General features: G+C 66.6%; 53 protein-coding genes and 1 riboswitch (2 of these 54 running past the window's edge). Of the genes, 19 read left to right on the forward strand and 34 right to left on the reverse strand.

What is annotated here, in order from left to right; genetic code table 11:
* Positions 1-223, forward strand: partial view of a PrsW family intramembrane metalloprotease gene (locus tag H7J93_RS08635; RefSeq protein ID WP_267305848.1) — the final stretch only. It extends 866 nt beyond the left edge of the window; only the last 223 of its 1089 coding nucleotides appear in the window; the start codon falls outside the window, past its left edge; its stop codon occupies positions 221-223.
* An 81-nt stretch (positions 224-304) separates the two neighbouring features.
* Here the strand turns inward: H7J93_RS08635 and H7J93_RS08640 are convergent, their stop codons facing one another.
* Positions 305-1810, reverse strand: a complete 1506-nt coding sequence (locus H7J93_RS08640; RefSeq protein ID WP_267305849.1) for a gamma-aminobutyraldehyde dehydrogenase — start codon at positions 1808-1810, stop codon at positions 305-307.
* 122 nt (positions 1811-1932) lie between these two features.
* Here H7J93_RS08640 and H7J93_RS08645 point away from each other — a divergent pair, with 122 nt between their 5' ends.
* From H7J93_RS08645 to H7J93_RS08660, 4 genes are all read left to right on the forward strand, one after another.
* Positions 1933-2442, forward strand: coding sequence for an Lrp/AsnC family transcriptional regulator (locus tag H7J93_RS08645; protein WP_083153894.1), 510 nt, complete (start codon positions 1933-1935; stop codon positions 2440-2442).
* On the forward strand, positions 2439-3824 hold the full coding sequence (locus H7J93_RS08650) for an aspartate aminotransferase family protein (protein ID WP_267305850.1): 1386 nt from the start codon (positions 2439-2441) through the stop codon (positions 3822-3824). Before H7J93_RS08645 ends, H7J93_RS08650 begins: the two co-directional genes overlap by 4 nt.
* Positions 3825-3835: 11 nt before the next feature.
* Complete coding sequence (locus H7J93_RS08655) at positions 3836-4852, forward strand: SMP-30/gluconolactonase/LRE family protein (protein ID WP_267305851.1); 1017 nt, start codon at positions 3836-3838, stop codon at positions 4850-4852.
* Positions 4853-5017: 165 nt separating this feature from the next.
* A complete protein-coding gene (locus tag H7J93_RS08660) occupies positions 5018-6238 on the forward strand; it encodes a D-alanyl-D-alanine carboxypeptidase family protein (RefSeq protein WP_267305852.1) in 1221 nt (406 codons plus the stop codon).
* Here the strand turns inward: H7J93_RS08660 and yhjD are convergent.
* Genes yhjD through H7J93_RS08680 form a run of 4 tightly spaced genes read right to left on the reverse strand, consistent with a single transcriptional unit; the run spans position 6235 to position 10495 of the window.
* Positions 6235-7278: an inner membrane protein YhjD gene (gene yhjD / locus H7J93_RS08665; RefSeq protein WP_267305853.1), complete on the reverse strand. Its 1044-nt coding sequence runs from the start codon at positions 7276-7278 to the stop codon at positions 6235-6237. The genes H7J93_RS08660 and yhjD overlap by 4 nt on opposite strands.
* A 9-nt stretch (positions 7279-7287) precedes the next feature.
* On the reverse strand, positions 7288-8298 hold the full coding sequence (gene trpS / locus H7J93_RS08670; RefSeq protein ID WP_267305854.1) for a tryptophan--tRNA ligase: 1011 nt from the start codon (positions 8296-8298) through the stop codon (positions 7288-7290).
* Positions 8299-8320: 22 nt separating this feature from the next.
* On the reverse strand, positions 8321-9685 hold the full coding sequence (locus tag H7J93_RS08675) for an NAD(P)/FAD-dependent oxidoreductase (RefSeq protein ID WP_267305855.1): 1365 nt from the start codon (positions 9683-9685) through the stop codon (positions 8321-8323).
* A gap of 9 nt (positions 9686-9694) precedes the next feature.
* Complete coding sequence (locus H7J93_RS08680; protein ID WP_267305968.1) at positions 9695-10495, reverse strand: exodeoxyribonuclease III; 801 nt, start codon at positions 10493-10495, stop codon at positions 9695-9697.
* An 83-nt stretch (positions 10496-10578) separates the two neighbouring features.
* Between H7J93_RS08680 and ephH the strand changes: the two genes are divergently transcribed.
* Complete coding sequence (gene ephH / locus H7J93_RS08685) at positions 10579-11412, forward strand: epoxide hydrolase EphH (protein WP_267305856.1); 834 nt, start codon at positions 10579-10581, stop codon at positions 11410-11412.
* Here ephH and H7J93_RS08690 read toward each other — a convergent pair.
* On the reverse strand, positions 11409-13646 hold the full coding sequence (locus tag H7J93_RS08690) for an NADP-dependent isocitrate dehydrogenase (protein ID WP_267305857.1): 2238 nt from the start codon (positions 13644-13646) through the stop codon (positions 11409-11411). The two genes, ephH and H7J93_RS08690, sit on opposite strands and share 4 nt — an antisense overlap.
* A 243-nt stretch (positions 13647-13889) precedes the next feature.
* Positions 13890-14011: riboswitch (SAM riboswitch) on the forward strand.
* 26 nt (positions 14012-14037) lie between these two features.
* Here H7J93_RS08690 and H7J93_RS08695 point away from each other — a divergent pair.
* The 4 genes from H7J93_RS08695 to erm all read left to right on the forward strand — a co-directional run bounded on the left by H7J93_RS08695 (position 14038) and on the right by erm (position 18157).
* Entirely contained in the window at positions 14038-15399 is a 1362-nt protein-coding gene (locus tag H7J93_RS08695) for a bifunctional o-acetylhomoserine/o-acetylserine sulfhydrylase (RefSeq protein WP_267305858.1), read from the forward strand.
* Positions 15399-16523 carry a homoserine O-acetyltransferase MetX gene (gene metX, locus H7J93_RS08700; protein WP_267305859.1) on the forward strand — a complete coding sequence of 375 codons (1125 nt, stop codon included), beginning with the start codon at positions 15399-15401 and terminating at the stop codon, positions 16521-16523. Before H7J93_RS08695 ends, metX begins: the two co-directional genes overlap by 1 nt.
* Entirely contained in the window at positions 16520-17248 is a 729-nt protein-coding gene (locus H7J93_RS08705) for a class I SAM-dependent methyltransferase (protein WP_267305860.1), read from the forward strand. Before metX ends, H7J93_RS08705 begins: the two co-directional genes overlap by 4 nt.
* A 150-nt stretch (positions 17249-17398) precedes the next feature.
* Complete coding sequence (gene erm, locus H7J93_RS08710) at positions 17399-18157, forward strand: 23S ribosomal RNA methyltransferase Erm (RefSeq protein WP_267305861.1); 759 nt, start codon at positions 17399-17401, stop codon at positions 18155-18157.
* Here erm and H7J93_RS08715 read toward each other — a convergent pair.
* Together H7J93_RS08715 and H7J93_RS08720 are read right to left on the reverse strand one after the other, a co-directional pair.
* A complete protein-coding gene (locus H7J93_RS08715) occupies positions 18154-18447 on the reverse strand; it encodes a DUF3017 domain-containing protein (protein ID WP_267305862.1) in 294 nt (97 codons plus the stop codon). The two genes, erm and H7J93_RS08715, sit on opposite strands and share 4 nt — an antisense overlap.
* Positions 18444-19301 (reverse strand): bifunctional methylenetetrahydrofolate dehydrogenase/methenyltetrahydrofolate cyclohydrolase, encoded by an 858-nt coding sequence (locus H7J93_RS08720; RefSeq protein ID WP_267305863.1) that lies wholly within the window; start codon positions 19299-19301, stop codon positions 18444-18446. Before H7J93_RS08720 ends, H7J93_RS08715 begins: the two co-directional genes overlap by 4 nt.
* 39 nt (positions 19302-19340) lie before the next feature.
* On the opposite strand from H7J93_RS08720, the gene H7J93_RS08725 reads away from it, so the two are divergent.
* Positions 19341-20537, forward strand: coding sequence for an NADH:flavin oxidoreductase (locus H7J93_RS08725; RefSeq protein ID WP_267305864.1), 1197 nt, complete (start codon positions 19341-19343; stop codon positions 20535-20537).
* Here the strand turns inward: H7J93_RS08725 and H7J93_RS08730 are convergent.
* Positions 20534-20995, reverse strand: a complete 462-nt coding sequence (locus H7J93_RS08730) for a hypothetical protein (RefSeq protein ID WP_267305865.1) — start codon at positions 20993-20995, stop codon at positions 20534-20536. The genes H7J93_RS08725 and H7J93_RS08730 overlap by 4 nt on opposite strands.
* A gap of 150 nt (positions 20996-21145) precedes the next feature.
* Here H7J93_RS08730 and H7J93_RS08735 point away from each other — a divergent pair, with 150 nt between their 5' ends.
* Together H7J93_RS08735 and H7J93_RS08740 are read left to right on the forward strand one after the other, a co-directional pair.
* Positions 21146-23797 (forward strand): FHA domain-containing protein, encoded by a 2652-nt coding sequence (locus H7J93_RS08735; protein ID WP_267305866.1) that lies wholly within the window; start codon positions 21146-21148, stop codon positions 23795-23797.
* Between the two features lie 4 nt (positions 23798-23801).
* Positions 23802-24638: a GNAT family N-acetyltransferase gene (locus H7J93_RS08740; protein ID WP_267305867.1), complete on the forward strand. Its 837-nt coding sequence runs from the start codon at positions 23802-23804 to the stop codon at positions 24636-24638.
* On the opposite strand, the gene H7J93_RS08745 is transcribed toward H7J93_RS08740, so the two are convergent.
* The 9 genes from H7J93_RS08745 to H7J93_RS08785 form a co-directional block, all read right to left on the reverse strand.
* Positions 24610-25884, reverse strand: coding sequence for an amidohydrolase family protein (locus tag H7J93_RS08745; protein WP_267305868.1), 1275 nt, complete (start codon positions 25882-25884; stop codon positions 24610-24612). The two genes, H7J93_RS08740 and H7J93_RS08745, sit on opposite strands and share 29 nt — an antisense overlap.
* A 50-nt stretch (positions 25885-25934) precedes the next feature.
* Entirely contained in the window at positions 25935-27161 is a 1227-nt protein-coding gene (locus tag H7J93_RS08750) for a globin domain-containing protein (RefSeq protein ID WP_267305869.1), read from the reverse strand.
* Positions 27158-27640 carry an RrF2 family transcriptional regulator gene (locus H7J93_RS08755; RefSeq protein ID WP_267305870.1) on the reverse strand — a complete coding sequence of 161 codons (483 nt, stop codon included), beginning with the start codon at positions 27638-27640 and terminating at the stop codon, positions 27158-27160. Before H7J93_RS08755 ends, H7J93_RS08750 begins: the two co-directional genes overlap by 4 nt.
* Positions 27641-27739: 99 nt before the next feature.
* Positions 27740-28567, reverse strand: coding sequence for a pyridoxamine 5'-phosphate oxidase family protein (locus H7J93_RS08760; protein ID WP_267305871.1), 828 nt, complete (start codon positions 28565-28567; stop codon positions 27740-27742).
* A 27-nt stretch (positions 28568-28594) separates the two neighbouring features.
* The gene (locus H7J93_RS08765) at positions 28595-29158 is read right to left on the reverse strand and encodes a pentapeptide repeat-containing protein (RefSeq protein WP_267305872.1); all 564 of its coding nucleotides are present in this window, start codon (positions 29156-29158) and stop codon (positions 28595-28597) included.
* Between the two features lie 3 nt (positions 29159-29161).
* Positions 29162-29761 carry a GTP-binding protein gene (locus H7J93_RS08770; RefSeq protein WP_267305873.1) on the reverse strand — a complete coding sequence of 200 codons (600 nt, stop codon included), beginning with the start codon at positions 29759-29761 and terminating at the stop codon, positions 29162-29164.
* On the reverse strand, positions 29742-30143 hold the full coding sequence (locus tag H7J93_RS08775) for a DUF742 domain-containing protein (RefSeq protein WP_267305874.1): 402 nt from the start codon (positions 30141-30143) through the stop codon (positions 29742-29744). The genes H7J93_RS08770 and H7J93_RS08775 overlap by 20 nt, the downstream gene beginning before the upstream one ends.
* A 7-nt stretch (positions 30144-30150) precedes the next feature.
* A complete protein-coding gene (locus tag H7J93_RS08780) occupies positions 30151-30570 on the reverse strand; it encodes a roadblock/LC7 domain-containing protein (RefSeq protein ID WP_267305875.1) in 420 nt (139 codons plus the stop codon).
* Positions 30571-30584: 14 nt separating this feature from the next.
* Complete coding sequence (locus H7J93_RS08785; protein ID WP_267305876.1) at positions 30585-33443, reverse strand: HAMP domain-containing sensor histidine kinase; 2859 nt, start codon at positions 33441-33443, stop codon at positions 30585-30587.
* 254 nt (positions 33444-33697) lie between these two features.
* Between H7J93_RS08785 and H7J93_RS08790 the strand changes: the two genes are divergently transcribed.
* Positions 33698-34162 carry a tRNA (cytidine(34)-2'-O)-methyltransferase gene (locus H7J93_RS08790; RefSeq protein WP_267305877.1) on the forward strand — a complete coding sequence of 155 codons (465 nt, stop codon included), beginning with the start codon at positions 33698-33700 and terminating at the stop codon, positions 34160-34162.
* Here the strand turns inward: H7J93_RS08790 and H7J93_RS08795 are convergent, their stop codons facing one another.
* Positions 34163-34801, reverse strand: coding sequence for a nitroreductase family protein (locus tag H7J93_RS08795; RefSeq protein WP_267305878.1), 639 nt, complete (start codon positions 34799-34801; stop codon positions 34163-34165).
* Between the two features lie 34 nt (positions 34802-34835).
* Between H7J93_RS08795 and H7J93_RS08800 the strand changes: the two genes are divergently transcribed.
* Entirely contained in the window at positions 34836-35252 is a 417-nt protein-coding gene (locus H7J93_RS08800; RefSeq protein WP_267305879.1) for a TIGR03667 family PPOX class F420-dependent oxidoreductase, read from the forward strand.
* Here the strand turns inward: H7J93_RS08800 and H7J93_RS08805 are convergent.
* The 6 genes from H7J93_RS08805 to H7J93_RS08830 form a co-directional block, all read right to left on the reverse strand.
* Positions 35249-36385 carry an MFS transporter gene (locus H7J93_RS08805; protein WP_267305880.1) on the reverse strand — a complete coding sequence of 379 codons (1137 nt, stop codon included), beginning with the start codon at positions 36383-36385 and terminating at the stop codon, positions 35249-35251. The genes H7J93_RS08800 and H7J93_RS08805 overlap by 4 nt on opposite strands.
* 23 nt (positions 36386-36408) lie before the next feature.
* Positions 36409-39702 (reverse strand): error-prone DNA polymerase, encoded by a 3294-nt coding sequence (locus tag H7J93_RS08810; RefSeq protein WP_267305881.1) that lies wholly within the window; start codon positions 39700-39702, stop codon positions 36409-36411.
* A 33-nt stretch (positions 39703-39735) separates the two neighbouring features.
* Positions 39736-41118 carry a DUF222 domain-containing protein gene (locus H7J93_RS08815; RefSeq protein WP_267305882.1) on the reverse strand — a complete coding sequence of 461 codons (1383 nt, stop codon included), beginning with the start codon at positions 41116-41118 and terminating at the stop codon, positions 39736-39738.
* Between the two features lie 152 nt (positions 41119-41270).
* Positions 41271-42806, reverse strand: a complete 1536-nt coding sequence (locus tag H7J93_RS08820; RefSeq protein ID WP_267305883.1) for an APC family permease — start codon at positions 42804-42806, stop codon at positions 41271-41273.
* A complete protein-coding gene (locus H7J93_RS08825; protein WP_267305884.1) occupies positions 42803-43690 on the reverse strand; it encodes a universal stress protein in 888 nt (295 codons plus the stop codon). Before H7J93_RS08825 ends, H7J93_RS08820 begins: the two co-directional genes overlap by 4 nt.
* Before the next feature lie 98 nt (positions 43691-43788).
* The gene (locus H7J93_RS08830; protein WP_267305969.1) at positions 43789-44658 is read right to left on the reverse strand and encodes a MaoC/PaaZ C-terminal domain-containing protein; all 870 of its coding nucleotides are present in this window, start codon (positions 44656-44658) and stop codon (positions 43789-43791) included.
* Positions 44659-44754: 96 nt separating this feature from the next.
* Here H7J93_RS08830 and H7J93_RS08835 point away from each other — a divergent pair, with 96 nt between their 5' ends.
* Together H7J93_RS08835 and H7J93_RS08840 are read left to right on the forward strand one after the other, a co-directional pair.
* Positions 44755-46779: an SDR family oxidoreductase gene (locus tag H7J93_RS08835; protein ID WP_267305885.1), complete on the forward strand. Its 2025-nt coding sequence runs from the start codon at positions 44755-44757 to the stop codon at positions 46777-46779.
* Positions 46780-46804: 25 nt separating this feature from the next.
* Positions 46805-47839 (forward strand): nucleoside hydrolase, encoded by a 1035-nt coding sequence (locus H7J93_RS08840; protein WP_267305886.1) that lies wholly within the window; start codon positions 46805-46807, stop codon positions 47837-47839.
* Between the two features lie 9 nt (positions 47840-47848).
* Here H7J93_RS08840 and H7J93_RS08845 read toward each other — a convergent pair whose 3' ends face one another.
* The 8 genes from H7J93_RS08845 to H7J93_RS08880 all read right to left on the reverse strand — a co-directional run bounded on the left by H7J93_RS08845 (position 47849) and on the right by H7J93_RS08880 (position 53854).
* Positions 47849-48271 carry an organic hydroperoxide resistance protein gene (locus H7J93_RS08845; protein WP_267305887.1) on the reverse strand — a complete coding sequence of 141 codons (423 nt, stop codon included), beginning with the start codon at positions 48269-48271 and terminating at the stop codon, positions 47849-47851.
* Positions 48249-48713, reverse strand: a complete 465-nt coding sequence (locus tag H7J93_RS08850) for a MarR family winged helix-turn-helix transcriptional regulator (protein ID WP_267305888.1) — start codon at positions 48711-48713, stop codon at positions 48249-48251. Before H7J93_RS08850 ends, H7J93_RS08845 begins: the two co-directional genes overlap by 23 nt.
* 35 nt (positions 48714-48748) lie before the next feature.
* Entirely contained in the window at positions 48749-49315 is a 567-nt protein-coding gene (locus tag H7J93_RS08855) for a nuclear transport factor 2 family protein (RefSeq protein WP_267305889.1), read from the reverse strand.
* 82 nt (positions 49316-49397) lie between these two features.
* On the reverse strand, positions 49398-49625 hold the full coding sequence (locus H7J93_RS08860; protein ID WP_267305890.1) for a DUF6480 family protein: 228 nt from the start codon (positions 49623-49625) through the stop codon (positions 49398-49400).
* 30 nt (positions 49626-49655) lie between these two features.
* Positions 49656-51197 (reverse strand): DNA polymerase Y family protein, encoded by a 1542-nt coding sequence (locus H7J93_RS08865; RefSeq protein WP_267305891.1) that lies wholly within the window; start codon positions 51195-51197, stop codon positions 49656-49658.
* A 49-nt stretch (positions 51198-51246) separates the two neighbouring features.
* A complete protein-coding gene (gene imuA' / locus H7J93_RS08870) occupies positions 51247-51924 on the reverse strand; it encodes a DnaE2-dependent mutagenesis accessory factor ImuA' (RefSeq protein ID WP_267305892.1) in 678 nt (225 codons plus the stop codon).
* 109 nt (positions 51925-52033) lie between these two features.
* Positions 52034-53593, reverse strand: coding sequence for a glutamine-hydrolyzing GMP synthase (gene guaA, locus H7J93_RS08875; RefSeq protein WP_267305893.1), 1560 nt, complete (start codon positions 53591-53593; stop codon positions 52034-52036).
* A gap of 9 nt (positions 53594-53602) precedes the next feature.
* Positions 53603-53854: a hypothetical protein gene (locus H7J93_RS08880; RefSeq protein ID WP_267305894.1), complete on the reverse strand. Its 252-nt coding sequence runs from the start codon at positions 53852-53854 to the stop codon at positions 53603-53605.
* 90 nt (positions 53855-53944) lie between these two features.
* Between H7J93_RS08880 and H7J93_RS08885 the strand changes: the two genes are divergently transcribed.
* A complete protein-coding gene (locus H7J93_RS08885) occupies positions 53945-54685 on the forward strand; it encodes a beta-phosphoglucomutase family hydrolase (protein WP_267305895.1) in 741 nt (246 codons plus the stop codon).
* A complete protein-coding gene (locus H7J93_RS08890) occupies positions 54682-57036 on the forward strand; it encodes a glycoside hydrolase family 65 protein (RefSeq protein WP_267305896.1) in 2355 nt (784 codons plus the stop codon). The genes H7J93_RS08885 and H7J93_RS08890 overlap by 4 nt, the downstream gene beginning before the upstream one ends.
* A 4-nt stretch (positions 57037-57040) precedes the next feature.
* Here H7J93_RS08890 and H7J93_RS08895 read toward each other — a convergent pair whose 3' ends face one another.
* A protein-coding gene (locus tag H7J93_RS08895; RefSeq protein WP_264073071.1) for a tautomerase family protein crosses the window boundary here: on the reverse strand, positions 57041-57140 show its 3' end. 299 nt of this gene lie beyond the right edge of the window; only the last 100 of its 399 coding nucleotides appear in the window; its start codon lies beyond the right edge, outside the window; the stop codon is at positions 57041-57043.

Below are 57140 nucleotides of genomic sequence, written 5' to 3' on the forward strand. Positions count from 1 at the left end.
GATCGCCCGCATCGAGGCGGGCCGCGTCACCGGCGAGTTCTCCGCTATCCCGGACGACGTGCTGGAATCGCTGACCACCGGTCGCCGGCGTCGTGCCCTGCGCAAGTCGGCGAAACGGACCGGTGGCCGCGCCGCCGCCAAAGCGGTCAAAGCGCAGCAGCGCGCGGCACTCGACCGTATCCAGGGGGCGACGGCGCCACCGGTTCCGGCGCTGAATCACTGACTCGAGCGCTCGCCGAGACTACGGTTCTTGACGGAAAATCGCCCGAAACCCGTCAACAACCGTAGTCTCGGCGCGCACCAGCTAGCGCTTGGCGAAAACCGTGCGGTGCCATTCCTTTTCGGCCACGCCGGTGATGTCGCTCATCACGTGCTTGATGGTGAGGTACTCCTCGAGCGAGTACTGGCTCATGTCCTTGCCGAATCCGGACGCACCGACGCCGCCGTGCGGCATTTCGCTGATGATCGGAATGTGATCGTTGATCCACACGCAGCCCGCGTTGATCTCGCGCGACGCGCGCTGCGCCCGATACACGTCACGAGTCCACGCCGACGCCGCCAGCCCGAACGCGGTGTCGTTGGCATGCCGCAGCGCGTCGTCATCATCGGTGAACGACCGCACCGTCAGCACCGGTCCGAAGATCTCGTCGCGATACACCTCCGATTGCTCGTCGACGTCGGCGATCACCGTCGGCAGATAGAACGAACCGGGTAGATCGGGTGCGGCCCCGCCGGCCACGACGCGGCCACCCTGACCCGGCGCACGCTCCACCATGCCCGCGACCTTGGCGCGGTGTGCCATCGAGATCAGCGGGCCGAGGTCGGTGTTCGGATCCTGCGGGTCGCCGACGACGACCTTCGAGAACAACTCGCCGACACCCGCAACGAAGTCGTCGTACAACTCGCGCGCCACGATCGCGCGCGTCGCCGCCGTGCAGTCCTGACCCGTGTTGATCAGCGCCCCGGCCACCGCGCCCTGAATCGCGGCATTCAGATCAGCGTCATTGAAAACCACGAACGGCGCCTTACCGCCCAACTCCAACTGGGTGCGATGTCCGTGCACCGCGGCCGCGGCCATCACCTTGCGACCCACCGGCGTCGAGCCCGTGAACGTCACCACGTCGACGTCGGGGTGTCCGGCCAGCGCCGTGCCCACGTCTCCCCCCGCACCCGTGACGACGTTGAACACTCCATCTGGCACGCCCGCCTCGCTGGCCAGCCGCGCCAACGTCAGCGTCGTGAGCGGCGTCAGCTCGGCGGGTTTGATCACGACGCTGCACCCAGCGGCCAACGCGGGCAGCACTTTCCACACCGCCATCTGCAGTGGGTAGTTCCACGGGGTGATCGTCGCGACGACGCCGACGGCCTCGCGCCGAATGCTCGACGTGTGGTCACCGGAGTACTCCGCGGTGGCCTTGCCCTCGAGATGGCGTGCCGCTCCGGCGAAGAACGAGATGTTGTCGATGCTGCCAGGCACGTCGAACTCGGTGGCCAGCCGCACCGGCTTGCCGGTCTGGCTCACCTCCTCGGCAACGATCTGCTCGGCGTTGGCGTCGACCAGTTCGGCGAGTTTGGCGAGCACTCCCGCGCGGTCGACGGGCGTGGCCGTCGCCCAGTCGCGCAGCGCAGCGCGGGCGGAGGCGACCGCCCGGTCGACGTCGGCAGGCGTGGCCAGGGTCATCTCGGCGACCGTCGCGCCGTTGGCAGGATTGATCACCTGATGCGACGCTCCGCCGGTGACTACCGGGGCCCCGTCGATCCAGCTGCTCGCCACCTTCGTGGACACAGTGTTGGGAGAAACCACAGTCATGGGCCAAATTTAGTCCACCGCGACCGCCGAGGCTACGTATTCCCGCAGCCCGAAGGGTCCCGAACGCGTGATTTCGGGGTTGTAGTTGCCTGCCACGACGGATTCCGTGCACAATCTTGGGCATGGCTAACCCGGGTCTCGGACCCGTATCGTTCCGCGTCAACCAATCCCGGCCTGGCGCGGCGTTCCAGCTTGACGACTTGTCGAAGCAGATCATCGAGAAGTTGCAGCAGGACGGCCGCCGCTCGTATGCCGGCATCGGCAAGGCGGTCGGACTCTCCGAAGCCGCGGTGCGTCAGCGGGTCCAACGGATGGTCGATGCGGGCGTCATGCAGATCGTGGCGGTCACCGATCCGATGCAGTTGGGATTCGCCCGCCAGGCGATGATCGGCATCAAATGCACCGGGGACACCACCCGCGTCGCCGAGAAACTGGCCGCCATCGAATCCGTCGACTACGTCGTGCTGACCGCGGGCTCGTTCGACGCCATCTGCGAAGTCGTCTGCGCGGATGACGACGACCTACTCGACCTCCTCAACACCCAGATCAGAGCACTGCCGGGAGTGATATCCACCGAGACACTTGTTTACCTGAAACTCGTTAAACAGCAATACAATTGGGGTACAAGATGACCGCTACCGATATCACCACCGATTTGTCTACCGATCTCGGCGCCAAGGCCAACCGTCACCTGTGGGGGCACTTCGCCCGCCACGGCGCAGGCATCACGCCGCCGATCATCACCCGCGGCGAAGGCGTCACCATCTGGGACGACAAGGGCAAGAGCTACATCGACGGCCTGTCCGGGCTGTTCGTCGTCCAGGTCGGCCACGGCCGCAAGGAACTCGCCGAGGCCGCCGCGAAGCAGGCCGAGACGCTGTCCTTCTTCCCGCTGTGGTCCTATGCCACGCCTCCTGCGATCGAGCTGGCCGAGCGGATCGCGGGTTACGCACCCGGTGATCTCAACCGCGTGTTCTTCACCACCGGCGGCGGTGAGGCCGTCGAGTCGGCGTGGAAACTGGCCAAGAACTACTTCAAGCTGACCGGCAAACCCAGTAAGTACAAAGTGGTTTCGCGGTCGATCGCCTACCACGGCACGCCGCAGGGTGCGCTGGCGATCACCGGCCTGCCCGTGTTCAAGCAGCCGTTCGAGCCGCTGACCCCCGGCGGTTTCCGGGTGCCGAACACCAACTTCTACCGCGCACCTGCGCCGTACGACACCGACATCAAGGCGTGGGGCGAGTACTGCGCGGACCGCATCGCCGAGGCGATCGAGTTCGAGGGCCCCGACACCGTCGCGGCCGTCTTCCTCGAGCCGGTGCAGAACGCGGGCGGCTGTTTCCCGCCACCGCCGGGGTACTTCGAACGCGTCCGCGAGATCTGCGACGAGTACGACGTGCTGCTGGTGTCCGACGAGGTGATCTGCGCGTACGGCCGTATCGGCTCGATGTTCGCCTGTGACGACTTCGGCTACGTGCCCGACATCATCACGTGCGCAAAGGGTTTGACGTCGGGCTACTCGCCGATAGGTGCGATGATCGCCTCCGATCGCCTGTTCGAACCGTTCAACGACGGCAAGACGACGTTCGGCCACGGCTACACGTTCGGCGGCCATCCGGTGTCGTCGGCGGTGGCGCTGGCCAACCTCGACATCTTCGAGCGGGAAGGTCTCAACGACCACGTCAAGCAGATGGCTCCGGCGTTCCGCGCGACGCTCGAGAAGCTCTACGATCTGCCGATCGTCGGCGACGTCCGCGGCGAAGGGTTCTTCTACGGCATCGAGCTCGTCAAGGACAAGACCACCAAGGAGACCTTCAACGACGAGGAGAGCGAGCGGCTGCTGCGCGGCTTCTTGACCCCCGCGCTGTTCGAGGCCGGTCTGTACTGCCGCGCCGACGACCGTGGCGACCCGGTCGTGCAGTTGGCGCCGCCGTTGATCAGCGGACAGAAGGAATTCGACGCCATTTACGACATCCTGCGCGGCGTCCTCGAGGAAGCGAGCCGGCTGCTTTAGGCGGTCGAGCGGTGACTTCCAAACAGCGCAAGCCGCCGATCGACCCTGTTCGCTGGAACCCGCCTCCGGTCGATCCGTTGCCGGAGTTTCCGGCTGCGGAACTGACGTTGGTTCCGGTTCCCGGCGATGCGCCCGAGGATGTGGTCGTCGACAGTGACGGCCACATCTGGGCGGGCCTGATCGACGGCAAGATCGTGCGCATTGCCCCGGACGGCGGCGATGTGGTGGTGGTCGCGCAGATCGCCGGTCGACCGCTAGGCATGCACGTCGCCCGCGACGGCCGCATCTTGGTGTGCAGCAGTCCGGGCGGCCTGCTGGCGCTCGATCCGGCGACCGGTGCCGTGGAGACGTTGGTCGCAGAGGTCGATGGCCGGGCGTTGCAGTTCTGCTCGAATGTCACCGAATTGGCCGACGGCACAATCTATTTCACTGAGTCAACCAGCGCGTTCACCTACCAGCATTTCCTCGGGCCCATCTTCGAGGCACGCAACCGCGGCAGCGTGTTCCGCCGGGATCCCGACGGAACCGTGCTGACCGTCGTCGCCGGGCTCTACTTCGCCAACGGCATCACGCCAACGGCGGACGGGTCGGCGCTGGTGTTCGCCGAAACTCAGGCGCGTCGCCTGTCGAAGTATTGGCTCACTGGCGACAAGGCGGGCACGGTGACGGCGCTGGCGGTCAATCTGCCGGGCAGCCCGGACAACCTGTCGACGGGCGCCGACGGCCGCATCTGGTGCGCGATGGTGACGGCCACCAATCCCGTCGCGGAGTTGCTGCCGAGGACTCCGCCAGCGCTGCGCAAGCTGTTGTGGCGACTGCCTGATCGGCTGCAGCCGAAGATCAAGCCGGTGGTGTGGGCGGTGGCGTTCGACCCGGACACCGGAAACCCCGTCGCCGGCGTGCGCACCGACCATCCCCACTTTGGCTTGGTGACGGGACTGGTCGAAGCCGGCGGCAAGCTGTGGCTGGGCTCAATCGGCGCCGCGGCCGTGGCATACGTCGACCTGGCGGCGACAGCGCTGCGCTGAATCATCGCTATCCACGAAATGCAGGCGTCTACTCGCACTTCTTCTGCATCTCGTGGATACCGATGCAGCCCCCTGCCCGCTTTAGTCACATTTGAAACATCAATCACATCTGTCACAGCGCGCCTCCCGAGAAACCCGCTCGTGAAGCCCTAATCTGCGCTCACCATGGGGATTGTTCGAACCTCGTCTCGCGCTGCGGCTCTGATGGCGGCACTGTTCCTTTTCGTGTCCCCCGCGATGGCGTCCGCGCAGCCCGACGCCGCGCCGGACACCAACGCGTGCCCGTACAAGGAGACGACGCCGCCGGCCGTCGATGCGTCCGAGGTTCCCAAGCCGGGCGAGAGTCCGCCCGCTCCGCTACCTGTCCCGGCCAAGCCGATGGGCGGTGATGCGCTCGCGGGCTGCGGCGTCATCACCGCGCCCGGCACCCCGCCGGTGCCCAACGACATCTCCGCCGAGGCGTGGTTGGTCGCCGACCTGGACACCGGCGAGGTCATCGCCGCCAAGGATCCGCACGGCAGACATCGCCCCGCCAGCATCATCAAGGTCCTCGTCGCGATGCAGGCCATCAAGGACCTGCCGATCCACAAGGTCGTGCCCGGCACCGCCGACGATGCCGCACAGGAGGGCACCAAGGTCGGCGTCGGCGAGAACGGCCACTACTCCATCAACGACCTGCTTCACGGGCTGCTGATGTACTCGGGCAACGACGCGGCGTACGCACTCGCGAGACAGCTCGGCGGGTGGGACGCCACCCTGGTCAAGCTCAACGACCTCGCGAGGAAGCTCGGCGGCCACGACACGCGGGTGGCGACGCCGTCCGGACTCGACGGCCCCGGCATGAGCACGTCGGCGTACGACATGGCGCTCTTCTACCGATACGCCTGGCAGAACCCGATTTTCGCCGACATCGTCAGTACCCGTAGCTTCGACTTCCCCGGCCGCGGCGACGCCGGCTATCCGATCGAGAACGACAACAAACTGCTCCTCAACTACCCGGGGGCCCTCGGCGGCAAGACCGGCTACACCGACGACGCGGGCCAGACGTTCGTCGGGGCGGCCGAACGCGACGGCCGCCGCCTGGTGGCGGTGCTGCTGCACGGCACCCGCCAGCCGATCGCGCCCTGGGAGCAGGGGGCGCATCTGTTGGACTACGGCTTCGCGACGCCGCCGGGCACCCAGATCGGCACACTGGTCGAACCCGACCCATCCCTCGTCGCGCCGAAGCCGGAGACCGCCGCAGGCGCCCCCGGCATCAACGCCGCACCGATGCTGTCCGACATCGATGCCACCCCCGTGCGCGTCGGGGTCGGCATCGTCGGTTCGATCATCGTGTTCGGGCTCATCATGGCTGCTCGCTCGGTGAACCGCCGACCCCAGCACTAGTGCTTACGTAGCCGCGAAAGGCTCAGCGCACCAAGGGCTCCCACCGCCATGGCGGCGAGCGCAGCACCGACACCCAAACCCTCGCGGAACTGGACGCGTGGAGCGATCTGCGCAGGACCGGGCGGGTCGACGGGCGCGGCCTCCAGGTTGTCCTTCGACGTCGCGGCCCATGCGGTGGCGAACAGGATGAGCCGCGCGGTGATGTAGGCGAACACCATCAGACCAAGCACCGGGCCGAACGTCGCTCCGGCGGGACCGGTGACCACCGACCGCAGGTAGATAGACGCCACCTGTTTGAAGATCTCGAAGGCCACCGCGGCCATCAGCCCTGCCCGCAGCGCGCTGCGGAAACTGACCGACTCCCGGGGCAACCGCGCGATGATCCAGGTGAACAGCAGCCAGGTGATGAGCACGGACACCACGAACGACACCACCCGCAGCGCGATACCCACGCCCGGAACACCCTGCAGTCCAACCCATTCCAGCACCTGCTCCATCGGCTTCGCACCGCTGAGCACCGTGAGCCCGATGGTGAAGACCAGCGCGACGAACAGGCCGACCATGGCCGTCAGATCCGACAGTTTGGTGAGGACGAACCCTTTCGTATCCCGCCGGGCCAACCCCCACATCTGACTCAGCGCCTCGCGCAGGTTGGCCATCCAGCCGAGGCCGGCCCAGGCGGCGGTGGCGAGGCCGATGATGCCGACCGAGGTGCGCGAGCTGATCGCAGAGTCCATCAGCTCGACGAGTTGGTTTCCGATCTCGCCGGTCACCGACGTCTTGATCCGGTCCTGGATATCGGCGAGCAGCTCGGGCTGACTCACGAGGATGAAGCCGCCGATCGCGAAGCCGACCATCAGCATCGGGAACAGCGCGAAGATCGTGAAGTACGTGATGCCCGCGGCGTAGAAGTCGCCCTTGCTGTCCTGATACCGCTCCTGGGCGCGCATCACGTGGTCGAACCAGTGATATTTCGCGCGATAGCGATCGAGAATCCCGGGTTTGGTCTCCGAGGTGTCCGGCTCGACCGGAGCTGCCATTCACGCCCCCTACGGTGCGAGTAGAAACCCTAACCGGTCATATACCCGTCGCAGGGTCTTTGCAGACACGTCCCTGGCCCGCTCGGCGCCTGCGGCCAGGACCGACTCCAGCTCGGCCGGGTCGGCGAGCAGTTCGTTGACGCGCTCCTGGATGGGGCGGACGAACTCGACGACGGCGTCGGCGGTGTCGACCTTGAGGTCGCCGTACCCGCGCCCGGCGTAACTCTCGGCGAGCTTGTCGACGTCGACGCCGGTGATCGCGGACTGGATGGTCAGCAGGTTGGAGACGCCGGCCTTGGCGACCGGGTCGTAGCGGATCTCGCGCTCGCTGTCGGTCACCGCCGAGCGGATCTTCTTCGCGGTCTTCTTCGGATCGTCGAGCAGGCTGATCAACCCCGCCTCGGTGGCCGCGGACTTGCTCATCTTCGACGTCGGATCGGCCAGGTCGTAGATCTTGGCGGTGACCTTCTGGATCATCACCTCGGGCACCACGAAAGTGTCAGGGAACCGGGCGTTGAACCGCTGTGCGACGTCGCGGGCCAGCTCGAGGTGCTGACGCTGGTCCTCTCCGACCGGCACCAGTTCGGTGTCGTAGAGCAGCACGTCGGCGGCCATCAGCACCGGATACGTGAAGAGTCCGACGGTGGTGGCGTCGCTGCCCTCCTTCTGGGACTTGTCCTTGAACTGCGTCATCCGCGACGCCTGGCCGAAACCGGTGAAACAGCCCAGCACCCAAGCCAGTTCGGTGTGGGCGGGCACATGGCTCTGCACGAAGATCGTGCTGCGCGACGGGTCGATGCCCAGCGCGAGGTACTGCGCGGCGGTGACCAGCGTGCGCTGCCGGAGCCGCTCGGGATCCTGCGGGATGGTGATCGCGTGCAGATCGACCACGCAGTAGAACGCGTCGTAGGAGTCCTGCAGACCCACCCACTGCTTGATCGCACCCAGCGCGTTGCCGAGATGCAGGGAGTCAGAGGTCGGTTGGACACCGGAGAACACGACGGGGCGGGAGTTGCTCATGATGGGTCAATCTTGACACGCGTCATCCAATGGATTTTTCGGCGCTCTGGTCCCGTGACTGCTCCAGCGCCCTGCGGGCAAACACCCACCGTTCGGTGATCGCCAGCTGGGCGCGGCCTCTGCCCAGGAAGGTGATGAACCAGGAGTACACGGCGACGATACGGTTTCGGCTGCCCACGAGGTAGTACAGGTGCAGCCCCAGCCACGCGAGCCAGGCCAGGAAGCCGCCGAACTCGATCTTCCCGATCTGGCACACCGCACTGAACCGCGAGACGGTGGCCATGCTGCCTTTGTTCAAGTACTTGAACGGCTTCCGGTCCGCCGGTTGCGAGCCCTTGAGTTCCGCCTTGATCTGCTTGGTGGCGTACACCGCACCCTGGATCGCCCCCTGGGCCATCCCCGGCACGCCGGGCACGCTCATCAGGTCGCCGATGACGAAGACGTGAGGGTGGCCCTTGACGGTGAGGTCGGGCTCGACGACCACCCGGCCGGCCCTGTCCACCTCGGTGCCGTCGGACTGGTCGGCGATCAGCTTGCCGAGCGAGCTGGCCTGCACGCCGGCGGACCACACCTTGACCGCGCATTCGATTCTGTTTTCTTCGCCGTCTGCACCACCTTCTTTGACCGTCAGGCCCATGTAGTCGACGTCGGTGACCATCGTGTTCAGCTTGACCTCGACGCCCATCTTCTCCAGCCGGCGCTGCGCCTTGAGCCCGAGCTTCGGCCCCATCGGCGGCAGGACCGCAGAGGCGGCCTCGATGAGGATCACCCGGGCGTGGGTCGGGTCGATGCTGCGGAACGCCCCCTTCAGGGTCCGGTCCGCGAGCTCGGCGATCTGACCGACGACTTCGACGCCGGTCGGTCCCGCACCCACGACGACGAACGTCAACCGGCGCTTGCGCTCCTCGTCCGACATCGTCACCTCGGCAGCCTCGAAGGCGCCGAGGATCCGGCCCCGCAGCTCGAGGGCATCGTCGACGGTCTTCATGCCGGGCGCGAAGGCCTCGAAGTGGTCGTTGCCGAAATAGGACTGCTGCGCACCCGCTGCCACGATCAGGCTGTCGTACGGCGTGACCCGCTCCCAGTCGAGCAGCTTGGAGGTGACGGTCTTGTTCGCCAGGTCGATTCCCACCACGTCACCGAGCAGCACTTGGGCATTGCGCTGCTTACGCAAGATGATTCGCGTTGCCGGAGCGATCTCGCCGACCGAGAGGATGCCCGTGGCGACCTGGTAGAGCAGCGGCTGGAACAGATGGTGGGTCGTCTTCGCGATCAGTGTGACGTCGACGTCGGCGCGCTTGAGATTCTTGGCCGCGAAGAGCCCGCCGAAACCGGACCCGATGATGACGACGCGATGACGCCGCCCAGCGTTGTTCTCGACGGTCATTTACGGACCTTAGCCCGAAAATTCGACCGTCACCGGGGCGTGGTCAGACCAGCGCAGCGCATAGGCCGCTGCCCGCTCGACCCGAGCCGACACCGCCCGCGCCGCCAACCCCGGCGTCGCCAGGTGGTAGTCGATGCGCCAGCCGGCGTCGTTGTCGAATGCCCGACCGCGCCAAGACCACCAGCTGTACGGCCCTGCGACGTCGGGGTGCAGCACGCGGACCACGTCGACCCAGCCGGACGCCAACAGATCCGACAGCCAGGCCCGCTCGCTGGGCAGGAACCCCGACTTCTTGACGTTGCCCTTCCAGTTCTTGATGTCGGCCTCGGTGTGCGCAATGTTCCAGTCGCCGCACAGGACCGCGTCGCGGCCCGCTGTGTGCAGCGCCGCCATCCGCGCCCCGAGGGTGGCCATGAACCGTTCCTTCTCCAGCTGGCGCGGGGTGTCCGCCTCGCCGGTCTGGATGTACAGGCTGGCGACGGTCACACCCGCGGTGTCGGCCTCCAGATACCGTCCGTGCGAACCGAATTCGCCGGATTCCATCAGTCGGGTCGCTTCGATCGGATGGCGCGAGAGGACCGCGACACCGCTGCGTCCCTTGATGTGTGGTTCCGCCGACGCCAGGTGCCAACCGTCGGCCAGGGCCGGCGCCAGCGCGGTGGCGAGCTGCTCGTCGTCGGCCCGCGTCTCCTGCAGGCACACCACGTCGGCGGTGGTGGCGGCGAGCCACGGCAGCAATCCGAGGTTCTCCGCCGAGCGTTGTTTGATCGCCGCGCGGATGCCGTTGACGTTGATGGTCGAGACGATCAGCGAAGACACGGGGTCAGACCCTATCGAGCCACTTCACGGGTAGGCGCTTGCGGTACCGGCGGTATCACCTTAGTGTCGGGCAGATGATCGAGCGCGCACCGATACACCTGGGGTCAGGCGAGCCGATGCTTTTGCTGCATCCGTTCATGATGTCCCAGAACGTCTGGAAAGGCGTCGCCCCACTGGTTGCTGACACGGGTCGCTACGAGGTGCTTGCACCCACCATGCCCGGCCACAACGGCGGCATCAAAGGCAGGTTCTTCCTGGACACCCCAGAGCTGGCCGACGACATGGAACGCCGGATGGACGCGCTGGGCTGGGACACCGCCCACATCGTGGGCAACTCCCTGGGCGGCTGGGTGGCGTTCGAACTGGCGCGCCGGGGCCGGGCCCGCACGCTGACGGGTATCGCCCCGGCCGGCGGCTGGACCCGCTACACCCCGGTCAAGTTCGAGATCGTGTTCAAGTTCGTCGCGGGCCTGCCCGTCTACCTGGGCGCCAAAGTGCTCGGCCGGCGTGCATTGAAGCTGCCCTACGTCCGGCAGCTCGGCTTCGTGCCGATCAGCGCGACCGCGGACCGCCTCAGCGACGAGCAGTGGTTCGACATCATCGACGACGTCACCCACTGCCCGGCCTACTACCAGCTACTGGTCAAGTCGCTGTTGATGCCCGGCCTGATGGAACTGGCCGAGGCCAAGACACCCACGCATCTGGTGATCTGTGAGAAGGACCGGGTGTTGCCGCATCCGCGGTTCACCCGGCACTTCATGACACACCTGCCGGAGTCCACCGAGGTGACGCATCTCGACGACGTCGGGCACATCCCGATGTTCGAGGCGCCACGCAGGATCGCCGATCTGATCGTCGAGTTCACCGACCGCTACGCGACGCCTCCCCCGAGCGAAGCCATCGGCTAGGCCCGAGCCGACTCCAGCACCGAGTTGAACGTCTTGCTCGGACGCATCACCGCTGCGGTCTTCTCGGGATCCGGGTAGTAGTAGCCGCCGATGTCGACCGGATCGCCTTGTACCTCAGTGAGTTCGGTGACGATGGCGTCCTCGTTTTCGGCCAACGACTTGGCCAGCGCGGCGAAGTGGTCGGCCAGCTCCTTGTCCTCGGTCTGCTCGGCGAGTTCCTGGGACCAGTACATCGCGAGATAGAACTGGCTGCCGCGGTTGTCGAGCTCACCGGTCTTACGCGACGGACCCTTGTCGTTCTCCAGCAGCTTGCCGATCGCAGCGTCCAGCGTGGTCCCGAGCAGAGCGGCGCGCTTGTTGTCGGTCTTGCGGCCGATGTCCTCAAAACACGCTCCCAGCGCCAGGAATTCGCCGAGCGAATCCCACCGCAGATGGTTCTCTTCCACCAGCTGATGCACGTGCTTGGGGGCGGAGCCGCCCGCACCGGTCTCGTACATGCCGCCGCCGGCCATCAGCGGCACGATCGACAGCATCTTGGCGCTGGTGCCCAACTCCAGGATCGGAAACAGGTCAGTCAGGTAGTCGCGCAGGATGTTTCCGGTCACCGCGATGGTGTCCTGACCGCGGGTCACCCGCTCCAGCGTGTACCGCATGGCCCACACCTGCGGCATGATCTGGATCTTCAGCCCGTCGGTGTCGTGGTCCTGCAGGTAGGCCTTCACCTTCTTGCGGAGTTCCATCTCGTGCGGGCGCTCGGTGTCCAGCCAGAACACCGCCGTCATGCCCGACGCGCGCGCCCTGGTGACGGCGAGCTTGACCCAGTCGCGGATCGCCGCGTCCTTGGCGACCGGCATGCGCCAGATGTCGCCCTCTTCGACGTTCTGCGACATCAGCACCTCGCCGGTGTCGATGTCGACGATGTCGGCGACGCCGTCCTCCGGGATCTCGAAGGTCTTGTCGTGGCTGCCGTATTCCTCGGCCTTCTGCGCCATCAGGCCGACGTTCGGCACAGTGCCCATGGTAGTCGGATCGAACTGGCCGTTGGTCTTACACCAGTTGATCATCTCCTGGTAGATGCGCGAGAACGTGGACTCGGGGTTGACGGCCTTGGTGTCCTTGGTCCGTCCGTCGGCGCCGTACATCTTGCCGCCGAGGCGGATCATCGCGGGCATCGAGGCGTCGACGATCACGTCGCTGGGCGAGTGGAAGTTGGTGATGCCCTTGGCCGAATCCACCATGGCGAGTTCGGGCCGGCGGTCATGCACGTCGTGGATGTCCTGAATGATCTCTTCACGCTGCGATGAAGGCAACGCCTCGATCTTGTTGTAGAGATCGACCATTCCGTTGTTGACGTTGACACCCAGCTCGTCGAGCACCTTCTGGTGTTTGGCGAACGCGTCCTTGTAGAACACCTTCACGCAGTGGCCGAACACGATCGGGTGGCTGACCTTCATCATGGTCGCCTTGACGTGCAGCGAGAACATCACGCCGGTCTTGTAGGCGTCCTCGATCTGCTCCTCGTAGAAAGCCACCAGGGCCTTCTTGCTCATGTACATGGAGTCGATGACGTCACCGTTGTCCAGCACCGTCTCGGGCTTGAGCACAATCGTGTTGCCGCTCTTGGTTTTCAGCTCCATCCGGACCCGACGGTCGCGGTCCAGCGTCATCGACTTCTCGCCGTGGTAGAAGTCACCGTGCTTCATGGTCGCGACGTGGGTGCGCGACGCCTGCGACCACTGGCCCATGCTGTGCGGATGCTTGCGCGCGTACTCCTTGACGGCCTTGGGGGCGCGACGGTCCGAGTTTCCTTCGCGCAGAACGGGGTTGACGGCGCTACCCAGAATCTTGCCGTAGCGCCGGTTGAGTTCCTTCTCTTCGTCGTTCTTGGGCTGCGCCGGGTAGTCGGGAACCGCGTAGCCCTTCTCCTGCAGCTCCTTGATCGCGGCGTAGAGCTGCGGGACGGACGCGCTGATGTTGGGCAGCTTGATGATGTTGGTGTCGGGCTCCTGCGTCAGCTTGCCCAACTTGCCCAGGTTGTCGGGCACGCGCTGCTCTTCGGTCAGGTAGTCGCCGAACTCGGCCAGGATGCGGGCCGCTACCGAGATGTCGCTGGTTTCGATGTTGATCCCCGCCGGGTCCGCGAACGTCCGGATGATCGGCAGAAAGCCATAGGTCGCAAGCAGCGGCGCCTCGTCGGTCAGGGTGTAGATGATGGTCGGCTGCTCGTCGCTCATATGTCGTCTCCCGGCGTAATGGATCTAAAGTCGGCTATCAGTATCGCGTCGCCTATGACGCTACGCCCGGGGTGGGGTTCAAATCAGGGCTCCCACCGCCGCATCCGGGCCTCGCTGCGACCACAAGTTAGGTACATCCACCCCATGTCCGGCGTGCCCCGATCGGGCGACCATTCCAGGTGACCGGCGAGGGGTAAAACACCCGGTGGCAGCCTGCCAGCCGCGTGCGCTAAGCTTCGTCTCGGTCATGAGCGCCAGCGTCAAGCCCCGGCTTGCTGGCCGGCAACCCTCCAACCGCGGTGGGGTGCCCCGGGTGATGACCAGGTTGGGTAGCCGTTAGGACGGGTTACCGGCAAGCGCGGGTCCGCTGGGCGGGCCCCCTGACACACAGATGGAGGGCCGTGCCATGAGCACGCCAGATGATCCCACCCAGAATTGGGCTTTCGAGACCAAGCAGGTCCATGCGGGCCAGACGCCGGACATCGCGACGAACGCGCGGGCGTTGCCGATCTACCAGACGACGTCGTACACGTTCAACAGCACCGAGCACGCCGCCGCCCTGTTCGGCCTCGCCGAGCCCGGCAACATCTACACCCGGATCATGAATCCGACGCAGGACACCGTGGAGCAGCGCATCGCAGCGCTGGAAGGCGGCGTCGCGGCGCTTTTCCTGGCATCGGGTCAGGCGGCGGAGACCTTCGCGATCCTCAACCTCGCCAACGCGGGTGACCACATCGTGTCCAGCCCCCGGCTCTACGGCGGCACCTACAACCTGTTCCACTACACGCTGCCCAAGATCGGCATCGAGGTCAGCTTCGTCGAAGACGCCGATGACCTGGACTCCTGGCGGGCGGCCGTGCGCCCCAACACCAAGGCGTTCTTCGGCGAGACGATCTCCAACCCGCAAATCGACATCCTCGACATCCCCAATGTCGCCGCAGTGGCGCACGAAGCCGGGGTCCCCCTGATCGTCGACAACACCATCGCCACGCCGTATCTGATCCAGCCGCTGGCCCACGGCGCCGACATCGTCGTGCATTCGGCCACCAAGTACCTCGGTGGGCACGGCGCGGCGATCGCCGGTGTGATCGTCGACGGCGGCACCTTCGACTGGACCAACGGCAAGTTCCCCGGCTTCACCGAACCCGACCCGAGCTACCACGGTGTCGTGTTCGCCGAACTCGGGCCGCCCGCGTTCGCGCTGAAGGCACGCGTGCAGCTGCTGCGCGACCTCGGGTCGGCGGCGTCGCCGTTCAACGCCTTCCTGGTGGCGCAGGGACTGGAGACGCTGAGCCTGCGCATCGAGCGGCACGTGCAGAACGCACAACGCGTGGCCGAATACCTGTCCGGACACGAGGACGTCATCTCGGTGAACTACGCGGGACTGCCCAGCTCGCCGTGGTACGAGCTCGGAAAGAAGCTGGCGCCCAAGGGAACCGGCGCGGTGCTGGCGTTCGAACTGGCCGGCGGCATCGACGCGGGCAAGGCCTTCGTGAACGCGTTGACGTTGCACAGCCATGTCGCCAACATCGGCGATGTGCGGTCGCTGGTCATCCATCCGGCCTCCACGACGCACGCCCAGCTCACCCCCGAGGAGCAGTTGGCCACCGGTGTGACGCCGGGCCTCGTGCGGCTTGCGGTCGGCATCGAAGGCATCGACGACATCCTCGCCGATCTCGAGCAGGGTTTCGCGGCGGCCAAGCCGTTCAATTCCGCGGGTTCCGCGGATCACAAAGCCACGGCAGCGTTCTGATGACGGTTTTGGACGTGCGAACCGCGACGCTCCCTGCCGAGGGAGAAGTCGGTTATGTCGACATCGGCGATCTGACGCTGGAGAACGGCGCGGTCATCGACGATGTCACGATCGCCGTGCAGCGGTGGGGCGAGCTCTCCCCCAACCGCGACAACGTGGTCGTCGTGCTGCACGCGCTCACCGGCGACTCGCACATCACCGGCCCCACCGGTCCCGGTGACGAGACCGAAGGCTGGTGGGAAGGTGTCGCCGGACCCGGCGCGCCGATCGACACCACCCGCTGGTGCGCTATAGCCACCAACGTGCTCGGCGGCTTCCGCGGCTCGACCGGTCCGAGCTCGCTGCACCCGGACGGGAAGCCTTGGGGCTCACGGTTTCCCCTCATCTCCGTGCGCGACCAGGTGGAAGCCGACATCGCCGCACTGAAGGCGCTCGGCATCACCCGGGTCGCCGCGGTCGTCGGCGGGTCGATGGGCGGCGCCCGGGCACTGGAGTGGATCGTCGGCCATCCCGACACGGTGCGCGCGGCGCTGGTGCTGGCCGTCGGGGCGCGTGCGACGGCCGATCAGATCGGCACCCAGAGCACGCAGATCGCGGCGATCAAGTCCGACCCGAACTGGTGCAACGGCGATTACTACGGCACCGGCCTCTCACCGGATATCGGGATGCAGATCGCTCGCCGGTTCGCGCACCTGACCTATCGCGGCGAGACCGAGCTCGATGACCGCTTCGGCAACGACCCGCAGGGTGACGAAGACCCGGCGCGGGGCGGCCGTTACGCGGTTCAGAGCTACCTCGAGTACCAGGCGCGCAAGCTGTTGGCGCGGTTCGATGCCGGCACCTATGTGGCCCTCACCGAATCACTGTCCAGCCACGACGTGGGCCGTGGCCGCGGCGGTGTGGCGGCGGCGTTGAGCGGCTGCCACGTGCCCGTGGTCGTCGGCGGCATCACCTCAGACCGGCTGTACCCGTTGCGGCTGCAGGAGGAATTGGCGGCGCTTTTGCCGGGTTGTACCGGATTGAACGTGGTCGACTCGATCTACGGCCACGACGGATTCCTGGTCGAGACGGAAGCGGTGGGCGAATTGATCCGCAAAACGTTGGAGTTGGCGTCACGCTCATGACTCGTAGCCAGCAGCGCTCTCTGTCCTTCGGTGCAGAAGCCGCGGCGTACGAGCGCGGTAGACCGTCGTACCCACCGGAAGCAATCGACTGGCTGCTCCCTGCCGGCGCCCGCGATGTCCTCGATCTCGGGGCGGGAACCGGCAAGTTGACGACGCGGTTGGTCGAGCGCGGGCTGGATGTCGTCGCCGTCGATCCGATTCCGGAAATGCTTGAGCTGCTAAGCAATTCGCTGCCCGACACCCCTGCGCTGCTGGGCACCGCCGAGGAGATTCCGCTGCCCGACGACAGTGTCGACGCGGTGCTGGTCGCGCAGGCCTGGCACTGGTTCGATACCGGACGCGCCGTCAAGGAGGTGGCGCGGGTGCTGCGGCCAGGCGGCCGGCTGGGCCTGGTGTGGAACGCGCGCGACGAGCGGATGGGCTGGGTCAAGGACCTTGGCAAGATCATCGGCCACGAGGACGCCCACTTCAACGAGAAGACCACGCTTCCGGACGTGTTCACCGACGTCGAACACCACCGTGTCGACTGGACGAGCTACCTCACGCCGCAGGCACTCATCGATCTGGTTGCCTCGCGCAGTTACTGCATCACCTCGCCGGAGAAGGTGCGCACCGTCACCCTCGACCGGGTCCGTGAGCTATTGGCGACCCACCCGGCGCTGGCCAACTCCAACGGTTTGGCACTGCCGTATGTCACGGTGTGCACGCGCGCCACGCTGTCCTGAAATTCGGTTGAGCGCCGTCGCCACGTCTGGAATCGTGGCCGCCATGTTGACTTCTTCGATGAGGTTGCGCACCGCCTAGCGGCGGAATCGACTTCACGCTCGACACTTCCGCCGCCGCAGCGACTTATCCCCTGCTACCGCGGAGTTGTAGTGTCCTCCCCTCATCGCGGCCGGCACGAGGCCGGCCAGAACTTCCTGCGCGATCGCCGCGCCATCGCCGACATCGTCGAGATCGTCGCGGCCACCGACGGACCCATCGTCGAAGTGGGCGCGGGCGACGGCGCGCTGACGCTGCCCCTGCAGCGATTGAACCGTCCGCTGACCGCCGTCGAAGTGGACGGACGCCGAGCGGCTCGGCTCGCTCGCCGCACCACCGCGCGCACCCGCATCGTGCACGCGGACTTCCTGCGTTACCACCTGCCCCGCTCACCGCACACCATCGTCGGGAACCTGCCGTTTCACCTGACGACGGCCATCCTCCGGCGGATCCTGCATGCGCCGGGCTGGACCGACGCGGTGCTACTGGTTCAGTGGGAGGTCGCGCGGCGACGGGCCGGCGTCGGCGGTGCGACGATGATGACCGCGCAGTGGTGGCCGTGGTTCGAATTCGGTTTGGTGCGTAAGGTTTCCGCCTCCGCGTTCCAACCCCGCCCCAGCGTCGACGCCGGTCTGATGACGATCCGGCGGCGCACCGAGCCGTTGGTCGATGCACGCGACCGTCGTCGATATCAGGCGCTGGTGCACGCGATGTTCACCGGTCGCGGGCGCGGCATCGCCGAGATTGCGTCGCGACAGATGCCAGCCGCCGTGACTCGCCTGTGGCTGGTGGACAACGGCATCCCCGCCAAGGCCCTGCCCCGCGACCTGAGCGCGACGCAGTGGGCGGCACTGTTCGCGGTCGCGGACTAACTCGTCCCCAGCGGGTCGATCGTCCAGGCGATGTACAGGATCGTCGCGCTGACGCTGGCGGTGGTTGCGACGTCGATGGCGCGGCTGCGTACCGCGAGCAACCCGGCCCGGTCCTGGGGCAGGGTGAGCCGGAGCACCGAGGCGACGGCCACCCCGATCGCCAGCACCAGCGCCCCGCGGCGCCAGTACCCGGCGATCACCAGGGCGAACGCCACGATCAGGATCACGCCGGGCAGCAGGATCGGCCACTGCCCGCCGAAGACCTTGCGCGCGAACTCCCGCAGTGTCACGTGGCTGCCAGCGCCTCTGCCCGCTCGACGACGTTGGTGAGCAGGAACGCGCGGGTGAGCGGTCCGACCCCACCGGGATTGGGCGAGACGTGGCCCGCGACGTCCCACACGTCGGGGTGGACGTCGCCGACCAGCTTGCCGTTCTCGTCGCGGCTCACGCCGACGTCGATGACGGCGGCCCCGGGACGAACCATCTCGGCGGTCACCATGTGAGGCACGCCCGCGGCGGCGATGATGATGTCCGCCTCGCGGGTGTGCTGCGGCAGATGCCGAGTTGCAGTGTGGCACAACGTGACTGTGGCATTCTCGGAGCGACGGGTGAGCAACAGCCCGAGCGGCCGACCGACGGTCACGCCACGACCGATGACGACGACCTCGGCGCCGGCAATCTCGACCTCGTAGCGGCGCAGCAGGTGCACGATGCCGCGCGGCGTGCACGGCAGCGGCGCGGGCTCGTTGAGCACCAGCCGGCCCAGATTCGTCGGGTGCAGCCCATCGGCGTCCTTGCCGGGATCGACCCGTTCCAGCGCCGCGTTCTCGTTGAGGTGCTTGGGCAGGGGCAGCTGCACGATGTAGCCGGTGCACTCGGGGTTGGCGTTGAGCTCGTCGATGGTTTCGTCGAGCTTGGCCTGGCTGATGTCGGCGGGCAGGTCGCGTCGGATCGAGTTGATGCCCACCTTCGCGCAGTCGGCGTGCTTGCCCCGCACATACGCGTGTGACCCGGGATCGTCGCCGACCAGCACCGTTCCCAGTCCCGGCGTGTGGCCGGCGGCGGTCAGTGCCGCGACCCGCTCCTTGAGGTCGACGAAGATCTCGTCGCGCGTGGCCTTACCGTCCAAAGTGATCGCACCCACGGCAGCCAGTCTGTCATGTCATATGGCAGGCTCCCCGATATGAACACACAGCCCAATGTGTTCACCCCGGCCAAACTCGGCCCGGTGACGCTGCGGAACCGCATCATCAAGGCCGCGACGTTCGAGGCGTCATCGCCGAACGCGCTCGTCACGGATGACCTGATCACCTACCACCGCCTGCCCGCCGCGGGCGGTGTCGGGATGACGACCGTCGCCTACCTGGCGGTGACGCAGGGCGGCCGGACCGAGGGCAACGCGATCTGGTGGCGTCCCGAGGCCATGCCAGGTATGAGGAAGCTGACGGAGGCCATCCACGCCGAGGGTGCGGCGATCAGCGCCCAGATCGGCCATGCCGGCCCGGTGGCCAACGCGCGCTCGACCAAGGCGACGGCGTACGCCCCGGTGCGATTCTTCAACCCGATGTCGATGCGCTTCGCCAGGAAGGCGTCGCGGGATGACATCAACAACATCATCGGCGCGCACGCGAACGCCGCCCGCCTCGCGATCGAGGCCGGCTTCGACGCCGTCGAGATTCACTTGGGGCACAACTACTTTGCGAGCTCGTTCCTCAGCCCACTGATCAACCGGCGAACCGACGAGTTCGGCGGATCACTCGAGAACCGCGCCAAGGTGGCGCGCGGCATGGTGATGGCGGTGCGGCGCGCGGTGGAGAAGGAGGGCAACCCGATTGCCATCACCGCGAAGCTGACCATGGCCGACGGCGTGCGCGGCGGCATCACGGTCGAGGAGTCGTTGCAGACCGCGAAGTGGCTCGAGGAAGACGGCGGTCTGGACGCCATCGAACTCACCGCGGGCAGCTCGCTGGTCAACCCGATGTACCTGTTCCGCGGCGACGCGCCGATCAAGGAGTTCGCGGGCGCCTTCAAACCGCCGTTGCGGTGGGGTATCCGGATGACCGGCAAGAAGTTCCTCCGCGAATACCCGTACCGGGAGGCGTATCTGCTCCGCGACGCGAAGCTGTTCCGCGCCGAACTCAAGATGCCGCTGATTCTGTTGGGCGGCATCACGAGTCGCGAAACGATGGACCTGGCGATGGCCGAGGGTTTCGACTTCGTCGCGATGGGGCGCGCGCTGCTCGCCGAGCCCGATCTGATCAACCGCATCAAGGATGACGGTGACGCACACTCGATCCGATCGGTCTGCAACCACTGCAACAAGTGCATGGCCACGATCTACAGCCACACGCACTGCGTCGTGACGGGCTCGCCCGGTTAGGTGGGCGGGGTCGGCATCTCGATGGGCAGCAGCGGCTGGGCCCCGAACTGCACAACGGGCTCGGTGCGCATCCACTCGTCGGTCTTGATGACCAGCGCCTTGCTGCTCACGGTGTAGGTGGCGCCGTCCTTCTGGGCGAAGAACTCGCCGGGCACAGTGGGCTCGGCGACCACGGTGAGCACCGCTTCCGGATCGGCCAGCCGCGCGCCGCGGTACTCGTAATGCCCGGCTTCGTCCACGCAGATCGCCACGATCGACTGCTCTGTACGACTGAACGCCACCGCCGTCTGTGGCGCATCGCAGCGGATCTGGGTGCCGATGAAGCCCCGATCATCAGTGGGATACGTCGGTTCTGCGGCGGCCACCGGCGACGTGATCGTCACCGCCAGACCCACGGTCACCGCGGCACTCGCCACCAGGCCTGCAGGCGCCAAAGACACCATGATCAACGACACCACGAACGCGGCTGCGACACCGCACGACTCGCCGAACGGACCGGCAAATATTTGTCTTCTTGCGCCGGGGTGCGGTGTCAGCCCGCGCCGGCCGAACGGGCAACCACCGAGACGTACGCCGCGATTGGGGTCCTACCGATAGAGTTGGTCGCGATGAGCCGACCAGCCCCGCCCGCGCTGACCGTTCGCTACGACGGATCGACCCGAACCTTCGCGCCGGGGAACGACGTAGTCGTCGGTCGCGACCTCCGCGCCGACATCCGCATCGCACATCCCCTGATCTCCCGCGCACACCTGGTGCTGCGGTTCGATCAGGGCCGGTGGGTCGCCATCGACAACGGCAGCCTCAACGGGATGTACGTCAACAACCGGCGGGTCCCCTCCGTCGATCTGCAAGACGGTCAGCGCATCAACATCGGCAATCCCGACGGTCCGCAACTGAGTTTCGAGGTCGGGCGCCACCAGGGCGTCGTCGGCCGGACGCCGACCCAGTCGGTGCCCATCAGCACCCATCGTGCGGGGGCGGACACGTCGTACCCCACCACCCAGGGGCCGCCACAGCCCCAGATCTCCCGGCCGCAAGCAGTGCCGCCGACCGGCCCGCGCCCGCCGGCCTACCCCTCCGGACCACAGCCGCGCTATCCCTCGGCGCCGCAACCGGCCGCGTACAGCGGCGCGCCCGGGTATTCGTCGAACCCGTCCGCCCCGGTGCGGCCGCCTCAGGTTTCGCAGCCGATGTCCCAGCCGGCGCTCGAGTCGGTCACGGCGCTGGGCCCGACGGCCGCCCCGCGTACGCCCGAGGGCAACCTCGCAACGAGCATGCTGAAGATCCTGCGGCCGGGTAAGCCCGCCGCCGCGGGCGTCCCGGGCGCCATCAAGATCGGCCGCGCGACCGACAACGACATCGTCGTCCCCGATGTGCTTGCATCGCGGCATCACGCGACCCTGGTGCCCGTCGCGGGCGGAACCGAGATCCGCGACAACCGCAGCATCAACGGCACATTCGTCAACGGTGCGCGCGTCGACTCGGCGGTTCTGCACGAGGGCGACACCGTCACGATCGGCAACATCGACCTGGTGTTCACGGGCGGCACCCTGACCCGCCGCACCGAGACCGCCGCGGCCACCCAGACCGGTGGCCTCGAAGTGCACTCGGTCACCTGGACGATCGAGGGCAACAAGACGCTGCTGGACAGCATCTCGATCGCGGCGCGCCCTGGCACGCTGACCGCCGTCATCGGTCCGTCCGGTGCGGGCAAGTCGACGTTCGCGAAGTTGGTCGCCGGCTACACCCATCCGACGACCGGCACGGTGACCTTCGAGGGCCACAACATCCACGCCGAGTACGCCTCGCTGCGCTCCAGGATCGGCATGGTCCCGCAGGACGACGTGGTGCACGGTCAGCTGACCGTCCGGCAGGCGTTGATGTACGCCGCGGAGCTCCGGCTGCCGCCGGACACCACGAAGGCCGACCGCGAGCAGGTGGTCATGCAGGTCCTCGAGGAACTCGAGATGACCAAGCACCTCGAGACCCGTGTCGACAAGCTCTCCGGCGGCCAGCGCAAGCGCGCCTCGGTCGCCCTCGAGCTGCTGACCGGTCCGTCGCTGCTGATCCTCGACGAGCCCACCTCCGGCCTGGACCCGGCGCTGGACCGGCAGGTCATGACGATGCTGCGCCAGCTGGCCGACGCCGGCCGCGTCGTCCTGGTGGTGACGCACTCGTTGACCTACCTCGACGTCTGCGATCAGGTCCTGCTGCTGGCGCCCGGCGGTAAGACCGCGTTCTACGGGCCGCCGAGCGAGATCGGTCCGTCGATGGGCACCACCAACTGGGCCGACATCTTCAGCACGGTCGCAGGCGACCCGGATGGGGCCAAAGCGCGCTACCTCGCTCAGCACGGGCCGCCGCCGCCACCGCCACCGTCAGAGAAACCGTCCGACCTCGGCGAGCCGACGAAGACGAGTCTGCGCAGACAGTTCTCGACGATCGCGCGGCGTCAGGTCCGGCTCATCGTGTCGGACCGCGGCTACTTCATCTTCCTGATGTTCCTGCCGTTCATCATGGGTGTGCTGTCGCTGTCGGTGCCCGGTGACGTCGGCTTCGGTGTGCCGATCCCCGCCATCAAGGGCGGCCCGGCACCGAACGAGCCCGGCCAGATCCTGGTGATGCTCAACGTCGGCGCCATCTTCATGGGCACCGCGTTGACCATCCGGGCGCTGATCGGCGAACGGGCGATCTTCCTGCGTGAGCAGGCCGTCGGCCTGTCGACCACCGCGTACATGCTCGCGAAGATCGCCGTCTTCACGGTGTTCGCGGTCATCCAGTCGGCCATCGTGACGTCGATCGCCGTGTGGGGTAAGGGCTGGGGACCGGGCGCCACCGAATCGGGTGTGGTGATTCCCAACCGCAGCCTCGAGTTGTTCATCGACATCGCGGCGACCACCATCGCCGCCGGCATGGTCGGGCTTGCACTCTCGGCGCTGGCCCGGTCGCAGGAACAGATCATGCCGTTGCTCGTGGTGGCGATCATGTCGCAGCTGGTGTTCTCCGGCGGCATGATCCCGGTGACCGACCGGATCGTGCTGGACCAGCTGGCCTGGTTGACGCCCGCCCGATGGGGCTTCGCCTCGTCGGCGTCAACGATCGACCTCACCAGACTCGTGCCGAGTCCGCTATCGCCGAACGACTCGCACTGGCATCACACCACTGGTGCGTGGCTTTTCGACATGGCGATGCTGCTCGTGATCTGCATCGGCTACACCAGCTTCGTGCGGTGGAAGATCCGGTTGGCCGCCGCCAACTGACCCGATGTTCTGCAGCACGGCGTTGGCCGAGCGCATCGAGCGCGCGGAAGCCGGTCTCATCACCGCGGGCACCAAGGCCGCCGATGACCGCGGCATCGCGGGCTTCGTGATCCCGGTTGCGGGTGGCGCGGCGTGCTTCGCCGGCGAGAACTCACCGTTCAACAAGGTCGTCGGGCTCGGCTTCGACGGCGTACCCGACGAATCCGCGATGATCGAGGTCGAACGGACCTACTCAGCGGTGGGCAGCGATACCCAGGTCGAGTTGTCGCATCTCGGCGATCCCGAGCTCGGCGCGATGCTGACGGACCGCGGGTATCGGCTCGTCGGCTTCGAGAACGTGCTCGGCCGCAGCGTGGATGACGCGGTGGAGCGGATCTCGCCGCCGGGGGTCGAGATTCGGCGCTGCGACGATGACGAGTTCGAGACGTGGCTGGACGTAGTGGTCGACGGATTCGCCAACCCCGACACCCAGGGCGTCGCGCCGCACGAGGACTTCCCGCGCGATGTGATCGCCTCTGCGACACGCGATATGGCCGCCGCGGGCGCGACCCGGTACGTCGCGCTGCACGACGGCGTGATCGCGGGGGCGGCGAGTGTGCGCATGGCCGACGGCATCGCCCAGCTCACCGGTGCCGCCACGTCGCCCGCGCATCGAAGGCACGGCATTCAGACGGCGATACTCGCGGCCCGGCTCGTCGACGCCGTAGCGGCGGGCTGCGACATCGCCGTCGTCACCACCGCACCGGGGTCGAAATCGCAGGAGAACGTGCAGCGGCGCGGATTCGAATTGTTTTATACCCGCGCGATCCTGGTCAAACCCGCGCCGGCGCAAGCCGTTTGAGCGCGAGCCCGCCCTCGAACGGCCGGTAGCCGAACGCCGGTGGCGAGACATAGCCCGTGTCGCCCAGCGGTGTGTTGACCTCCTCGACCGTCGGGCCGATCTTGGCGGCCACGGGTGTCAGCGCCTCGAGATCGAAGCGGTAGAGACGGGCCGCGTTGCCGCCGAGGATCTTTCGGCAGTTCTCCTCGGACTGGCCGTGCAGCGCCCACCGGATCGCCAGTTTCGAATGCGGCGTGAAGCCCTCCTCGTGGGGATAGTCGCTGCCCCACATCATGTGGTCGGCGCCCATGTAGTCGATCATCGACTTCTCGTACGGCGTGAGCTCGGAGGCCAGATAGCAGTTGTGCTTGGCGTACTCGCTCGGCGCCATGGTGAGCGCGTCGATCGACGAACCGCCGAACATGCCGTAAGTCCGGTTGCCCGCTTCGGATTTCATGCTCGGCACCATGACGTCGAGCAGCATCATCTGGTCCTGAAGCCACATGGTGCCCTGCTCGGTCGGCACGAAGCGCAGCGTCGGGTAGCGCTCGAACACCCCCGCGAGGATGAGGTGGTTGACCGTTCGCTGTGCCCAGATCGCCATCTCGGTCACGAGGACGGCGTTGGATGCCGGCTGATCCATCGGCATGGCGGGACTGCCCGCGCCGGCGTGCTGGACCAGCGTCAGGTCGAGTTCCGCGCACGCCGCCCAGATCGGTTCGTAGCGGGTGTGAAAGAGCGGGGCGACGTTCGGGTCCCCAGGCGAGACGGCGGGCAGCAGTACGCCGCCGAAACACTTCTGCTCTGCACCCCAGCGGATCTCATCGAGCGCCTGGTCGATGTCGTTGGGGAAGATCTGGATCAGGCCGCGACGGCGCTCAGGTGCCAGTGCGCAGAAGTCGACCTGCCACCGGTTGTGCGCCTGCACTCCCGCCCACCGATGTTCGAACTCCTCCCGCGTGCGCGGCAGGCTGATCGTGATGTTGGGAGACGTCGGGAAGAACGGCGGCACCGTGTTCGGCAGCAGCACCTCGGCCGCCACCCCGTCGGCGTCCATCTCCGACATCCGGAGGTCGGAATCCCAGTTGCGCTTCGCGGTGGCGATGATCAGGTCGTCGAACGGGCTGACATAGGTCTTCGCCCACGCGTCGAAATCGTCGTGTAGCCGCTTCGGCAGGTACGCCTTGTAGTCGTAGAGGTCCGCGCCTGCGTGCGTGTCGGTCGAGATGACCACGTATCGATCGATCGTGTCCCAGGTGGCTGCCATACCTCCATACTCCACTTCGACCGCGCCGGATTACGGCACTTTGCGCGAGTTCACGACAGCAGCCAGTCGTTGGGAGAGAACAGCTCGCAGTGCACCTGGGCGGTCGGAATCCCGGCCGCGACCAGCTGCGTGCGTACCGCCTGCACGAAGCCGTTGTTCCCGCACAGGTAGACCTGCGCGGCATCCGGCAGTTCGATGCCACTCAGGTTGAGCAGCCCGGGATGCACGTCGGCCTGGCCGCCGGTGACGCCGTCCTCATACCAGATGTCGAGGCTCGCGTTGGGCAGTGCGTCCAGCAGTTCGCGCTGCCGTTCGCGCAGCGGGTGACTCTGGTCGCTGCGGTCGGCATGCATCACGTGCACCGTGGTGTCCGGGACCTCGACGACGAGGTACTCCAGGATGCCGATCATCGGCGTGACTCCGATACCCGCGGAGATCAGGACCAGCGGCTCGTCGCCGGCAGGCGCGGGCAGGTCGCCGAACGGCACGGTGACATCCAGGATGTCGCCCACGCACACATTCGTGGTGATCCACGAGGACACCTCACCTGCCGGTTGGCGGTCCGTTGCGGCGACCGGCTTGACCGCGAACGTGATCTCCTCGCTGCCGGGCGCGTTCACGAGGCTGTACTGGCGCAGCTGGCGCGCTCCGTCGGGCATCGTGACGCCCACCGAAACATACTGTCCCGGAGCGAAATTCGGGAACGATCCGGAGGTGGGGCGGACGGTCAGCAGCACCGCGCCCGACGGATCGTCGACGCGGGCGACGACGCGCGCGCGGCGGTAGACGTCGCCGTCGGCGACACCGGCGGCCGCATAGAGATCGTGCTCCATGTCGATCAGCGTCTGCGCCATGATCCAGTACACCCGGTCCCATGCGCCGGCCACCTCATCGGTGACGGTGTCGGCGCCGAGCACCGCGACGATCGCGGCAAACAGGTGCTCGTGGACGATCGGGTACTGGTCGGCGGTGACGCCCAGCGACGCATGCTTGTGCCCGATCCGGGACAGCAATTCGGTCGGATGCGGCAGTGCGGGGTCGACGAGATGGGCGGCGAAGGTGGCGATCGATGCCGCCAGCGCACGCTGCTGCGCCCCCTGGGCCTGGTTGCCGCGGTTGAACAGGTTGCGGATCAACTCCGGGCGGCTTTCGAACATCCGCCGATAGAACTCGGCGGTGATCTCGTCGATGTGCGCGCCGATCGCCGGCAGCGTCGCGGACACGATCTCCGCGTGTTGGGCGTCGAGTTCGACGGGGGCAGCGGCGATGGCGGTCATTGGACAATCCCTTCGTTGGGTTGGCGTCCGGACGGATGCCCGGCACGAGACGGTGGTCCAGAGATCACGAGTAGCCCTGTGTCCCTGGTCAAGTCGCTGATCGTGTAGCGGTCGAGTTCGCGGTAGAACGCTTCCTTGGCCTCCGACAGGGCGCGGCGCAGTCGGCATGCGGGCACGAGTGGGCACGGATCGGAGCCGTCGCACTCGATGACTTCCCGGTCGCCCTCCAGGCTGCGCACCAGCCAGCCGACCGAGGCATGCCGGCCCGCGTCGGTGAGTGTCAGCCCGCCGACGCGGCCGCGCCGCGCGTGCACCATGCCGAGATCGGCCAATCGGGCGACCGCCTTGGCGACGTGGTTTTCCGAGGCGTTGGCGCCGATCGCGATCGACCGGGTGGTGACCCGCTGGTCGTCGGCTTCACCCGCGGCCAGCAGCATCATGGTGCGCAAGCCGAGATCAGTGAAGCGGGTTAGCTGCATACTACGGACGGTAGTAATTCCGTATCTCAGATGCGAATTTTCCGGCTGTGGGCTTTAACACCCCGTGACGTGCGGCTTTTTGATCAGCGGTAACCGGCTTCAGCGGGAGACGACCGACTCGATCGCCAGGCTCACGCGCCGCCCGGTGCCGCCGTCGATGTCGCTGGGCGCCACCCATTCGACGGTCGCCTCGCCCGAAACGTGCAGTGTCGCGCCGGTGTCGAAGTCGATGAACAGCAGCGCGGCGCTCGGGTCGACGGCAAGATTGCCGAAGCTGTTGAACATGTTGTTGCCCGGGTAGTCCGGCCACCACAGTCTGTCGCCGTCGACGTGGACGAATCCCGGTGGGCCGCCGCGATGAGAGGCGTCCGCGCCCCGGGTCGGGTGGATGGTGCCGAGGAAGAAAGTGTCGGCGTTCGCGATGAGCGTCTGGTGTTCGGGAAGCAGCGTTGCGGAACGTTCGACGCGCTGCTCCGCGCTGCCCACCCGGTCGATTTGGCGTGGATGAATGTATTTGGGGCAGTTGCCGTATGCCTGGTCGACAGCGATGGTGAGCCCGGTGTCGCTGTCGGTGAGCGTGCCGTTGACCCGCACCCTGCGGCGGGTGGCGAACTCGATGGCGAGCATGCCGACGGGCTGGCCGGCAGCGAGGCCCTCCAACGGATCGCCGGGCCCCGGCGCGGCATGAACTCGTAGTTCGCGGTCGTGCGCCTCAAGGAAGCCCGGCGACGAGAACAGCGGCGAGGTCCACAGGCGACCGTCGGCATCGCGCGCGGTGAGCACGGCGAAGGCACGGTGGGCGAGGAAGCGGCCCATGCCGCCGTCCAGATCCGGGGCGGCGAGCATGGCGTCGCCGAGCCGGGCCGCCTGCGCGCGAACGCCCGCGCGGTCCTGAATCGCGAGCTCGCCCTCGTGAAACGCCGTCATGTTGCTCTAAACGGGACTCTACGGCGGTTATTCCCCCGATATGTCGAGTCCGTGCGCAACGGCGTAGGCGAGCGCCTGATCGACGTCGATCTTCGCGCCCCGCAATGTGGCGGTGGTCCAGAACGTCGCATCGGTGCGCGCGCCGCGCAGGTCGGCCTCGTCGAGTCGCGACTTCTCCAGTCGCACACCGCTCAGGTCGGCGCCGCGCAGCACTGCCTTGCGCAGGTCGGCTTCGACAAGGCTGGCTTCGCGCAACCGACAGCCGGACAGGTCGACACTCCTCAGGTCGCAACCGCCCAGAACGGCGAGCGTCAGGTCGACTTCCACCAGCTTCAGTGGCCGCAGCCGGGATTCGGTGAATATCGATCCCAGCATGCTGCACTGTCGAAAGGTGCTGTGGTGCAAGGTGGCCCGCTCGAAACGACAGTTTCGGAAGGCGGACCCGACGTGTTCGGACTCGGTGAGGTCGACGCCACGGAAGTCGCACTCGTCGAACACCACGCGCTCGGTGCGCAACCGGCTGAGATCCTCGTCGCGGAAGTCGCGGTTGACGAATTCCCTTTCGGTCCAGACTTCTTCGTCATTACCCACGGATCAGCCGGCGAGGATGCTGAGCGCGTATTCGGTGACCTCGATCAGTGCGGCGCGTGCCGAGTTGCGGTCGCGGGCGTCGATCGACATCACCGGGATGTGATCGGCGAGCGCCAGCGCCGTTCGCACCGCCTGTGCGGAATATCTTGGCGCTCCCTCGAATTCGTTGATCGCGATGAGGAAGGGCAGACGACGCGCCTCGAAGAAGTCGACCGCCGCGAAGCTGTCCTGTAGGCGCCGGACATCGACCAGGATGATCGCGCCGATGGCGCCGCGGATCAGGTCGTCCCACATGAACCAGAACCTGCGCTGGCCGGGCGTGCCGAACAGGTAGAGCACCAGGTCCTCGTCGAGGGTGATGCGGCCGAAGTCCATCGCCACCGTCGTGGTGGTCTTCGACGGCGTCGCCTCCAGGCCGTCGACGCCGGCGGACGCGTTGGTCACCAACGCCTCGGTCCGCAGCGGCATGATCTCACTGACCGCGCCGACGAACGTCGTCTTCCCCGCGCCGAACCCGCCGGAGATGACGATCTTCGTGGAGGCAGCGGCCCGTCGCGCCGCAGGGTGCGTCGAGGCGTGCCGCTCAGAGTGCCTTGAGACCACGCAGGGTCCTTCCTATGAGATCTCGACGTTCGTCGTTGCTCGCCGAATCGCCGAGTGTCGTGTGCACCTGCAGATATCCCTGCGTGACGAGGTCGCCGATCAGCACCCGGGCCACGCCGAGCGGTAAGGCCAAACCCGCGGCGATCTCGGCGACGGACGGGAGATCGGCACTCATGCTGAGGATCTGGCCGCGCACGTCGTTACCCGGCCACCGCGGCGGTTTGTCCGCGGCCGGCTTGCCGATCGGGGCCTCCAGCGGCAGCGGGATCTCCGGTTCGGTGCGACCGGCGGTCAGCGTGTACGGCCGGACCAGGCTAGGCTCGTCCGAGACGTCACGCTCCCACAGCGGTTTCCCGCTCGCCCTGTCCTCCGGATGGTCCATCGGCCGCTCACGAGTGCTGAGGTGCACGCCGTCGTGAGGACTGCACCACGGTGCCCACCCGTTCCACCAGAATCGCCATCTCGTAACCGATTTGGCCGATGTCGCAATTGCGCGAGGCAAGCGTCGCCAGGTTCGATCCGTCGCCGACCCGCATCAACAGCAGATACCCGTTCTCCATCTCGACGACTGACTGCAAGACGTAGCCGCCGTCGAACAGCTGCGCGGCGCCGGTCGACAGGCTGGCCAGACCCGAGGCCACCGCAGCCAGTTGGTCGGCACGCTCGACAGGGATGTGCTCACTGGACGCCATCAACAGCCCGTCGGCGGAGACGAGGACCGCGTGGGTGACGCCGGATACCTCGCGGGCGAACCTGGAGACCAGCCAGTCGAGCGAGTCACGCTGCGTCGAACGTGGCGGGTAGGTCATTGGCTATCGATTCCTCATGTCTCTCGCGGTGTCTCTCGCGCGTGCGAGCGGCCCGCGTGAACACCATCGAAATGGCTGCTGATACTCGCGCGGACGGCATCGGGGTCGCGCCGCGGTTGGGCCCCGCCTGCGGATGATGCGTCCGGCTCTGCGGAGCCGAACTCAGCCGCCGATGCTACCTCGTCGTCGCCGTCTGCGCTCCGGTGAGCGCCGCCGTTACGGCGATGCTCGCCGCCGCTACCTGCAGGTTCAGCCGCACCGGGCACCAGCCGGGCGCCGGGCTCGCGGACCGGTAGGCCCTCTTCGGTGTGCTGCTGAACCGGAGCCTTGGCGGCCGCCTCTGCCGCTGACCAACCGCTGTCCCACACCGACTCCCAGTTGAGGTCCGAACTGTTGGCCAGTTCGGTGGGGTCGACGAGCCACTCGGAGAGCATCCGCTGGTAGATGGCATCGTCTGAACCTGCCGTGTCTGAACCGGCCGTGTCTGAAGGTTCGGGTGCGGGGCGCTGGGGTGCAGGTTGCGGTTCAGGTTCCGGCGGCGCGGGCGGTTCGGCCGCCACCTGCCGCCGTGCCGCGAAGAAGCCCGACGTATCGGTGGGCCGGTCGGCCGGCGCCGCACCCCGTTCGTCTTCGACGGCCGGGAACTCGATCGTCTGGGCCGGCATGGAGTCGTCGGGCCAGTCGTCCTCCGGCCAGTCGTCTTCGACATCGGCCTGTTGCGGGGTGGCAGGCGGCGCCAAGGACACGGGAATGTCCGATATGCCGCTGGCACCGGGGCGACGTTGGGGCAACAACGCGACGGGAATCTCGGCGGTGCTGTGGTCCTCGAAGTCTTCATCGGCGTATTCGTCGGCGGAGTCGTCGGCGGAGTTGTAGTCACCCCAGGCATCGCCGTGGTCTTCGTCGAGCGCCAGAGCGGTCGCGATGCCTGCGTGCGCGTCGGCGGGCGAGGCGGGTTCGCCGAATTGGTGGGGTGCATCCGTTCCGCCGAGCAACTCCTTGGGCACGTAGACGCCCGCGGTGGTGCCCGAGTTCGGCTCCCCCGCAATGGTGCTGCGCAACCTGACTACGAGGCCGTGCTGCGCCGCCAATCGGCCGACCACGAACAGACCCATGTGCCGCGCGGTGTAGGCGTTAACCTCGCCGCCGGACTGCAGACGCGTGTTGGCCACGCGCAGATCCGATTCGGTCATGCCGAGTCCGATGTCGCTGACCTCGATGACCAGTCCGCCGTTGCCGGTGTGCACCGCAGACACCCGCACCTGTGCGCCCGGCGGTGAGTAGCGCAGTGCGTTGTCGAGCAGCTCGGCCAGCAGGTGGACCAGGTCGCCCGCGACGGAGCCGGCGATCTCGCTGTCGGGCACCGTCGCGGTGACCACGCGCGCGTAGTCCTCGACCTCGGAGGCCGCCGCATTGATGACCGCCGAAACCGGAACCGGGTCGGCCTGCTCGCGGGGAACCTTCGCGCCCGCGAGCACCAGCAGGTTGGCGCCGTTGCGGCGCATCCGAGCGGCGAGGTGGTCGAGGCGGAACAGGCTCTCCAGCCGCTCGGGATCCTCCTCGTTGCGCTCGAGGCGGTCGATGAGCGAGAGCTGCTGGTCGACCAGTGAGCGACTGCGCCGCGACAGCGTCTCGAACATGTCGCCGACCTGCAGCTGTAGCCGCGACTGCTCGCCGGCCAGCAGCACCGCCTGCTCATGCAGTTCGTCGACGGCGTGCGCGACCTGACCCACTTCCTCGGACGTGTACACGGGAATCGGCGCAACGGGCCCCGGGTCGCCACCCGCGCGCACCTGCTCGATCTCGCGGGCAAGGTCGTCGTGAGCGACCTTCAATGCGCTGTCACGCAGCCGTCGCAGCGGCCGCACGAGCGACATCGCCACCACAATCACCACGATGAGCGCCAGTAGGATCGCGCCGCCGACGATCGCCGCGTCGCGAATCGCGGTCGAACGCTGCGCGGCAGCGCGCTCCGCCACTGTGGTCGTCACCGACTCGGTGGTGTCGGTGATGATCTGACCGGCGATCCGGTCGGTGACCGCTTCGGAGGCACGCAGGTCCGGGTTGTTCACCAGCACCGCGGCGGGGTCCGACATGATTGCCAACCGCTTGACCATCTCGCCTTGTAGCTGCTGGGCCTCGGCCGAGCCGACACCGAGCACCTGACTCATCCCGAACAACGTCGAGGGCTCCGTGCCCGCGAGCGCGATCATCCTGGTCCGCAGTTCGGGCTCGGGCAGTTCGGCGCCGAGATTCACCAGGAGCTGCTGCATCATCATCTGGCCGCGGGCACCGACCGCGCGGGACAGCCCGAGGGTTTCGGCGGTGATGCGCTCGTCGTCCACCCGCACCGAACCGTTGATGGCGTCCTCTGCGGACAGCAGGATCGGCGCGTAGGTGGTGATGCGGTCGAACAGGCTGATGCTGTTGGACGCGACCTTGTCCATCAGCGCCTGACCGCTGGAGATCATGCTCGTGACGCCCTTGCTGACGTCGGCCGCGACGTCGGTGTCGGACAGCCGGCGCTGCAATTCCCGCTTGCTGGAATCGAACTCGGTGAGCGCGCCCTGCGGATCGCCTCCGGTGGAGCTCGCCAGCATGGCACCGTCGAGGGCGGCCATATAGTTCACGATCGCCGGCACCATCTCGGTGCGGTCGGCGGCGCGGCGCAAGTCGGTGGCCTCGGTGAAGCTGCTGTAGATGCGCAGACCGCCGAAGGCCCCGGCCAGCACAAGTGGCACCAGAACGATGGCGAAGACTTTCCAGCCGACGGGCCAGTTGGACACCGCCCACCGGCTCGGCCGCTTGGGTGGCGGCGCGGCTTTGGATTCGAAACTGTCAGGCGTGCTGTCGAGCTGCGAGAAGGCGCTCATCGGCGCGTGTCCGCATCTCCGGTCACGTGTCGACAATTCACTTTTGGAGAGTGATTCATACGTTTCCTGCTCATTCGCCGGCAGCCGCAAGCTGCGTTGTGCGCCTGGCAATTGGTCGAGTATGCCAGTCCTGCTCGACCGACTCCACAATTCTTACTAACCAGACAGCCCCCGCAGCAGCTGCAACGCGTCCCATTGTGGTAACGGAGCAAACACGTTTTGGATCGCTACCCCGCCGACGGGATGATCTACGGATGTTCCGCGTGCTCTTCTATTCGCCACGCATCGCACCCAACACCGGTAACGCCATCCGGATGGTCGCCGCAACCGGTTGCGAACTGCACCTCGTCGAGCCGCTCGGATTCGATCTGTCCGAACCCAAACTACGTCGCGCGGGTCTGGACTACCACGACCTCGCGTCGGTCACCGTGCACCGCGATCTGGCCACGGCATGGGAGGCCTTGGCACCGCAGCGGGTGTACGCGTTCACGGCGCACGCCACCACGCGATTCGACGAGATCAACTACGAGCCGAACGACGTCGTGATGTTCGGGCCGGAACCGACCGGGCTGGACGCGGCGACGCTCGCCGACCCGCATATCACCGCTCAGCTGCGGATCCCGATGCTCGCCGGTCGGCGGTCTCTGAACCTGTCGAACGCCGCCGCGGTCGTCGTCTACGAAGCGTGGCGCCAGCACGGCTTCAGCGGCGCTGTCTGACTACCACGAATTCCAGTGCGTCAGCTCCTCGGCGGGCAGCCGCTTGGCGGGCCGGAAGTCGGTGCCCTTCGTATAGGCGATCGGGAACAGCCCGCCCTGCCGATATCCGTCGGACGGAATGCCCAGGACGTCCGCGGCCAGCTTCTCGCCCTTGCCGACGAGATGCAGCGTCGTCCACGCCGAGCCGAGGCCGCGCGAGCGCAGCGCCAGCATGAAACTCCACACGGCGGGCAGCAGTGAGCCCCAGAAGCCGGCACTGCCCGCGACCGCGTCGTCGGGGCTGCCTGCCAGGCACGGAATCAGCATCACCGGCACCTCGTGGAAGTGATCGTTGAGGTACATCGCGGAGTCGATGACGCGTGGGCGCTGCGTGTCGCGAACGTCGCCGTATTCGGGTTTGGGTTGGGCGAGGTATTTCGACGCGTTGTGCCGGTAGATGTCGGCGATCGCCTTCTTCTTGTCCGGATCGTCGACGAACACCCACTGCCAGCCCTGGGCGTTGGACCCTGTCGGGGCTTGGAGCGCCAACTCCAGACACTCCATCAGCACCTCGCGCGGTACCGGCTTCTCCAGATCCAGCCGTTTGCGCACCGATCGCGTGGTGGTCAGCACTTCATCGACAGACAAATTCAAGGTCATAACCAAGAGACTAGGCGAGACTAGATTTGGAACGATGACAGCCGAACTGACACAAGAAGTTTCCGACCGCCTGACCTCCGACAAGTACGGCTGGCTGACGACGGTCGCGAAATCCGGGCAGCCCGTCCCGAAGCTGGTCTGGTTCTACTTCGACGGTTCCGACGTGTTCATCTACTCCGAACCCGGCGCCGCCAAGGTCAGACACATCCGCAACCATCCGCGGGTCAGCCTCAACCTGGACTCCGACGGCAACGGGTCGGGGATCATCGTGGTCGGCGGCGTCGCGACGGTCGACGCGGAGAACGCCAATCCCCTCGAGGACGAGCGGTATGCGGCCAAGTACGGCGAGTACGCCGAAAGCCTCGGCTTCACCGCCGAGTTTCTCTCCGCGTACAACCTGCGGCTGAAGATCAGCGTCGACAAGGTCTGGACCACACCGGCCGCGGGTTAGGCCGGCTTTCGATCAGTCGGCGGACGTAGCGCAACGGCACACAATCCGGCCGCTGCGATCACCACGAACGACAACCTCGGTCCCACCGCATCGATGAGCGCGCCCGCTGCTGGCGCTCCTAGTGCCTGGCCCGCTGCGATCGTGAAGAACGCGATGCCGACCCCGAACGACGTCCGGTCCGGATAGAGACGCGTACTCCACAACAGGACCAGGCCGGTCAACGTGATGTAGGCGGCGCCGAACAGCGTGGCGGCCAGGATCACTGCGACGAACTGGGCGGGGGCCGCGGCAAGCACCAGGGTCGCCGCGGCCATCGTCGCGGTGGCGGCCACCCATGCCCAGTGCAGTCCGATCCGTTGCACCGCATCGCCGGCGAACGCCCCGGCGATGCCGGCAGCGCCCAGCACGATCCACATGATCGACGAGCGTGTCCCGTCTGCAGCCCCGACCGTGGTGATCAGATCGCGGCCGAATGTCCACACCGCGACACTGCCGACGCCGGTCAGAAGCGCAGCGGTCAACAGCGTGACAGTTCCTGGGCGCCAGAACGATTCGGCTGAATCCACAGGGCGCGGCCGCGTTGTCGATCCAACGGAGCGAGCGACCCATAGCGTCACCGCCGCCGCGATCAACGCATACACCGCCCAAGCCGCGCGCCACTGGTCCAGCAGCAGAAGGGCGATCGGGGCGGACAGCACCACGCCGATGCCCGTGCCGCCGTTGACCACCGTCTGCGCCCGGTCCGCCTTCTCGCCGGGAACGTATTGTGCGACGGCCGCGGCCAACGGCGGCGACGCGATGCCGGTGCTGACACCGGCGACCAGCACGCCGAGCGCCAGTACCCACGCCGACGGTGCCGCGGCGACGATCGAAAGGCCCACCGTCGCAACCACTCCGGCAAGGACGGCGACCCGCCGGGCACCGATTCGGTCCGTCAGCACCAAGCTGAGGATGATGGCGGCGCAGTATCCGATGTAGCTTCCGCCGCCGATGACGCCGGTGAGGGTGCCGTTGAGCGTAAAGGCGTCGGCGAAGACCGGAGTGAACAGTCCGTAGGCGAATCGGGCGAATCCGTAGCAACAGGCGATGAGTGCGGTTCCCGCGCCGACGAGGAAGTACACCGAGCGGGGCACCCCACCACAGTAGCGAGCCGCAGTCAGCGGAAGTCGCGGGACTTCGACGCCACTCGCATGTCGAGCTTGCCCATCCGCTCGGCGACCACGGTGACCGCCCCGGTGGCGTTCTGCACCTGACCGCGCACCAACAACGCCGACGCCGTCTGCGCCAGCTTGCGGTGCCGCGCCCAGACGCCGCGCGAACACAGCACGTTGACCATCCCGGTCTCGTCCTCGAGGTTGACGAACGTGACACCCTGGGCCGTCGCCGGCCGCTGGCGGTGAGTCACCGCCCCGGCCACCAGCACGCGGGTCCCGTCGGGCACCTCCAGCAGCTTGTTGGCCGCAATCACGCCGAGCGCATCGAGGTTCTCGCGCAGGAACTGGGTGGGATAGCTGTCGGTCGAGATACCCGTCGCCCACACGTCGGCGGCGGCCAACTCGAGCTCGGTCATGCCGGGCAGCGAGGGGATCTGCGATGACGATCCGACCCCGGGCAGCCGGTCCGGACGTTGGGTGGCGGCCGCGCCTGCGGCCCACAGCCCTTCGCGTCGGGTGATCCCGAAGCAGCCCAACGCGCCCCCGGTGGCCAGCGCCTCGGTTTGCGGGATGCTCAGCTGGATCCGCTGGGTCAGGTCCAACAGAGAAGCGAACGGGCCGTTGGCTTCTCGCTCATCGACGATGCGCTGCGCCAAATCGTCACCGATATGGCGAACGCTGCCGAGACCAAGCCGGACTTCGGTGCCCACGTTCTCCAGGGTCGCGTGCGCGAGGCTCGCGTTGACGTCCGGCCCGTGGACGGTCACCCCGTGCCTGCGGGCGTCGGCCACCAGCGACTGCGGCGAGTAGAAGCCCATCGGTTGGGCTCGCAGCAGCGCGGCGCAGAACGCCGCGGGATGGTGCAGCTTGAACCATGACGAATAGAACACCAGCGATGCGAACGACAGCGAATGGCTCTCCGGGAAACCGAAATTGGCGAATGCCTCCAGCTTCTCGTAGATCCGGTCGGCGACCTCACCCGTGATGCCGTGCCGTTCACGCATACCGTCATAGAACCTGCCCCGCAGCCGTCGCATCCGCTCGGTGGAACGTTTGGATCCCATCGCGCGGCGCAACTGATCGGCCTCGGCGGCGGTGAAGCCCGCGCAGTCCACCGCCAGCTGCATGAGCTGCTCCTGAAACAGCGGTACGCCCAACGTCTTTCGCAGGGCGGGTTCCATCGACGGATGGTCATAGGTGACGGGTTCTTCCCCGTTGCGGCGTTTGATGTACGGGTGCACCGATCCGCCCTGGATCGGGCCGGGGCGGATCAACGCGACCTCGACCACCAGGTCGTAGAACACTCGCGGCTTCAGCCGGGGCAGTGTGGCCATCTGGGCGCGGGACTCCACCTGGAACACTCCCACGGAGTCGGCGCGCTGAAGCATCTCGTAGACCGCGGGCTCGGACAGGTCCAGTTTGGCCAGGTCGACGTCGATGCCCTTGTGTTCACGCACCAGGTCGATGCAGTAGTGCAGCGCCGAAAGCATGCCGAGCCCCAGCATGTCGAACTTCACCAAACCGATTGCCGCGCAATCGTCTTTGTCCCACTGCAGCACGCTGCGGTTCTCCATGCTCGCCCACTCCACCGGACAGACATCGGCGATGGGGCGGTCGCAGATCACCATGCCGCCGGAATGGATGCCCATATGTCGCGGCAGGTTGGAGATCTGCACGGCCAGGTCGATCACCGAGTCCGGGACGTCCTCGACGTGGGTCTCTTCGGTCAGGTTGCCCCACTGGCCGATCTGCTTACTCCAGGCGTCCTGCTGCCCCTGGGAGAAGCCCAGCGCACGGGCCATGTCGCGTACAGCGCTGCGGCCCCGGTAGGTGATGACGTTGGCCACCTGGGCGGCGTAGTCCCGGCCGTAGCGGTTGTACACGTACTGGATCGCGTCCTCGCGCAGATCCGATTCGATGTCGATGTCGATGTCCGGCGGCCCGTCACGCGCCGGCGACAGGAAACGCTCGAACAGCAGCTCGTTGGCGATCGGGTCGACGTTGGTGACCCCAAGGGCGTAGCAGACCGCCGAATTGGCCGCCGATCCCCTGCCCTGGGCCAGGATGTTGTTCTCCTTGCAGAACCGGGTGATGTCGTGAACGACCAGGAAGTAGCCCGGAAAGGTCAGCTGCTCGATGATTTTCAGCTCATGTTCGATCTGCGCGTATGCCTGCGGTGCGCGCTCGGGAGGGCCGTACCGGTTACGCGCACCCTCCATCACCAGATGCCGCAGCCAGCTGTCCTCGGTGTGGCCCTTCGGGACGTCGAAGGGTGGCAACTGTGGGGCGATCAGGGCCAGCTCGAACGCGCACTGCTCACCGAGGTCGGCCGCCGCCGTCACGACTTCGGGATTGTGCGCGAAGAGCTGCGCCATCTCCACCCCCGACCGCAGGTGCGAACCTCCCAGCGGGGCAAGGTAACCGGCGGCTTCGTCGATGGAGTGCCTCGCCCGGATCGCACCCATGGCCATCGCCAGCCTGCCGCGGGACGGCTCCGCGAAGTGAGCGCCGGTGGTCGCGACGACGCCGACACCGAACCGGGGCGCGAGGCCGGCAAGGAGTTCATTGCGTTCGTCGTCGCCGGGATAGCCGTGGTGGGTGAGCTCGATGCTGACCCGGTCGCGGCCGAACCGGTCCACCAGGTCGGCAAGCGCCGCGGCCGCCGCTTCCGGACCGCCCTCGGAAAGCGCCTGGCGGACATGACCTTTGCGACATCCGGTCAGGATGTGCCAGTTCCCACCGGCCGCCTCGGTCAACGTGTCGTAGTCATAGCGCAGCTTGCCCTTCTCGCCGCCCGCCAGATGTGCCCTCGCGAGCTCGCGAGACAGTCGCCGGTATCCCTCGGGGCCGCGGGCCAGCACCAGCAGATGCGGTCCCGGCGGGTCAGGATCCTCGGTTCTGTCTCCCCCGCCCAGCGACAGTTCGGCGCCGAACACCGTCGACATCTTTAGCTCCTTGGCGGCCTCGGCGAAGCGCACCACTCCGTAGAGGCCGTCGTGATCGGTGAGCGCGATCGCGCGCAGATCGAGGCGGACGGCTTCTTCGACGAGTTCCTCCGGCGTGCTGGCCCCGTCGAGGAAGCTGTACGCCGAGTGCGCGTGCAGTTCCGCGTACGGCACGGCGGAGGCGGGTCGATCGATACCCTCCGCTTGGTAGGCCCCCCGCTTGCGCGACCAGGCCGGACTATCCCCGCCGTCGCCTACCTGCTCGTCGATGGGCCAACCGGCACGGCGCGGCTTGCCGTTGAGCACCCGCTCCATTTCCGTCCAGCTCGGTGGCCCCGTATGCCAGCCCACTCCGACAATGTATCGAACAAGTGTTCGACACCGCTACTCGTCTTCGTCCGGTGGATCGGGGTCGCTGCGCAGCAGTTCCTCGGGATGGTGGGCATGGTTGATCTCGGGCGGTCGGGTTCCATCGGTCCAGGCCAGTCGCCCGCTGTCGGTGACCGTCGTCTGCAATCGCCCGTTGGTCACCGCCGCATGGTCGGGTCCGCAGGCGAAGAACAGCACGTCGGCATTGGTGGCGCCACCGGCGGCCCAGTCCGTGCTGTGATGCACCTCCGCGTGATACCCGGGCTCCGTGCAATTCGGCCGGGTGCATCCACCGTCGCGGGAGTAGCAGATGATCCGCTGATCGGCGGTCGCCACCCGCTTCTGACGACCCAAATAGATCGGCCGGTCGCTGTGGTCCTCGAACACCGCCAGATAGTGGATCCCGTCGGTGGCCATCCGGATCAGGTCGCGCATCGGCAGCGCGGTGTCGCCTCCGGTGCGCGCAGCCGTGGGCATCGGAATGCTCGGGTCGGCCACGGCGTGGGCGGACTGGTTGAGTTCCGCCAATGTGGTGCGCGCGATGACCGTGACGGCATGCCCACGGTGTGAACCGAACTGCCCCGACGCGATGCCGGCTTTCAGCCCGAGCTTGATGCCGTCGTGGCAGCGTTGCGATGGGCTGCGGTCATCACGCTCCTCGGCGACGGTGCCGTCGGGCAGATGCCGGCCCGGTCGCACCGCCGCAGTCGTCGCCTCGACATAGCAGCGGGTCTCCGGATCGATCCATCCTGACACCCGAGACATCCCGTCAGGACCCTGTGGTCCCACCACCACGCCGCGTCGACGTGCACGATCGGCTTCGTCGAAATCGCCGTCGGGATTGAAGATTTCGTCGATGCGGCGTCCGGCAGATTTGACTATGTCGGCGTCGTTCTTGACCGCCTCGCGGACCAGACTGCGTTCGACCTCAACCCGGTCATCCGCCGACACACATGACGGCAGTCTGTCCATCGCTTTCCCGATTTCCCGCAGATGATCCTCCCCGATCGCGCCTGCGGCAACGGCGTCGGCCACCAGCGGCAGTTCAGGCGGCAGCGGCGGACCGGTGAGCTGGCGGCGCGGCTGAATACGCTTAGCCACCTTCATCCGTCGCTTGATCTCATTGGGCGGTATTCGCAACCGCGCGCATAGCTTGTCGATGAGCCCGTCGATCAAGCCGACCTCATCGGGCGGGTCCGCGATCTGGCCGAACACCCGGTACATCAACCCTCGGTTGGTGCGCTCCTGCGTTTCGAGGTGCTCGGCCATCTCCACCCGAAACTCGCTGCCCACATTGTCGGAGGACAGTTCCCGCATTTCGGCGTAGGCGCCATCGACCACGTTCAGCAGCGCGCGAAACCTCTCGCGTGCCGCCGCTCCGGTGATGAATTCGCCCATACCACAACGCTAACGACATTCATCACAACCAACGCTTTCCCAGACGCCACCCCAGCACAAACTGTGGATCAATCCCCGGTTGGGGACAAAGTCGCCAAGTTGTCGGTCCCAAGTGCTAGGGCCAGGCGCGGCGTGTCAGTGTCAACCGCCGACTAATCCCCAGTCTCCGCCCGCATGGTGCGCCGCTCGAAGAATTCGGGGCTTCGGCCCCGCCATATGACCATCAGCACTACACCGAGCAACAGGATGCCGAAGCCCATGTAGAAAACCAGCCCGATACCACCGATCGCCGCACCGCTGCCGTTCTCCGGGTTCATGCTCTCGCGTACCGAGATGACGAAGACCAACGCGAGAATGATCCCGCCGAGTATCGGGAACAGGAACTTGAAGACCACGTTGTGGACGTTCTTGAATAGCTCGTTGCGGAAATACCACACGCAGGCGAACGCAGTGATGCCGTAGTACCAGCAGATCATGATGCCAAGCGCCGCAATGGTATCCAACAGCACGCGCTCCGAAAGCAGGCTCACGACGGTGTAGAACACGCCCGTCACGATCCCGGCGACCACCGTGGCATATGCCGGCACCAGGAATCGGGGGCTGACACTGGCGAATCGCTTCGGGAACGCTCCGTAGGCGCCCATCGCGAGCATGGTGCGCGCCGCTGGCAGGAACGTGGTCTGCAGACTGGCCACCGACGAGGCGAAGATCGCCAGGTACAGCACCGGACCGCCGATGCCACCGAGTATCGGATCGGCAAGTGCACCGAACACATTCTCCGAGTTTTCCGGATTGCCAAGGCCCAGACCCTCTTCACCGACGCCGGCGTACATCATCACCGCCACCGCGACCAACAGATAAGTCAGCAGGATCGTCAGTACGCACAACAGCCCGGCCCGGCCAGGCACCCGCGTCGGATCCTTGCTCTCCTCGCCGAGGGTCAGGCACGTGTCCCATCCCCAGAAGGCGAAGATGGAACCCGTCACGCCGATGATGAAGGCGCCCATCGCAAGTCCCGTGAAGGGATCGAACCAATCAAAGCTGAAGGACAGGCCGGCGGGGGCCTCTCCGCGACCGACGTGCACGACGGCCATCACTGCGAATGCCAGTAGCACCACCATCTGGAAGCCCACGAGCACGTACTGCACGTACTCGCTGGTGGTGATGCCACGGCTGGCGATGAATGTGGCGATCGCAATGAACGCCAGCGTCGTCAGGATGTTGATGAGTATGTTGTCGGCCAGGTCAGCGATATCCGGGTTGTTGAAGACCCGCGCGACGAACAGGTAGAAGAATTCCACCGCGATCGCCGCGAGATTCGACAACACGATGATGGTGGCGATCACCATCCCCCAGCCGCACATCCAGCCGACGTACGGACCGAATGCCTTGGTGGACCACGTGAACGAGGCACCGCAGTCGGGTGCACGGGAGTTCAATTCGCGGTAGGCGTACGCGGTGAGGAACATCGGGATGAATCCGGCGATGAAGATCGCCGGCATCTTCAGCCCGACCGCGGCGACGATGAGTCCGATACTCGCGGTGAGCGTGTATCCGGGTGCGACGGAGGCGATACCGAGAATCGCGCCGGAGAAGGTGCCGACCTTCCCGCTGGCGAGTCCTTTGGAGACGAGCCCGGCAGACTCTTCGGCTAGTTGCAGTTCCTTTTGCGGATCGGCTTCGCTCACGGCAGGTCCGCAGCTTCGAACTGATCCCTCGGAACAACCACCATCGGAACCTCCAATACTCGCAACATCTTGGCGGCCGTGGAACCGAGGAACAGCCGCTTGGGTGCACTCAACCGGCTCGATCCCACCATGATCAGATCGCCGTCGTGCCACTCCAGCTTGCTGACGGCCTCTTCGACCGTGTGGCCGTCGACAATTGTCGACGTCACCGGAAAGCCCTCGGGCAGATTGCCTTTCGCCGTCTCGAGCGTATGTTGCGCGTGTGCCAGCGCACGCTGACGTACTGCGTCGTCATCCCCGCGAAGCGTGCCGAACATCGGATCCAGCGCAACCAGCGACACCAGCCGCAGCGGCGTTCCCGCGGCCCGGCTGAACCGCACAGCGGTAGCGAGCAGCAGGTCCGCCCCGGCGCGTTCACCAAGCGCGCACGTCACCTCGCGGACACGTTCGATCGACGACTCACGGGTCCCTCTCGGTGCCACGGCGACGGGCACCGGCGACGAATGCAGGAGCTCGTTGACGACCGAACCCAACGAGTAGCTTCCCGCGAGCCCACCGCCCGAACCTCCGACGACGATGAGATCGGCTTCCACCCTGGCCGCCTCTTTGATCAGCCCGTCGGCGTACGAGTCGTCGAAGCTGACGTGGGTGCCGGCGGTTATATCGGCGGGGATGTTGGCGCGCGCCTCGGCGAGCCAACGCTCAGCCTGTTCGGCGAGGTGCTCGTCGTATCCACCCACCGGCACCAGCGCGGCCCCCGCGCGGTCCGGCGGCAGGATGATGCTCACTCCCAGCTCGGCGTCGAGCGTGCGGGCCAGCCGCACGCCGAGTGCCAACGCGTCGGCGCCTCCCGGCGTCGCCAGATAACCAACGACCAGCTTCATCGCCCAACCACCCATCGATCTCGCACAACGTTGTACGGACGTCGTGAGGTGATCCTGTCAACGCCTGGCCGCGGTTATCCGCGCTTCGGAGAAATTGATCAGGCGCTGTACTCGGCGGTGCCGTCCTCGAGCACCAGGCGCGCGTTCGATCCGTCCGGATTGGACGCTTCGGTACGGAAGACGGCATGCCCCGGCTCGGTCCGCCAGATGGACGTCGTCAGGGTCTCGCCAGGAAACACAGGTGATGTGAATCTGGAAGCGATGGCACTGACTTTCGTCGCGTCGCCTCCGCCGAGCTCGGCAACCAGGGCCCGGCCCGCGACCCCGTAGGTGCACAGCCCGTGCAGGATCGGCTTCGGGAAGCCGGCCAGCTCGCGCGCGAACCAGGGATCGCTGTGCAGCGGATTGCGATCGCCGGACAGCCGATAGATCAGCGCCTGATCCTCGCGGGTAGGAAGCGCGATCGTCGAATCCGGTTCGCGGTCAGGGATTTCCGGCGCCGACGGCCGCTGTCCGGGTTGGCCGCCGAACCCACCCTCGCCGCGGATGACCGCAGTGGTGTGAGTTTCAGCGATCACTTCGCCGGACTCCGGATCGGTGCCCGTCGCCTTGAGCATGACGACCGCGTTCTTGCCCTCGCCCTTGTCCTGGATGTCGTCGACTTCGGCAACGACGCTCAGCTTTCCCGCCGGCGGCAATGGCTTGAACAACCGGATGCCCTGGGACCCGTGCAGCAACATGGCGAAGTTGAAGCTGCCGATCAACCCGGCCGCCGCGAACGGCAGACACGCAATCACCGCATAGGTCGGTAGCACCTGTTGCGGGATGTCGTGACTGTTCTCTGTGGTGAACGCCAGATCGTCGACACCAGCGCCGACGCCCAGCGCGTAGAGCATCGTGTCCCGGTCAGTCCACGTGAAAAGTTGCGGCTCTGTCTTCGCGCCTATCGCATTCGGGTCGAGTGGCATCGCGGCTCCCTTCGCTGATGTTCGGACCATACACAGCACCTTCGCCGAGCCGACCAGCCATTGACGTTTCCCCCGCCAGGGGTGACCATGGCTCGCATGCGTTATGTCGTTACCGGCGGTACCGGGTTTATAGGCCGGCGCGTGGTCTCGCAGATTCTGGCGACTCGCGATGACGCGGAGGTCTGGGTGCTTGTGCGGCGCGAGTCGCTCGAGCGATTCGAACGGCTGGCCACCGCGGGTGAGCACGCATGGGGTGAACGAGCGAAACCGCTGGTCGGCGACCTCACCGCACCTGGCCTGGGGCTGACCCACGACGCGATCGTCGAGCTCGGGCCCGTCGACCACGTCGTGCACTGCGGCGCGATCTACGACATCACCGCCACCGAGGCCGATCAACGGGCGGCCAACGTCGACGGCACCCGCGCCGTCGTCGACCTCGCGTTGCGCCTCGACGCGACCCTGCACCACGTGTCCTCGATCGCCGTCGCCGGCACGCACCGCGGCGAGTTCACCGAGGACGACTTCGACGTCGGTCAGGACCTGCCGACGCCGTATCACCAGACCAAGTTCGAAGCCGAACAGCTGGTGCGCGCGGCGCCGGGCCTGCGCTATCGCATCTACCGGCCCGCCGTCGTCGTCGGCGACTCCCGTACCGGCGAAATGGACAAAGTGGACGGGCCGTATTACTTCTTCGGCGTCCTGGCCAAGCTCGCGCGTCTGCCCAGAATCACGCCGATGGCACTGCCGGACACCGGACGGACGAACATCGTTCCGGTCGACTTTGTCACCGAAGCGCTTGTCACACTGATGCACACACCCGACCGCGATGGGCAGACATTCCACCTCACAGCACCGAAAACGACTGGGCTGCACGGGATCTACCGCGGGATTGCCAAAGCCGCCGGACTGCCGCCGCTGATCGGCTCACTGCCCCGCAGCGCCGCGACTCCGATCGTGCGCGCCACGGGGCGCGTCAAGGTCCTGCGCAACATGGCTGCCACGCAATTGGGTGTACCCGGCGAAGTGCTCGATGTCGTCGACCTGTTCCCCACGTTCACCTCCATCAACACCGACGACGCTCTGCGCGGCACCGGCATCACGGTGCCGGAGTTCGCCACCTATGCACCGAAACTCTGGCGCTACTGGGCCGAACAGCTCGATCCTGACCGCGCACGTCGCGGCGACCCCGCCGGACCTCTGGTGGGCAAGCACGTCATCATCACCGGTGCGTCCAGCGGGATCGGGCGGGCCTCGGCCATCGCGGTCGCCGAACGCGGTGCGATGGTATTCGCCTTGGCGCGCAACGCCGAAGCGCTCGACGAACTGGTCGCCGAGATCCGTGAAGCCGGCGGACAGGCCCACGCGTTCACCTGCGACGTGACCGACTCGACATCGGTCGAGGCGACAGTCAAAGACATTCTCGGCCGGTTCGACCACGTCGACTATCTGGTGAACAACGCGGGCAGGTCGATCCGCCGCTCGGTGTCGGCGTCCACCGATCGCCTGCACGACTACGAGCGCGTGATGGCGGTCAACTACTTCGGGGCGGTGCGGATGGTGCTCGCCCTGCTACCGCATTGGCGGGAGCGGAAGTTCGGCCACGTCGTCAACGTGTCCAGCGCAGGCGTGCAGGCCAGGAATCCGAAGTACAGCGCGTACATCCCGACCAAGGCAGCGCTGGATGCATTCGCCGAAGTCGTTGGCAGCGAGACACTTTCCGATCACATCACGTTCACCAGCATCCATATGCCGTTGGTGAAGACGCCGATGATCGTGCCGTCGCGTCGGCTGAACCCGATACCACCGATCACCGCCGAGCACGCCGCGGCGATGGTGGTCCGCGGGCTCGTCGAAAAGCCGACGAGGATCGACACGCCGATCGGGACGCTGGCCGACGCCGGTATGTATTTCACGCCCAAGCTGTCGCGGCGTGTACTGCACCAGCTGTATCTGGGGTATCCGGATTCGGCCGCCGCCCGCGGAATCGAGACCACCGAGCCGGCAACGGAACGTCACCCGCGACGTCCTGCGCGCACCACGGCGCACCGGGTGCGAGTCCCGCGGGCCGTCACCCGCCCGGCCAAGCGCGCGATGCGCCTGGTGCCCGGCGTGCACTGGTGAGCGGGAAGGCCCTATCGTTTCAGGCGTGACGCTGCCTGTGTTCGTCGACGTCGATACCGGCGTCGACGACGCGATGGCGTTGGTCTATCTGTTTGGCAGTGACGACGCCGACGTTGTCGCGATCGCATCGACCGCAGGAAACGTTCCCGTACAACAGGTCTGCCGAAACAACCTGGGCCTGTTGAAACTCTGCGGCGTGGACATCCCGGTGTCCAAAGGATCCGAGCAGCCGATCTCTGCACCCTTACGTACCGCCGAAGACACCCACGGACCCGAGGGCATCGGCTACGCGCGGCTGCCTGCGACCGACCGGAAACTCACCACATACGATGCCGCGGAGGCGTGGGCGCTTGCCGCGCAGGCCTATCCGGGAGAGTTGATCGGGGTGGCCACCGGCCCGCTGACCAATCTGACACTGGCACTACGGCGGGAACCGGCGCTGCCCACGTTGTTGCGCCGCCTCGTGATCATGGGCGGCGCCTTCGACTACCGCGGCAACACCACGCCCGTCGCGGAGTGGAACATCAGCGTGGACCCCGAGGCGGCGGCAGAGGTCTTCGCCGCCTGGGGTTCGGCGTGGGGGTCGTCAGCACCGACCCACCTTCCGATCGTGCTGGGCCTGAATCTGACCGAGAACATCGCCATGACGCCGGCGCTGTTGAACCGCCTCGCGACGACAGCTGAATCCTCGTCGATTCCGATGAGCGTGTTGGACGACCGCGGCACAAGGTCGGTCGCGTCCAATCCCCTGATCGCGGTGCTCGAGGACGCGATGCGGTTCTACTTCGAGTTCCATTTCGACCAGGACGAGGGCTACCTGGCGCATCTGCACGACCCACTGGCCGCTGCGGTGGCGCTGGACCCCGACCTGGTCATGTGCCGGCCAACCACGATCGACGTCGAGCTGACCGGCACATTGACCCGGGGTATGACGATCGCGGACTGGAGCAACCGCTGGGGCCGGGAACCCAACGCGCTCATCGGTGTTGGCGTCGATCCGAAGGCGTTCTTCGACCGCTTCATCGCCCGAGTGGGCGCCTTTGCCCGACGCCTGAGCTGACGCCGACGCTCAGTCGTCGGTCACGACGATCTTGACGTCGATGTTCCCGCGGGTGGCGTTCGAGTACGGGCACACCTGATGCGCCTTGTCGGCGAGCTGCTGCGCGGCATCGTGTTCGAGATTGGGCAACGTGACCTCCAGCTCGACGGCAAGACCGAACCCGCCGGTGTCGAGCTGTCCAAGCGAAACCCGGGCTCCAACAGACGAATCCGACACATCCGCCTTGTCCTGGCGCCCGACAAGCCGGAGCGCGGAGTGGTAGCACGCGGCGTATCCGACCGCGAACAGCTGCTCGGGGTTGGTGCCGTTGCCACTGCCGCCCATTTCCTTGGGGATGGCAAGGTCGAGATCGAGCTTGCCGTCGGAGGTGCGGCCGTGGCCGTCGCGTCCCTCGCCGGTCGCCAATGCCTCAGCGGTGTAGACGGTCTTCATGGATTTCCTTTCCTAGTGATGCTTTGAGCGCATCGGTGAGGTTCATGACCGCCTCTTGCAGATCTGCGGCCTCTTGCTCTGACAAACCCGTCGCGGCGAACAATTCTTCCGGGATGCACTGGGCCTTGCGTTCGAGTCGTCGCCCGGCGGGCGTGAGGGTCACCTCGACGAGACGCTCGTCAGCCTGCGACCTTTCGCGGCGGACAAATCCGTTGGCCTCCAGGCGCTTCAACAGCGGGGAAAGCGTGCCGGAGTCGAGTTGGAGTCGCTCACCCAACCTGCCGACGGATACGCGCCCTTCCTCCCAGAGCACGAGCAGCACCAGGTACTGCGGATAGGTGAGGTTCAGCTCGGACAGCAGGGGCCGGTACGCCGCCGTCATCGCCCGCGACGCCGAATACAGAGCGAAGCAGAGGTGTCGATCCAAGCGCATCATGGCCATAGCAGAACTATAGCCCACAATTCAATTGTGCACAATTAATCTATGCGTGCCGCGATGTAGTCGCGGAATTCCTGCGGCACCTCAGATTCGTCGATCTTGGTTAAAAAGTCCGGCGTCGCGATGGCGGAGTATGTCTCTTCGCCTTTGATGTAGCCCTTTTCGTCGAACGGCCAGAGGATCAGCATGCGTAATTTCAGGATGTAGAAGGCCGTCGGATCATCGGCGGGAAAGCCTCTTTTGAGCGCGTCAGCACCGTAGTAGAGCGAACGGAAATTGCCTTCGGTGACTACGGTTTCGTCGTCGACGACGATCCGGTCCATGTCCAGCTCCAGGCAGAACTGACCGCCATGGACGATGGTTTCTTCGTAGAAGTTCCTGACCGCTTGCGTCCCCACCGGACTGAAGTCCTCGGGTGCGCCCCAGGCGATGTAGCGCGGATTCGGGCACAGCGTCGACATGACCTGATCGAGATCCGGTTTCGCCTCACCGATGGCATGCTGCAGCACTCGATTCAACATGAGCAGGTGACGCGGGTTGGTCGTCGTGGTGATCCGCTTCTCGAGCAAGCGCCATGTCTTGGTCTGGTCGATGATGTCGGTCAACTTGTCCTCCTCACGGGCGGACAAATTTTTACACGCGCGTCAGCGTCTGGTGCCGCAATTCGTAGACGCCAAGATCGCCCGATTAGTCGACGAGCACCAGCACGGTCGCGGCGAACAACAGGATGAAGACGGCGAGCGCGATGAGGCTCACGACGACCGTCGGCGTGAACTTTCGGGTGGCGCGCGGCTGTCGGGCCGAGAGGCCGGAGGTCTGCGCCGAATCCGGTGGCGTGGATCCCGGCGCGACACCACCGCCGGGTTCGAGACCCGATGTTTGCGCCGGGTCGGGATCTGGGGGCTGAGCGGTCATGTCATACGCGCGTACCCCGTTTGGTCGCTCCTATTCATAGATCCCCTCGAGGTACCACCTCCTCTGCCGGTAGCACAGCAGCAGCGCCCGTCCCGGCTTCCCATCGACGAGCACCTGCGCCCTGGCCGTTCGGCCGACCTTGGCTTGTTCGGGGTCCCACCATCGTTCGTCGACCGGCCACGGCCCGGCCCACCAGGCCAGGCGCGAATCGGTGGAGCCCGGCGCCACCAGACGCGACGGGTCCGCGGAGAACAGTCCGCGACCGGTCACCCGCACCGGGTTCCCACCCGCGTCGAACAGTTCGACCGGATCATCGAGCAGCACCGTCGGCGATGGCTCGGGCAGTTGGCCCGGCCATGGCTGAGAAGGATCGGCGCGCGGCACCTGCTCGTCACCCAGCGGGGTGAAGGTGATGCGTTCGGCAGGTCCGCGACCACCGCTGAGCATCGGCACCTGTACGGCCTCGGGCCCGAGCAGGCCCTGCACCCGAACCAGCGCGCGACGAGCCCGCAGCCGGTCCTCCTCGCCAATGCCTCCCCACAACGGCAGCTGCAACGCCTCGGCCGAAACCAGTTCCACCGGACGCAGCCGGATCACAGTGACCGGCGCGGACGGCCGATCGTCCCGGTTGCGTCTGTTCAGCCAGCCATCCAACTGCCAGCGCACCCTGTCGGCGGTGGCATCCTCGGTCAGCGGTTCCGCGCAACGCCAAACCCGTTCCAACTCTTCACCATTGGCGGTGATGGCGTGGATGGCCAGTCGGGTGCACCCCACCCCGGACGCCTGCAGCGTGCGGTGCAGTGCGCCGGCCAGCGAGCGACCGGCGAACGCAGCGGCATCCACCCGGTCGATCGGCGGGTCGCAGTCCATGACCGCGTCGAGTTCGGGCTCAGGCTCGCGGCCCGACGGACCCCGGGCGGACTCACCACGGGCGAACCGGTGCGCGGCCACCGCGTCGGCGCCGAACCGCGAGGCCACATCGCTGCGAGACAGGGCTGCGAACTGTCCGATGGTGCGGATTCCCATGCGCCACAGCAGGTCTGCCAAGTCCTCCCGCCCGGGCGCAGCCAGACTCGGCTCGGCGGCCAACTGCCGGATGGACAACGTCGACAGGAACTGCGCATCGCAGCCGGGCTCGATGATCCGTCCCGCCCGCGCAGCGAAGACGGCGGTGGGGAGTTGGTCGGCGATGCCCACCTGGCATTCGGCTCCCGCCGCGGCCACGGCGTCGACCAGCCGCTCGGCGGCAACCTGCTCGGAGCCGAAGTAACGGGCCGCCCCGCGCACCGGCAGCACCAGCAGGCCTGGCCGCAAGACCTCGGCCCGCGGCACCAAGTCGTCCACCGCGGCCGTCACATCCTCGAAATGCCGGGCATCGCGGGCCGGATCGGCGGCGACGACATGCAGATCCGGGCACCTGGCCTGCGATTCCCGTCGGCGCAACCCCCGTCGGACACCCACCGCACGGGCCGACGCCGAACAGGCGATGACCCGGTTGGCCAACGTCACCGCGACCGGAGCCGTGGGTGTCAGACCAGCCGCCGCCGCGGCGGCGACCGCGGGCCAGTCCATGCACCAGATGGCCAATACGCGCGACGACGAAGACGACACCGCAGCCCGCTCACTGCGCAACCGTCGTCAGCCCGGCCCGGCCGCTGACCGAGTAGGTCAGCTGCACCTTGCCGATTCGACCGAACCCCGGCCGAGCGTGTCCGGTGATCTCATAACCGCAGACCCTGGCGTCCAGCCGGGCGGACGCACCCTGCCAGTCCCCGTTGGTGACCAGCAGGGTGCAGCCCTTCTGCCGCGCCCGGGCAACGACCGCCCGCGCGCGGGTGGCGGGCACCGAACGCCCACCCAGCCCGAGCACCACCATGTCCATGCCGTCCATCAGGACCGCGGCCACCTCGACCGGATCGCTTCCGGGGTCGGGGATGACCGCGATCCTGCTCAGATCCGCCCCCATCTCCACGGCGGCCAGGAGACCGGCCTCGGGGTGGCCGACGATCGCGGCATGCCCACCCTCCGCTGTCACCGCCGCCACCATGCGCAACGGCAGCGACCGGGCACCCGACAAGACCGCGACCGTCCCGCGCGGCAACGGCGCGAGGGAGGCATCGCCCAGCTCTTCGGGTATCGGCAGCAAACTTTCCGAGTCCGAAAGACGCTCACCGGCAGGCACTGCCCCGCGGCGCCCGACACCCACTTTTCCCGATACTGCCGCCATCTTGCGACGCAGGTGTTCCAGCTGTTCAGCGCGGTTTGGGCGGCGCTGATCCAGGCTCACGGCAGCTGTCACAGCAGCACCTCCTGCATCACCAGAATCATTCGATGTTCGAATGTATGTTCGATGCCCCGAGTAAACACCGGGGCACCGACAACCGTCAAGCGATCAGGAGCTGGTCAGCTCATTCCCATTCGATGGTGCCCGGCGGCTTGCTGGTGATGTCCAGCACCACGCGGTTGACCTCGCGGACCTCGTTGGTGATGCGCGTGGAGATACGCTCCAGCACCTCGTAGGGCACCCGCGTCCAGTCCGCGGTCATCGCATCCTCACTGGACACCGGGCGCAGCACGATCGGATGACCATAGGTGCGGCCATCGCCCTGCACCCCCACCGAACGTATTCCGGCGAGCAGCACGACGGGGCACTGCCAGATCTGGTTGTCCAGGCCGGCAGCGGTCAGTTCCTCCCGCGCGATCGCGTCGGCACGCCGCAACGTCTCCAATCGCGCAGCGGTCACCTCGCCGACGATCCGGATGCCCAGGCCCGGGCCCGGGAAGGGTTGGCGCGCAACGATTTCCTCGGGTAGGCCGAGTTCGCGACCCACCGCGCGCACTTCGTCCTTGAACAGCAGTCGAAGCGGTTCGACGAGTTTGAACTTCAGATCGTCAGGCAGGCCGCCAACGTTGTGGTGGCTCTTGATGTTCGCGGTTCCGGAGCCGCCGCCGGACTCCACCACGTCGGGATACAGCGTGCCCTGCACCAGGAAGTCGACCTCAGAACCGCTGTCGCCCACAATATCTCGGACCGCACCCTCGAAGGCACGGATGAACTGCCTACCGATGATCTTGCGCTTGCCCTCCGGATCGGTCACCCCGGAAAGCGCCTCCAGAAAACGGTCGGCGACGTCGACGGTCACCAGATTGGCGCCGGTGGCGGCGACGAAATCGCGTTGCACCTGTGCCCGCTCGCCGGCCCTCAGCAAACCGTGGTCGACGAACACGCACGTCAGCCTGTCGCCGATGGCCCGCTGCACCAGCGCCGCAGCCACCGCGGAGTCCACCCCGCCCGACAGCCCGCAGATCGCACGCCCATCGCCGATCTGCTCGCGCACCTGCTCGACAAGCGCGTCGGCAATGTTCGCCGGTGTCCACGTCGAGTCGATACCGGCAAATTCGTGCAGGAAGCGGCTGAGGATCTGCTGCCCGTGCGGGGTGTGCATCACCTCGGGGTGGTACTGCACGCCCGCCAATCGCTTGGCCCGGTTCTCGAACGCCGCGACGGGCGCACCGGAGCTGGTGGCCACGACGTCGAAGCCGTCGGGCGCGACGGTCACCGCATCACCGTGACTCATCCACACCGGCTGCATGCTGGGCAGGTCGGAATGCAGCTCTCCCCCAGTCACTTTCAACTCGGTGCGGCCGAATTCGCTGGTGCCGGTGCGGGCAACCGTTCCGCCCAGCGCCTGCGCCATCGCCTGAAAGCCGTAGCAGATGCCGAACACCGGAACCCCGAGGTCAAACACCTCGCCGTTCAGTTGCGGAGCGCCCTCCTCGTAGACGCTCGCCGGGCCACCCGACAGCACGATGGCCTGCGGATCTCGCGCCTTGATCTCCTCTACGGTCGCGGTGTGCGGGATCACCTCGGAGTAGACGCGCGCTTCGCGGACACGACGGGCGATCAACTGCGCGTACTGCGCTCCGAAGTCGACGACCAACACGGGACGAGGAGAAGCTGTTGTCACCCGGCCAGTCTAGTCGCGCCGCCAGACCACCGACGAGCCATCGTCGCTGGTGGCCATGGCCCGGATGAACGCCTCATTTTCGAATCCGGGCATCGCCTGCAGCCGCGGCAGGAGCTGATCGCTGTCGCCGAGTCCGATCGCGATACGGGTGCCGTCGTCGTAGGTGAAGACGAAGAAGACGTCCTCTTCGGCCGGACCGCGCGCGGTGGTCCGCACCGAGACCTCACTGACCGCGTCCCAGCGCACTCCGGTCAGATCCATCCATGTCCAAGTATGCCCGCGGAGCATATTGGGAATGGTGGAGTAAAGGCACGAACCGACGATCGCGGTGAGAGCAAAGCGAGGTACCCAGTGCTCGGTCTACCCGAACAGATCCGTGCCACCCTTTTCGACCTCGATGGAGTCCTGACGGACACCGCCAGCGTCCACAAAAAGGCCTGGAAGGCGATGTTCGACGACTTCTTGAAGACGGAGGCGGAGCGAGCGGGAACCCCCTTCCTGCCGTTCGACATCGACGCCGACTACCTGAAGTACGTCGACGGCAAGAAACGGGAGGACGGGGTCCGGTCGTTTCTCGCCAGCAGGGGCATCGAACTCCCCGAGGGCGCGCAGGACGACGGAACCGATGCCCGCACGATTCACGGCCTCGGGAACCGCAAGAACGAGATGTTCCAGCAGACCCTGCACACCGACGGGGTCGAGGTCTTCGAAGGCTCCCGCCGCTACCTCGAGGCGGCAGTCAACGCGGGGTTCGGCACCGCGGTGGTGTCATCGAGCGCGAACACCCGCGAGGTGCTCGAACTGACCGGACTCGACAAATTCGTCCAACACCGCGTGGATGGAGTGACGATTCGGGAGCAGAACATCGCGGGTAAACCGGCACCCGATTCGTTTCTGCACGCCGCGCAGCTGCTGAACGTCACTCCCGCCGAGGCCGCTGTGTTCGAGGACGCGCTCTCAGGCGTCGAGGCGGGACGTGCAGGCAACTTCGGGTACGTCGTCGGGGTCGATCGCGTCGGCCACGCAGAGGCTTTGCGGCGCAAGGGCGCCGACGTGGTGGTCACCGATCTCGCAGAATTGATGTCGCGATGATCACTGGAGACAACTTCACCATCGAACCGTGGCATATCCGCGAAACCTCCCTCGATCTAGACCTTTTGGACGAATCCGAGTCACTGTTCGCCCTCTCGAACGGTCACATCGGCATGCGCGGCAACCTCGACGAGGGTGAACCGCACGGGTTGCCCGGCACCTACCTGAACTCGTTCTACGAGGTTCGCCCCTTGCCGTACGCCGAGGCGGGCTTCGGTTATCCGGAAGCCGGCCAGACGATCGTCAACGTCACCAACGGCAAGCTGATACGCCTGCTCGTCGACGACGAGCCCTTCGATCTGCGCTACGGCGACCTTCTCGAACATGAACGCGTCCTCGATATGCGGGCGGGCACGCTGACCCGCACCACACAGTGGCGATCCCCGGCGGGCAAGCAGGTCAAGTTGGTGTCGACCCGTCTGGTGTCGCTGGCGCAGCGCAGCGTCGCGGCGATCGAGTACACGGTCGAAGCACTCGACGAGTTCGTCCGCGTCACAGTGCAATCCCAGTTGATCGCCAACGAAGAGGTACCCCTTTCCTCACGCGATCCCAGAGTGGCCGCCGTACTCGACAAGCCGTTGGAGGCCGTGCAGCACGAACATTCCGAGACCGGCGCGATCCTGCTGCACCGGACAAGGGCCAGTGGGCTTCTCATGGCCGCCGCCACGGACCACGACGTCGACGTACCCGGACGCGTCGAAGTGAGCACCGGTGCGGGAGAGGACTGGGCGAATACCACCGTGATCTGTGGTCTGCGCCCCGGACAACGCCTACGCATCGTCAAGTACCTCTCGTACGGGTGGTCCAGCCTGCGGTCCCGTCCCGCCCTGCGCGATCAAGTCGCCGCAGGGCTCAGCAGCGCGCGCTATACGGGATGGGAGGGCCTGCTCAAATCGCAGCGTGAATACCTCGACAAGTTCTGGGACTGCGCCGATGTGGAGGTCGAGGGCGATCCCGACAGCCAGCAGGCGGTGCGGTTCGGTCTGTTCCATGTCTTGCAGGCCAGCGCGCGCGCCGAACGCCGCGCGATCCCCGGAAAGGGATTGACCGGCACCGGTTACGACGGACACGCCTTCTGGGACACCGAGGGTTATGTGCTGCCGCTGCTCACCTACACCGCACCGCACGCGGCGGCCGACGCATTGCGGTGGCGGGCCTCGACGCTGGACCTCGCCAGGGAGCGGGCCGCCCAACTCGACCTGACGGGTGCCGCGTTTCCGTGGCGTACCATCCGCGGCGAGGAGTGTTCGGCGTACTGGCCGGCAGGCACGGCCGGCTGGCACGTGAACGCTGACATCGCAATGGCGTTCGAGCGCTACCGCATCGTCACGGGAGACGAGTCACTCGAGGCTGAGTGCGGACTCGAGGTCCTCGTCGAAACCGCACGGTTGTGGCTGTCGCTGGGACATCATGACAGGCACGGGGTTTGGCACCTCGACGGAGTGACCGGACCGGACGAGTACACCGCGATCGTGCGGGACAACCTGTTCACCAATCTGATGGCGGCGCACAACCTTCGGACGGCGGCGGAAGCGTGCCTGCGCCATCCCGACCGGGCAGACGAGTTGGGTGTCACCGCCGCGGAGATGGCCGACTGGCGCACCGCGGCCGACGACGCGCATATCCCGTTCGACGACGAACTCGGAATCCACCCGCAGTGTGAGGGATTCACGACCCTTCGGGAGTGGGACTTCACATCCAACACCTCCTATCCCCTGCTGTTGCACGAGCCGTATGTGCGGCTGTATCCGGCACAGGTGCTCAAACAGGCGGATCTCGTGTTGGCCATGCATTGGCAGAGTCACGCGTTCACGCCGGAACAGAAGGCCCGCAACGTCGACTACTACGAGCGCCGCACCACGCGCGACTCGTCGCTGTCGGCATGTACGCAGGCGGTGATGTGTGCCGATGTCGGCCATCTCGAACTCGCACACGACTACGCGTATGAGGCGGCGCTCATCGATCTGCGCGATCTGCACCACAACACCCGCGATGGTCTACACATGGCGTCGCTGGCGGGCGCCTGGACGGCGCTGGTGGCCGGCTTCGGCGGGCTGCGCGACGACGACGGCGTGCTGTCGCTCGACCCGCAGCTGCCGACCGGCATCACCCGGCTGCGATTTCGATTGCGGTGGCGCGACTTCCGGCTCACGGTGGATGTCAACCACGAGAACGTCACCTACACCGTCCGCGACGGACCACACCACGGTCTGACGATCCGGCACGCCGGGTCGGATCTGAAGCTCAACACAGATGAGCCGTCGACGGTGGCGATCCACCCTCGACGGCCCCTGCTGCCTGAGCCGCAGCAGCCCCCCGGCCGGGAGCCGCTGCGGCGCAGGCCACTTTGAGTTGTCAGACCTTTCCGGCGAGCCAGGCTTGCTCCTGGCCCGGATCCGGCAGCACCCGGCCGCCCTCGATGGCGAACCGCGCCGGGCTGTTACCGATCACGACG

Origin of the sequence: Mycobacterium barrassiae (assembly GCF_025822765.1) — a bacterium.
In the GTDB taxonomy this organism is placed as follows: domain Bacteria; phylum Actinomycetota; class Actinomycetes; order Mycobacteriales; family Mycobacteriaceae; genus Mycobacterium; species Mycobacterium barrassiae.

Excerpts from the sequence above, each read along its gene's own strand:
- H7J93_RS08640 (WP_267305849.1), bottom strand. The coding sequence starts at position 1,810 with ATGACTGTGGTTTCTCCCAACACTGTGTCCACGAAGGTGGCGAGCAGC.
- H7J93_RS08645 (WP_083153894.1), top strand. The coding sequence starts at position 1,933 with ATGGCTAACCCGGGTCTCGGACCCGTATCGTTCCGCGTCAACCAATCC.
- H7J93_RS08650 (WP_267305850.1), top strand. The coding sequence starts at position 2,439 with ATGACCGCTACCGATATCACCACCGATTTGTCTACCGATCTCGGCGCC.
- H7J93_RS08660 (WP_267305852.1), top strand. The coding sequence starts at position 5,018 with ATGGGGATTGTTCGAACCTCGTCTCGCGCTGCGGCTCTGATGGCGGCA.
- yhjD (WP_267305853.1), bottom strand. The coding sequence starts at position 7,278 with ATGGCAGCTCCGGTCGAGCCGGACACCTCGGAGACCAAACCCGGGATT.
- trpS (WP_267305854.1), bottom strand. The coding sequence starts at position 8,298 with ATGAGCAACTCCCGCCCCGTCGTGTTCTCCGGTGTCCAACCGACCTCT.
- H7J93_RS08675 (WP_267305855.1), bottom strand. The coding sequence starts at position 9,685 with ATGACCGTCGAGAACAACGCTGGGCGGCGTCATCGCGTCGTCATCATC.
- ephH (WP_267305856.1), top strand. The coding sequence starts at position 10,579 with ATGATCGAGCGCGCACCGATACACCTGGGGTCAGGCGAGCCGATGCTT.
- H7J93_RS08690 (WP_267305857.1), bottom strand. The coding sequence starts at position 13,646 with ATGAGCGACGAGCAGCCGACCATCATCTACACCCTGACCGACGAGGCG.
- H7J93_RS08695 (WP_267305858.1), top strand. The coding sequence starts at position 14,038 with ATGGAGGGCCGTGCCATGAGCACGCCAGATGATCCCACCCAGAATTGG.
- metX (WP_267305859.1), top strand. The coding sequence starts at position 15,399 with ATGACGGTTTTGGACGTGCGAACCGCGACGCTCCCTGCCGAGGGAGAA.
- H7J93_RS08705 (WP_267305860.1), top strand. The coding sequence starts at position 16,520 with ATGACTCGTAGCCAGCAGCGCTCTCTGTCCTTCGGTGCAGAAGCCGCG.
- H7J93_RS08725 (WP_267305864.1), top strand. The coding sequence starts at position 19,341 with ATGAACACACAGCCCAATGTGTTCACCCCGGCCAAACTCGGCCCGGTG.
- H7J93_RS08735 (WP_267305866.1), top strand. The coding sequence starts at position 21,146 with ATGAGCCGACCAGCCCCGCCCGCGCTGACCGTTCGCTACGACGGATCG.
- H7J93_RS08740 (WP_267305867.1), top strand. The coding sequence starts at position 23,802 with ATGTTCTGCAGCACGGCGTTGGCCGAGCGCATCGAGCGCGCGGAAGCC.
- H7J93_RS08745 (WP_267305868.1), bottom strand. The coding sequence starts at position 25,884 with ATGGCAGCCACCTGGGACACGATCGATCGATACGTGGTCATCTCGACC.
- H7J93_RS08750 (WP_267305869.1), bottom strand. The coding sequence starts at position 27,161 with ATGACCGCCATCGCCGCTGCCCCCGTCGAACTCGACGCCCAACACGCG.
- H7J93_RS08755 (WP_267305870.1), bottom strand. The coding sequence starts at position 27,640 with ATGCAGCTAACCCGCTTCACTGATCTCGGCTTGCGCACCATGATGCTG.
- H7J93_RS08760 (WP_267305871.1), bottom strand. The coding sequence starts at position 28,567 with ATGACGGCGTTTCACGAGGGCGAGCTCGCGATTCAGGACCGCGCGGGC.
- H7J93_RS08775 (WP_267305874.1), bottom strand. The coding sequence starts at position 30,143 with ATGGACCATCCGGAGGACAGGGCGAGCGGGAAACCGCTGTGGGAGCGT.
- H7J93_RS08780 (WP_267305875.1), bottom strand. The coding sequence starts at position 30,570 with ATGACCTACCCGCCACGTTCGACGCAGCGTGACTCGCTCGACTGGCTG.
- H7J93_RS08785 (WP_267305876.1), bottom strand. The coding sequence starts at position 33,443 with ATGAGCGCCTTCTCGCAGCTCGACAGCACGCCTGACAGTTTCGAATCC.
- H7J93_RS08790 (WP_267305877.1), top strand. The coding sequence starts at position 33,698 with ATGTTCCGCGTGCTCTTCTATTCGCCACGCATCGCACCCAACACCGGT.
- H7J93_RS08795 (WP_267305878.1), bottom strand. The coding sequence starts at position 34,801 with ATGACCTTGAATTTGTCTGTCGATGAAGTGCTGACCACCACGCGATCG.
- H7J93_RS08800 (WP_267305879.1), top strand. The coding sequence starts at position 34,836 with ATGACAGCCGAACTGACACAAGAAGTTTCCGACCGCCTGACCTCCGAC.
- H7J93_RS08815 (WP_267305882.1), bottom strand. The coding sequence starts at position 41,118 with ATGGGCGAATTCATCACCGGAGCGGCGGCACGCGAGAGGTTTCGCGCG.
- H7J93_RS08825 (WP_267305884.1), bottom strand. The coding sequence starts at position 43,690 with ATGAAGCTGGTCGTTGGTTATCTGGCGACGCCGGGAGGCGCCGACGCG.
- H7J93_RS08830 (WP_267305969.1), bottom strand. The coding sequence starts at position 44,658 with ATGCCACTCGACCCGAATGCGATAGGCGCGAAGACAGAGCCGCAACTT.
- H7J93_RS08835 (WP_267305885.1), top strand. The coding sequence starts at position 44,755 with ATGCGTTATGTCGTTACCGGCGGTACCGGGTTTATAGGCCGGCGCGTG.
- H7J93_RS08845 (WP_267305887.1), bottom strand. The coding sequence starts at position 48,271 with ATGAAGACCGTCTACACCGCTGAGGCATTGGCGACCGGCGAGGGACGC.
- H7J93_RS08850 (WP_267305888.1), bottom strand. The coding sequence starts at position 48,713 with ATGGCCATGATGCGCTTGGATCGACACCTCTGCTTCGCTCTGTATTCG.
- H7J93_RS08860 (WP_267305890.1), bottom strand. The coding sequence starts at position 49,625 with ATGACCGCTCAGCCCCCAGATCCCGACCCGGCGCAAACATCGGGTCTC.
- H7J93_RS08865 (WP_267305891.1), bottom strand. The coding sequence starts at position 51,197 with ATGGACTGGCCCGCGGTCGCCGCCGCGGCGGCGGCTGGTCTGACACCC.
- H7J93_RS08880 (WP_267305894.1), bottom strand. The coding sequence starts at position 53,854 with ATGGATCTGACCGGAGTGCGCTGGGACGCGGTCAGTGAGGTCTCGGTG.
- H7J93_RS08890 (WP_267305896.1), top strand. The coding sequence starts at position 54,682 with ATGATCACTGGAGACAACTTCACCATCGAACCGTGGCATATCCGCGAA.